Origin of the sequence: Qipengyuania sp. NPDC077410 (assembly GCF_044543405.1) — a bacterium.
Taxonomy (GTDB): domain Bacteria; phylum Pseudomonadota; class Alphaproteobacteria; order Sphingomonadales; family Sphingomonadaceae; genus Qipengyuania; species Qipengyuania pacifica.
Genome location: NZ_JBITWB010000002.1, coordinates 1 through 56,088 on the forward strand (window position 1 = coordinate 1; position 56,088 = coordinate 56,088).

A 56,088-nucleotide genomic window follows, 5' to 3' on the forward strand; every position below is an offset into this window, starting at 1 on the left:
AAGGACGACAAGCCTGGCAAGGATGACAAGCCTGGCAAGGATGACAAACCCGGTAAGGACGACAAGCCTGGCAAGGACGACAAGCCCGGCAAGGACGACAAGCCCGGTAAGGACGACAAGCCTGGCAAGGACGACAAGCCCGGCAAGGACGACAAGCCTGGCAAGGATGACAAGCCTGGCAAGGATGACAAACCCGGTAAGGACGACAAGCCTGGCAAGGACGACAAGCCCGGCAAGGACGACAAGCCCGGCAAGGACGACAAGCCTGGCAAGGACGACAAGCCCGGCAAGGACGACAAGCCTGGCAAGGATGACAAGCCTGGCAAGGATGACAAACCCGGTAAGGACGACAAGCCTGGCAAGGACGACAAGCCCGGCAAGGATGACAAGCCTGGCAAGGATGACAAGCCTGGCGGTCCGGGCAAGGACGGCGGCCCCGGCAAGGGTGACTAGTCGTGCTAATCGTTAACGCCTTCGATGCCTTTCGACATCTCGCAATGTGCGGTCGATGGGTATGAGCGCCACTATCGGCCGACTGCTGATCTGCGTACTATCGCTGGCAGCTGCGATGTTACTGTGGGGCTCGGGGTTTTTGCAGGGCGCTGAAGATGCTTTGCGCAATTCCCTGTTCAGCATCCATTCCCGCGAAGCCAGCGGCCAGCTTCACGTCGTCGAGATGGATGCGGCAAGCCTGGCAGAGATAGACCGGTGGCCCTGGGACCGGCGCCACTATGGTTCACTTGTCAGCCGGCTGTCGGATGCGGGCGTGCGGAGCATTACCTTCGACGTCGATTTTTCCACTCCATCTGAAACAGAGCAGGATCTCGCTTTCGCCGCGGCGCTGGCCGAGGCCAAGCCAACGATCGTCCTGCCGACATTTGCGCAAAGAGCATCTCGGCACGACACAAGGATGCTAGACGCCCTGCCGATCCCGGCCTTGAGGGATTATGCAATCCTGGGTTCGGTTTCCATCGCAGCAGACGGCGACGGATTCGTGCGGCGAATGCCATTAGGCACTCTTACGCAGGGCATTCCCCGGCCATCATTGTCCGCGCAGATTGCGGGCCGCCCCGGGACGGTCGATCAGCCTTTTCCATTAGATCTGTCGATCGACCCTCTGACTATACCCCGCCACAGCTTCTCTGATATCGAGCATGGTCGGTTTGCCGAAGCCGATCTTCGTGGAAAAGATGTGTTGGTCGGTGCCACGGCAATAGAAATGGGCGACAGGTACGCTGTTCCTCAACATGGCGTAATTCCCGGCGTCATTGTTCAAGCGATCGCAGCTGAAACTCTCTTTGCGGCTTTGCCTGCCAGCGCAGGCCCGTTTGTTCTTATGGCAATAGCCTGCTCAGGCTTCGCCTGGTTGCTACGGGCGACAACAATGCGCCAGGCCGCAACACGCAGCGCCGTAGCGCTGGGCACAGTTGTGAGTGCCTACGGCGCGTCTTGGTTCGCATTTTACACGATGCTCGAAGCCGCACCCGCCGCAGTCGCGGTATTGTTTGCAGGCGCTGCGCAGTTGCTGGCAATTCTTAAAAAGGATTTGGACCATAGGCGCGTCCATGACTCCGACACAGGGCTTCCGAACCGACTGTCGATGGAACGAGAGATTGATCCGGCGTCGGCCGCATGCATTACGGCAATCATTGGTAATTTCGCGGCGCTCTCGAGCGTTCTGGGCGATCACAATGCGAAAGAACTCCTCAAACGCGTTGCCGAGCGGCTCCTCGTGGGGAACTTCGGCAGCACAGTTTATAGAATAGAGGACCGCACGCTCGCCTGGCATTCTTCTCTTGAAGCCGGAGAGATGGAGGCAATGCTTAAGGCATTGCATGCACTGATGCGACGTCCCATCGAGGTCGGAGGGCGAAGCGTTGATGTCCACATCGCATTTGGCGTTGCCGCACCTCAAGCCCTAGCAGAGGCGGCTTTGTCCGCTGCAACGGCTCTGAGAAATGCGGAACCTTGGCACATTCATCTAGCTGATGAGCAAACCGAGGTGGAACGGCAGATCTCCCTTATGGGAGAGCTTGATGTGGCAATCGATTTGGGTGAGCTTGAGGTCGTTTATCAGCCGAAGCTTGATTTAAAGACTGATCGCATCACCAGCGTCGAAGCGCTCGTACGTTGGAATCATCCGCAGCGCGGTCCGTTACGACCCGACCTGTTTATTCCGATGGCCGAAGATGCGAACCGGATATGCGACCTGACCTTGTATGTTCTGCAAAGGACCATCGACGATTTAGCCGCCTGGTGCCAACATGGCCTTGTCGTCAGCGCTGCGGTCAATATTTCCGCAAAGCTGGTCTATTCAACCGAATTCATCGACAAGGCGAAGCGGATCCTAGCGGAGACAGGAATTCCGCGGAATCGTTTGATCTTCGAAGTGACTGAATCAGCAACAATCGATGATCCCAGCGCCGCTGTCGCCGCGCTTCAGCACTTTCGCGATCTGGGCATCGCAATCTCGATGGACGATTACGGCACAGGCCAGTCGACATTGACTTATATCAAGCAGCTTCCGTTGTCCGAACTGAAGATTGACCGAAGCTTCGTCCAGCATGCCCATGAGGATGCAAACGATGCGCTTCTCGTGCAATCGACCATCGACCTTGCGCATCGGCTGGGTCTGCGAGTTGTTGCAGAAGGAGTGGAGGATCGACGTTGTCTCACCTTCCTCCGCGAAGCTGGCTGCGATCTTGCTCAGGGCTATTTCATTGGAAGACCGACCAGCCCAGAAGAAATGAGGGAAATGCTTACATCGCACACGTCACTTGCGGCCTGAACGCGACTAACAATTTTCTGCTTATCGACTGATAGCACTCGGCGCGCTAGGCAACCTTTCATTGTTAAGCGAACGTCCGTTTTTGGGTTGCTACAACAATCTCTCGAATGACCGTTATGGGGGCGCTTAGCGGACATAAATGATGGCTAGTTTCCCGGGTGGAAAAATGCATTTCCGAATCCCTAAAAAGGCATCGAACCAATGCATTAGACGGCTTTTGCGGGCCTTTTGCGGGCTCTTTGCATAAACCGAATTACCTAAATATCTGAAAATACGTGAAAAAAGAGGCCAAATGTGATGCCTCTTCTGGGCACCAGTAGCATAAAGCATTGAAATGTATAGGAAAAAAGGGGAGATTTGGAGGGCTCACATTGGTTCTCCAAGTTTTTGTCTCGGCTCGTCTTTTGCGTACTCTTTCAGCAGTTTGCGGCGTTGATCGACTGAATCTCGACTCGTCCCTGATAATCCCAGCCTCAGATTTTTGCGGGCCTTTTCGCGGGCTTCTGACAAAACCATATTCCGAGGCCCGCAAATGCTTTATTCGGGGGCCTTTCTGAAAGGCCGGCCGCGTCGCTTCCGACCTGAGTGATTTTCGTCTTGCGTCACGCGACACTTGACAGATTTGTGCGTGGCGACTAGGGAGATTTCATGGAAATCGAGTCCATCAGGCACAAGGGCCTGCGCCGCTTCTTCGAAATCGGCAATGCCAAGGGTTTGGTGGGGGAGGTGGGTAGGCTGCGCAAGATGCTTGCCTTTATTGATGCAGCGGAAGGCATGGGCGAACTGTTCGTTCCGCCAAACTTCGGCCTCCACGAACTCACTGGAGACCGAAAAGGTACCTGGTCGATGACCGTGACACGCAACTGGCGTCTGACCTTCAAAGTGAATGAAGAAGGCGCATTGATTGATATGGATCTGGAGGATTATCATGGCGCTTAAGATGCACCCATCGCTTTCTGTCCATGTCGGCGAGTGGCTGAAGAGCGAGATTGTCGAGCCTGCCGGTGTCAGCGTAACCGATCTCGCTGCACACTTCGGTGTTTCGCGGCAAGCACTGAGCACGCTGCTCAACGGCAATGCCAGTCTCTCTGCCGATATGGCGATCCGCTTCGAGAAGGCCTTCGGGATGAAGGCCGATACCTTGCTGCGTATGCAGACAGCCTATGAGCTCGCACAAGCGCGGGCGCATGAGGACGAGATAAAAGTAGGGAAGTTTGCCGAAGCAGCATGACAGCTTCCTACATCAGTCTGCAAATTGCCCAGCAGAAAATCATTCAATCTTAGCTGCAGGTACATACTCGCCCATACATTGCATGGCAGAAATGGGGCCGATTGCGGACCGTCCGCTCCGAAATTTAATTCACACCAAGGCGGCCGCCGCTTTCGGGTGGGCATGCATATGCCACATTGAGTCCAGCACAGACGCGTATCTACGTCGTATGGTCGGGTGGCATAAGACCACACTTGTCTTTGGGCTGCGTCCAAACCACGCTTGAACGGACGTCGCGTTTTAGTTAGCTGCAAGATCCAGCGAAAAATCTGGAAACTGCATTGCACACCGAACTTTTCCTGAAAGGCCGTCTGCGGCACGAACTTGCCGCACAAGAAAAGGCCTGGCTCGAAGAGGCTGTCAGTCGCACTGTCCGGCTCGAACCGCGGCAAACTCTGGTCGAACGTGGAGAGCGGATCGAGCATTCCTATTATATCATCGAAGGGACCGTGCTTCGCCACCGCGACGACCGGAAGGGTGAGCGGCAACTGGTCGGGTTGAATATTCCCGGCGACTTCGTCGATTTGCACGGCTTCCCGATGAAGCGGCTGGATCATAATACGACGGCACTAGGGCGCGGTCACCTTGCCGAGGTGCCGCATTCGGCCATTGCCAAGCTGCTCGAGCGCTCAACTCATCTCGCTCGCGCGCTGTGGTTCTCCACCTTGCTGGATGCGGCCATGCACCGCGAATGGATCTTCCGGCTTGGACGGCTCAATGCAGAAGGGCGGATCGCGCACCTCGTTTGCGAGATCATCGAACGGCTCAAGTTCGTCGACCTGTATGACGGTCGCAATTTTCCGGTACCATTGCTGCAGCGCGACTATGCGGAGGCATGCGGTATCACACCGGTCCATGCCAATCGCAGCTTTCGTATCCTGAAGGAACGCGGCGTGCTGGAACCGCATGGCGAAGGACGGATCGAGATCCTGGACGAGGCCGAACTGAAACGGCTCGGCGAGTTTTGCGGCGACTATCTCTATGGCGAAGGCATGCTGGCACTGGACTCTTTCGAGGACCGGGACGAGCAGGCTTCGCGGTAAAGCGCCAGCGTCTCGCGCGCCATTCGCTGCGCGGAGAACCGTTCTTCGAACCGGCGCCGAATAGCCGAGCGGTCCAGCTGTAGCACCTCGTCAATCCTATCGATTGCTTCGGCAACGCTATCGACGACGATACCTGTCACCCCGTCCTCGATCACTTCGGGTACGCTGCCCTGCCGCCACGCTATGACCGGCGTCCCGCATGCCATCGCCTCGATCATCACCAAGCCGAAAGGTTCGGGCCAGTCGATGGGAAATACCAGCGCGGCTGCCTTGCCCAGAAAGCCCTGCTTCTGTGCATCGTCGACACTCCCGACATGCCTGATCCGATTGTCCAGTGCGGGCAGGACGACCTCGTCGAAATACCCGGGGTTGCCCGGATCGACGGGACCGGCGAGGCGCAAGTCCCGGCCGGTTGCGCGCGCGAGTTCTATCGCGCGATCCGGCCGCTTCTGGTCTGTCATCCGACCGAGGAATGCGAGGTAGCCCCCCGATCCATCGCCCGCCCGATATCGCTCCGTAGGCATCCCGTGATGCACCACGCCTGCCAAGCTGCCAGCTGGCACTGCCCCTGCCTGCGCATTCGAGATCGCGATGATCCGCTCATGCGGGAATGCGCGAAAATGCTCGACGTGATCCGGCTCGTCGGCGCGCCAGTGGATCGTGCGGAACGCCGGGATGCCGAGCGCGCTGGCGGCAGCGCTCGCATGGGCTGAGCCGTGCAGATGAACGACATCGTGCGCTCCGCCATGGGTCAGCACGTCGCGCAGCAACTGCGCCTCCAGCACCGCAGGCAGGCCCGGTGGAGCGGAGCCGCCTTGCTGCTCGTGCCAGGATAGCGAACGGTAGTCACTCACATGCCGCACACCCGGAAGCGTGCAATCGGCTGGCCCGAACAAGGTGACCTCGTGACCGTCATCGACCTGCGCCGCGACAAGGTTCGCGATTACCCGCTCGGTGCCGCCGTAAGTGACGGGCGGGACCGGATGAATGACGGGCGCGACGTGGGCTATACGCATGAAAGCAACATTTATCACCTTGATTGTCAGGAACTTGGAACCGGCACGAACATCGGTACTTGCAGATCCGGAGCCCGTCGATGTTTGTTTGTCATGTAGCCCTTCAGGGCTGTCTCACACTGTCCGATGTCCCTTATGGCATCAACGCGGACACCGGTGGCCACATCACCTATCTGCTCGAACTGGCCTGCGCGAGTGCGCGCGATCCGGCCATCGACCGTATCGACATCATTACCCGCGGTTTTGCCGACGCGAAGCTGGGCATGCGATTCGATGCGCAATGTGCAGAGGCACAAGGCAAGATTCGGCTCGTCCGGCTGGATGATGGCGACCCGTCGTACCTACCCAAAGAGGCCCTGCACGAGCGACACGAAGAGCTGTGCGAGGCGTTTCTCGCCTACCTGAACGATCTCGATCGCAAGCCGGCCATCATCCACGCCCATTATGCCGATGCGGGGATCTTGGCCCGCAAGGCGAAGGAAGCTCTCGGGATCCCCTACATCTTTACCGGCCACTCGCTTGGCGCGGTCAAGCGCGAAGTCAACGGCTGCGCCGACGCCAGCCTGCAAACCCGGATAGCTGTCGAAGAGCGGGCACTGGCTCTTGCCGATGCAGTGATTGCAAGCTCGCGCGACGAGGCAGAGGCGCAATACGCGCACTACGCCTCCATCGAAGCGGGTCGCATCCGCGTGATCCCGCCGGGATGCGACCTGACCCGGTTCGAAAGCGCGCAACCCACCGACAAGGTGCGCGCGGATTTGGCGCAGTTCCTGCGCGATCCGGCCAAGCCCATGCTACTCGCCATCGCTCGGCCCGTTCGCAAGAAAAACCTGCTGGGCCTGGTAGAGGCCTACGCCGGGGACTCGGAATTGCAGGACGCCGCCAATTTGGTGATCGTCGCAGGCTGCCGCTCCCTGCTCGGCGATCTGGAAACGGAATGCCGAGAGGTCATGCAGGAGCTGATCGAGGCGGTCGATCGGCACGATCTATACGGCAAGTTTGCCTATCCCAAGCATCACGACCCCGCCGACATCCCGGCCTATTATGCCATGGCGCGCGAGAGCGGTGGCGTATTCGTGAACCCCGCCTTTAACGAGCCCTTCGGCCTGACGCTGCTGGAAGCGGCCGCGTCGCGCTTGCCGGTGGTCGCCACAGACAGCGGCGGGCCGAACGATATCGTGGAACGGTGCAGCAACGGCGAACTCGTTTGCCCGCGCGATCCGCAGGCGATTGCCACCGCTTGCCGGGAAATCGTGACGGACAGGCGCAAGTGGGTACGCTACGCCACTGCGGGTGTGGAAGCGGTTGCAGCCTACGACTGGACGGCTCACCGCGACCAGTATCATCGCCTTCTGCATGAATTGACTGGCCCGCTGGAGCCAGCCCCGCAATGGGACCGGATCCTGATTTGCGATATCGACAACACACTGCTGGGCGATCGGGAAGCCTTGCGTGAATTCCTCGCCTGGCAGGCAGAGCATTCGGGCCACATCGCTCTCGGCATCGCGACCGGGCGCAGTTTCCACAGCGCGCAAGCAATCCTTGCGGCGGAGGGCGTACCGACACCCGATGTCATCATCAGCAGCGTGGGCACTCGCATTCACTGGTACGACCGGGATGAACGCTGTTTCTTGGAAGACGAAGGCTGGCGACGCCGGGTGGAAAGCGCATGGCAGGAGGATACGGTTCGCGAGACTACGGATACACTAGGGCTGCGGCAGCAGGCTTTGCTGGAACAGCACAGTGGCAAAGCCAGCTTCTTCCTCGACCGGCATGATCCCGATGACATCCATTGCGCGTTCCGGAAAGCCGGCCTGCACGTGGAGATCGTGGCCAGCCATGGTCGCTATCTGGATGTCCTGTCCGAAGGTGCCGGGAAGGGGCCGGCGGTCGTCCATGTGGCGGATACGCTATTCCTGACCCAGTCGCGTGTCGTAGTCGCGGGGGACAGCGGGAACGACCTGACCATGCTGCGCGCCTGTCCATTCCCGATCGTGGTCGGCAATGCTAGCGACGGGTTGGCGCAGGATCCTTCCCTGTCCCACGCCTATTGGGCGAAAGGGTGCTACGCTGCCGGCGTGCTGGAAGGCGTCCGGCATTACCAGGCGCAAGGCAGCTGGTGAGTACCTATCGATCCGTTTCGGTGCTCACACTGGTGCGGGGCCGCCAGCAGCATCTCGATCACCTGATTGCAGGCCTCGAGGCCCAGACCTTCCCGCCAGACGAACTCGTTGTCGCCTACATGCAGGACGAACCGCCGCGAATCGAAACCGACGGACGCTTCCTCGTCCGCTGCGTGCAGGTACCGGGAGAACCCATGCCGCTCGCCGCCGCGCGAAACCGTGCTGCGGAACTGGCGGAGGGCGATGTTCTGACCTTCCTCGACGTCGATTGCATTCCCGATCCGGAATTCGTGCGCCGCGCGGCGGAAGCACATGTGTACGACGGCGAAGGCGTGTTCCTGCCTGAAGTGCGGTACTTGCCCGGGCGCGGCGACGGCTGGCTCACCTCCGACGGGGCACCGGATTACGACCTGCTGGCCAGCACTGGCGTGCGCCATCCCAGCAAGCGCCCCCTCAATGAAACCTCCGTCGATCCGATCGCGGATTTCGGTGAATTGTGGGGGCTGGCTTTCATCATGTCCTCGGAGACCTGGGCTGCGGCTGGCGGAATGGACGAGGATTACATCGGCTACGGTGCCGAAGAGACGGACCTCGGCCAGCGGCTGAAGCGTGCAGGCGCGCGCATGTACTGGGTGGGCGGGACGATCTGCTTCCACCAGCACCATCACGTCCATAAGCCGCCCTTGCAGCATTTCGATACCATCATCCGCAACGCCCGGCTCTATCGCAGCCGGTGGGGGGAGTGGTGCATGCAGTACTGGCTGGACGATTTCGAGCGGCGCGGGCTGGTGAAGCGGTCCGAAACACGCCTCGAGGTGGTGCGTCAGCCCACAAAAAGCGAGATTGCGGATACCCGGCAGGGTGCCGACGTGTTATTCAGCTGACCGCCCACAGGCGGGTAGCCTGTTCCTCCAGCCAGTGCGCGGCCTTCCGCGCGGCATCATCGTCATGCAGCGATGCAAGAACGCCGGCATCCAGCGCGTCGGTCTCCGAAAGCACGCGCTGCCATTCGGGGATCGAGGCGGGCCAGGTCTCCCGGTAAGTCGCCGCGCCCAGGCGCTCCAGCTCTCTCGCCTTGGCCTGCTGCTCGTCGAAATACCGCCATTCGGGGATGCACAGGAACGGCTTGGCCGCGCGGGCGATTTCGTGGACCGTATTGTCGCCGGCCGAAGCAATCACGCGGTCGGCGGCGCACAAATAATCGGTCAGATTGTCGATCCAGCCCAGCTCGTGCAGGTTGCCGAAATCGGTTTCGTGCCCTTCGCGGTGTACCGGTCCGGCGACCAGCCATTGCGTTTCCGGCTCCGCGCGCGCGGCGACCGTGAGCGGGGCGTAAGGCGTACCCGATCCTCCGCCACCGGCGATTACCAGCGTCATGGTCCTGTCTTCGGGCAAGCCGAGCTTGGCGCGCGCCTCCCCTTTTTCGAGCAGTGGCGCGCGGGTCGTGCACAGACCGCCCGTGTAGAATGTGCGCTCGCGAAGACGCGGCGGGTAGCTCGCCTGCTCCATCCGCTCGTCGAACGGGGCCAGCATGGCGACACAGGCTTCGTAGCCCGCGACATGACCGACATCCTCACGGTCACCATGCATCCTGATAGTCACGGCCGGCACGCTCATGATGCGCGACAACAGGGCGATCTCCGCCGAAACGTCGATGACGAACAGTGCCGGGTCCGCTTCGCGCAGCGTTTCTGCAATCGACCCCATGTGCTGGCGCATTTCCTCCACGCCGAGCGGGACGCAGTGCATCACCTCCGGCGTCGGCTGGTCGTGCAGCGCCGGGCTGCGCGAGGGCGCACCGATCATATTCGGCAGCTCGACCATGGTCGCATCGCGCGGCCGCTCGTCGAACTGCGAGGGCGCTGCCGTCATGATCGTAACCGGCCGTTCTTCCGGGATGTGTTCGAGGATAGCCATGATCCGGTTGGCATGGCCGCGGCCCTGATGGTGCGCGAAAAAGGCCAGTGGGCGCTTGTTCATTCTTGTTCCTTCGTTTCCACCTGCCGGCCACTATCCCGCGCTGGATTGACGATACGGCCGGCAGTCCAGTTTTCGCTGAGCCGAACCTTGGGATTGGGGGCACACCAGATTTCACCGGTCGCATCGATTGCGGTGACCCAGATAAGATTGTGCTCAAACCCGTAGTCGATGACGGCAAAGGCGAGCCCGGCGCCGCGATCAATGACATGCACGGGAAGCGGGGGGTTCAGCTGGGTGAACATGTCAGGGGTTCCGTCTGCGTGAAGGAGGGTCGCTTTCACACATCGTCGTGTGGCGTGAGCTTGGCGATCAGCGACCGGACGGTGCCGAACAGCATGGTGACCATGGCGACAAGTCCGGCACTGAGGACCACCACGATCCAGTACAGAACCTTGAAGAGCATCGGAAACCAGTTTTCTGGCACGTCGTCGAATTCGCCGATCGGCATCGTCATCAGGAGCAGCATGACAACGGCACCGCCCAGGAGGACGGTCGACATCATCGCAATGCGATAAATCTGCCTGTACATCCGGACGTCGAATTCCGCATCGGCGCGCCTCACCAGGCCGAGCAAGGTCAGCATCAGGGCCAGCGTCGTGGCCGCGCTTCCGGCAATGGCACTGCCGAGATAAAGTGCCGGGCTGGATAGTGCCGAAATCATGTCCCGCGCTTCGAGCGAGGAATAAATCGTACCCGAAGCGAAGTGTCCGGCCAGCCCGACAAGCAGGATCATGCCAACCGAACTGATGGTCAACGCGGTGTGTTTCATGCCGCGTCTCCAGCCTCGTTTGCGGGCTGCTTGCGTTCGCCTTTTTGCGGACCGAGATAGCGATACACGCCCCACAGATTGATCAGCAGCAGGGCGATATTCTGCCAGCCGATCCCTTCGGCATCGTCGCTGAGGAAGCCCCAGGCCGTCAGTGCCAACGAAGACGTGACGAAGAGCAAGAAAGCCCATCCCGTCACCCGCGTGCTGACATTCGTCGCCACGACGAGCGCTGCAACCACGGCAGCAATGGCGCCGTACCACTCGAGGAAATCCAACACCACTTCAGCCGCTCACATCGTAATCGATCGGTTTGAACGTGCCGCCGTTCGAAACATAAGCCGCGCACGCGGTGAGCCCGATCACGAGGTCCATCTCGGCCGGGAATCGGGTGAAGGTGCCCGGCGGAGACTGCGGCGGATCGACCGAAAGCCCGCCGTCGCCGGCGACCGGTACGTTCATGAATACGTTGAAGGCGGTGGGTATGTCGTCGGGACCGATGCCATATGGTTCCAGCGCTTCGGCCAGATTTCCGAAACAGCCGCGATGTACCGGCTTGTCCGGGTAAAAGTGGCGGAACGTATCCTTCGAACAGGGCGTAAGGAGGAAATCGTGCGCGGGCGCGGTATCTTCCAGAATGGTGAGCATGGGTTTCGACCGGTTCGACCAAAGCCGCGCGCCGGTGGTCAGCATGATCCGTTCTTCGTAGTCGAACGTCCTCCCGTTGGAGAGGATCTCCGCCGGATCGGCCCGCGACACGGCCAACAGGTCGCTAACTTGCCCGCCCTCGGGATCGGTCACGGTCAGCACCTGCCCTTTCGACAATTCGAAAGCGGTTCCGGTGCGGGGTTCGATGCGGGTCATTTGCCGCTCCTCGGGTCGGAAAAGGGGCAGCGCCAGTCATCGCCGACGACGCGCCCGCTGTACTGCCGCGCCTCGCTCGTCGTGCCGTGCCGCGAAAGCATGGGGTTGATGGATCCGTCCAGCGCCATATCGCGCTTCAGGATCGTCTCGCGCATGCGCTCGTATCTTTGCGAAGCGCGCAAGGCCTCGAACTGGTCGTGCAGATTGAAAACAAGGGTCGGATGCGGCATTCGCCGTGCGGCACGCGACGCGTTGGGATGCATGCCGACCACGAAATAGGCCTCGCCGCCGAAGCTCAGAGAGAAATGCGGATCGCTCGGATCGCTACTGACGTCTGGGTCGTAGTCCAACCCGCGCCAATCGTCCTTGGCAGCAAGCGAATTGAGCCGCTCCCACATCGCTTTCTCGAACGCCGCCTCATCCAGATCGTCGGGTCCGGAAAACACGACGGCGAGGCTGCGCAGACCGTCTGGGTTGCTGGCGTAATCTTCGCTCCAGTCGAGCAAGGCGTCATGGATTTCGAGATCGTTCCATGCGCTGGTTAACGAACGGGCGGAGAGCACCTTGAGCCTGCCGGTCGCCAGAGCCGATTTCGCGCCGACACACGGGAAGCCGTCCTCGCCAATATGCGCGCGCAGGACATCGGCCAGCGAAGCCTCGCCGTCGGCCGCATCAGCGCCGTTGTCGATGTCGATCTTTCCGATCATGATCGTACAAACGTTCGGGCAGGGAAAGCGTTGCTGCAATTTAACATCGATCAAGCGGAAGCCCGTGCGTAGCACGGTAAGGGCCACGCTTCTCACTTGGAGACATGTATTGGCTATCGCGAAATTCAGGCGCTTTCAGGTCTATGGCCAGCGGTGCAGCGGCGCCAACGCCCTGATCAAATTACTCGAACGGAATCTGGAAGAGCGGGAGTTTACCGAAGACTTCGGCTTCAAGCACTGGCTCCTCCACGAAGAGCTCCAGATTCCCGGCGATCTCTTTGTCGTCGTAATCGCGCGGCCGGTCGACTAGTGGCTGCGCAGCCTGCACGCCAAGCCGTGGCACGCGCATCCGGAACTCAAGCAGATGGACTTCGGCGAGTTTATCAGGGCCGAATGGCGCAGTGTGTGGGACGAGGATTTCTGGGGTATCGACAAACAACACCCGAAGTTCGGACAGCCGATCGAGGAAGAGCTTTGCCCGCAAACCGGATCGCCGTTTCCCAATGCCATCGCCATGCGCACCGCCAAAATGCGCAACTGGTCAGACGTGGCATCACGTGCGACCGGGCATGCACTGGTATCGCATTCCGAGCTTGTTACCCGGCCGGAGAGATTGATCGAGCGACTAGCTGCAGCGGCCAGGTTGGAAAGACGCAGAGAATTCGTGCCGGTGACCACTTACAAGGGCCAGGACTCGAAATGTTTTGTTCCAACAAGATACTCACCCGTCCGACCCGCCGATGCTGCGTTCATCAAACGCTACCTCGATCAGGCAGTTGAAAGTCATTTCGCCTTAAGCCCTCTAACAAGCGCAACGGCAGCTTGCGGGTAACGCCCTAGCGACTTTGTATGGCCGAGATTGGGGCGCATTGGCGTCCGGCAGTTTTCACCAAGAGCAGGCTGACGGCTATGGGGCCGTAAGCAGACTGACTGGTTTCGGTGAAATCCAGCGAAAAGCAGCCACTTCTTCTCTTCAATGGCCGAAATGCCTCACCGATCCTCAATCGGCAGAACTTAGTTGCTGAAGGTCGCAAACCTCATCGACATCGGCAAGTTGTCCTTCGTGAGGAGGCGCGATAAGCTCGGCATCTCCCAAATTTAGGCTTCGCTCTCCCCGGTCCCCATTGAGGGTATCGAGGAGGGGGAAGACCGAACGCGGGAAAATCGCCCGACAGCCCGCGCTGCCATGGGGAAGCGTGTGAAGGCCACGCCCTGCTTTAGGAAAAGCCGACCAAGATGCGTGCGCCAAACCAGCGGCATGTCGGCGAGCATAATTATCACGCGATCGCAATCGGTCAGCGAGCGCACTCCTGCAGCAATCGAGGTGCCGATGCCCTGTCCCGCCACCGGGTTGTCGACCAGCCTCCAGTCCGGGCGGGCTCGGATCGGGCTGTTGGGGCCAATCACGAGAAGGCGCTCGCTGAAATCGATGGCTTCTGCGGTTTCCGCAGCCCGTTCCCACAAGGGTCGTCCGTGAAATTCGGCCATGAGCTTACCGCCGCCGAACCGCTTCGCCTGGCCCGCGGCGAGCAGAACCACGCCCGTCCTTGGTTCAGGCGGGGGCAGGCATTTGCTCGTAGCGACCGACGATTTCGGATAGCGCCGACAGCGCAAGGTTTCGCGGAGACTTGCAGGAGTGCAGCAGTCCGATCGGACTTGTCAGACGGGTGATTCGCTCTTCCGGAACACCGCGCGCGGCGAGCGCCAATGTCCGATTGGAACGCGCCCGCTCCCCGCCCTGCGCTCCAATATAGAATGCGTCACTTACCAACGCCTGTTCGAGCAAAGCCAACTCCCATTCGTGATCGTGGAAGAGAAGCAGGCAGGCCGTCCAGGGATCGTAGCGCACTTTCTTTGTCGCTTGGCCGAGAGCGAGTTTATCCCGCGATAACACTTCGACATCGATTGTCATGGCCGAGCCCAGGGCAGCGACAGCCGCGAGTTCCGGCCCCTCACCCAGGACGACAAGTTTCAGCGCTGGCAGATAGGTACGGTTCAGCAAAGGGCCTGTTCCTTCAAGCGCCAGCTGGGCCGGGCGACGCGCTTGCAGCGCTTCGAGGGCGGATCGACAGGCCCCGCGATCCGGTTTCGGTTCGAGCAGGATATCGAGTCCCCCACCACACGGCAGGCGGAAATCGATCCGGGAGGACCCGCGTCCATAGCGCACGACACGTGGCTGTGTGTATTGGGTCATGTCGCTTGCCAGCTGGATTTCCAGACAGCCATCGGCAAGATCCCCAACGGTGGTTCCGTCCGGCAATACCGCCAATTGCGCACCCAGGCGCCGCGAGAAGCTGCCGTCGATCCCGACGATCGTGCAAAGCCCGACACCCGGTTGGCACGCAGCGGCGAGCGCGAGGTGATCCTCGTCGCGCACCGTCTGAATCGCATAGTCGGCCAGCATCAGTCGGGCATCGCAGCCAGAACGCGGTCCGGCGTCATCGGATAATCGTACAGCCGCGCACCGCAGGCGTTGTAGATCGCGTTGGCGATGGCCGCCGCGCCTCCGCACATGCCAAGCTCGCCGATGCCTTTGGCCTGGATGGGGCTGGCCACGCCATCGCGTTCTTCCACCAGCACGACTTCCAAATCGGGAACGTCGCGATGAACAGGCACGTGATATTCCGCAAGGTCGCAATTGACGAGATGTCCGTCGCGCGGATCGAACTCGAGGGCCTCGGTCAGCGCCAAACCGATGCTCCAGGTGATACCGCCGATGCATTGCGAACGGGCGGTCTTTGCGTTGAGCACACGCCCGAAGCCGAAGGCGCCGAGCATGCGGTCGACACGGGTTTCGCCGGTGTAGTGGTTGACGCGCACCTCGGCGAAGAAGGCTCCGAAGCCGGCCGCAGTGTAATCGTCTTCGATATCGCCCGGCTCGTAATGGCCTTCGCGGGCAAGGTCCTTGCCGCCGAGAAGGTCCGTCAGCGCCTCGCCGCCAGCGCTCTTGCCTTCGCGCAGTTCGAGTTCCTGCTCACTCGTGTCGAGCTTTGCGGCCAGTTCCTCGCGGATCGCCTTGCAGGCGATGTACACGGCTGAACCGATCGATGCCGCGCCCCAGCTTCCGCCCGAGCCCGGGCCGCGCGGATGGCGCGTGTCGCCCAGTTCGACCAGGACCTGGTCCGGCATCAACCCTAGCATCTCCCCGGCGATCTGCGCGAGGATGGTGTACGTCCCGGTGCCGATATCGGTCATGTCGGTTTCGACCAATGCCGTGCCATCGGCTTTCAGCGTGACCCGGGCCTTTGCCTCGGCAATGCTGTGAGATCTCGAAGCGCTGGCCATGCCGGTGCCGATCCACCACTCGCCCTCTCGTCGCTGACGCGGCTTGCGGACGCCCTTTTCCCAACCAAAGGCCTCAGCCCCCTGTTTCAGGCATTCGGCAAGCTTATGCGAGGAAAACGGCAGATCCTTCTCCGGATCCCGTTCCGGTATGTTGCGCAAGCGCAGTTCGACCGGGTCGATGCCAACCTTTTCGGCAAGCACATCCATCGCGCTTTCAAGCGCCGGCATTCCCACCGCTTCTCCCGGTGCGCGCACCGATCCGGCCGTCATGAGATGGATGCGGGCAACCTTGAGCATCAGTTCCCGATTTTCGCCGCCGTAGATGAAATGCGACGATTGCAGCACAGGCTCGGCAAAGGTCTCTCCGGGAAGATTTGAAACCAGCGCCTCGTGACCGAAGCCGGTGAGCCTGCCTTCGCCGTCGGCAGCAAAACGCAGGCGCTGAGTGGTTTCGCTGCGGCGCATGACCGTCTGGAACACCTGCTGGCGCGACTGCACGACGCGGACTGGCCGCCCGATCTGTTTCGCCGCCAGCGCGGCGGCGACCACCTCTTCGCTGAGCCCTAGCTTTGACCCGAAGCCGCCCCCGACAAAGCGGGAAATGAGGCGGATATTGTCCTCCTCCATATCCAGCGCGTCCGCCAGTTCAGTGATGTTGTAATTGAGCATCTGGAGCGAAGCGTGGACGGTCAGCTTCTCCCCATCCCACTCGGCGATGGCGGCATGCGGTTCCATCGCGGCGGAGGCATGGCCCTTGGTGGTAATGGTTACGTCGACGCTGTGCGGCGCTTCGGCCATGGCATGCGCCAGATCGCCCTGGTGCACCGTCTCGTCCTCCTGCTCTTCCGGCTCGACCGCGTTCGGGTCGAGCGGGGCCGCTGCGTCTTCGCGATATTCCACCTTCAGATGTTTGGCGGCGTCGCGCGCCTGTTCGAAGGTTTCTGCCAGCACCACTGCGATCGGCTGGCCCCAGTAGCAGATCTGCCGCGGCCCCTGCATGGGCGCTTCATTGGCCGTTCCCTGCGCGGCACGGGTGGACATCTTTTCGTCATCGACCACCGCAATCACGCCGGGCATGGACAGCACGCTCGTCCGATCGATGCCGGCAACCTCGCCGCGGGTGATGGTCGAAGTGACCAGCACACCCTCGGCACAACCGTCGATGTGGTATTCGGCGGCATAGGGCGCGGTGCCGGTGACTTTGGCCAGTCCCTCCACGCGCGGTAGGGACTTGCCCAGCACGCCTTGCTTCATGCCGTCGAGGCGGTTGGAAGTGTCAGGCTCGTCCTGCTTGAAATAGATCGTCATGCTGCGTTCTCCGTCGCTTGTGTCAGAACGGCGCGGAGCGTCCGACGCGTAAGCGGTATCTTGAAATCGTTCTCGCCATAGCCGCGTGCGTCTTCGAGCAAGAGATCGGCGGCCTTGTCGAACAGCGCTTCCGACGGAGTCTGGCCGATCAGCGCTTCGCCGACGCGCGGATCGAACCACGGCTTGTGCGCGAGACCGCCAAAGGAGAGATCCGCGCGGGAAAACTTGCCTTCGGTCAGCTCGATTATAGCGGCGACGGAAACGAGCGCGAAGGCGTAAGACGAACGCTCGCGCACCTTGCGATAGATTTGCGTCCCGCCGACTGGCGCTTTGAGAACGATGCCGGTGATGACCTCGCCCGGTTCGAGGACATTCTCGATCCACGGGGTATCGCCCGGGAGCAAGTGGAAGTCGCGCACCGGCACGCTGCGCTCGCCCTTTCCTCCAGCGATGTCGACCGTGGCATCGAGCGCGCTCAGCGCCACGGCCATGTCGCCCGGATAGGTTGCGATGCATTGCTCGCTCGTGCCCAGGATCGCGTGGAGTTTCGCGATGCCGCCAATCGCCCCGCAGCCGCTGCCTGGTTCACGCTTGTTGCAGGGCTGGTCGATATTGGTGAAATAGAAGCACCGCGTTCGCTGGCACAGATTGCCGCCATTGGTGGCCTTGTTGCGCAGCTGCTGCGTCGCTCCGGCCAGGATCGCGCGTGAGAGTACCGGATAGTCGGAACGCACGCGCGGATGAACAGCGGTCTCTGTATTCGTGGCGAGCGCGCCGAGCCGCAGGCCGCCGTCGTCCGTGTCCTCGATATCCGCAAAGCCCAGCCGGTTGATGTCCGCAAGCTGACCGGGCTTCTCCACCTGCAGCTTCATCAGGTCGAGCAGGTTGGTCCCGCCTGCAATCGCAAGCGTATCTTCGCCTGCGGTCATGTTTGACGCTTCGGCGAGCGAAGGCGCGCGGGTGTATTGGAACGGCCTCATGACTTGCCTCCCGCCGCGACTTCCTCGATCGCGGCGACGATATTCGCGTAGGCGCCGCAGCGGCACAGATTGCCGCTCATGCGCTCGCGTATTTCCTCGCCGGAGATGGACATGCGTCCTTCGAGGCTTCCGCTGGCGTCACTCGGCCAGTTGGCGGCCAATTCTTCCAGCATGGCAGTGGCCGAACAGATCTGACCCGGCGTGCAATAGCCGCACTGGAAGCCGTCATGCTCGAGAAAAGCGCGCTGGAGGGCTGACGGCTCGTCGGGCGTGCCGATTCCTTCGATGGTCGTCACGCTGTCGCCATCGTGCATTGCCGCCAGCGTCAGGCAGCTGTTGATCCGGATGCCGTTCACGATCACTGTGCAAGCACCACACTGGCCGTGGTCACAACCCTTCTTCGTGCCGGTCAGGCCAATGTGTTGCCGCAGAAAATCGAGAAGACTGACCCGCGGGTCGTCCGGCATGGGGTGAGCGGTTCCATTTACGGTGATCGTGTCGGTCAAGCGCGCCTCCTTTCCCCTAAGAACCGCTGGGCGACCAAAGATATCCAAAAAACATCTGCTAAAATAGGAGGCGCCTCGCCAACGATTGGCTGAACCGAATGCGGGATTCTTGGGCAGGAAGATCGGCACCGATGGTTTCATGGCTTCAGGACAGCTCTGAGTAGGGTGCTCCGCCTAAAATCAGGGCGCATTCCCCACCGATCGACGGGGGGCCGTTAGCCGACGGGCAGCTTTTCGACACAAAGGGCAATAGCGGACCTTTCGCTGTCGGCCCCATGCTGCCTTGCGGGCTAGTATTGCCGAATGACTGGAAAGGGGCCGATTCCAAACTGTCTGCTGATAGGGTCGAAATTCGGAAAAGCAGCCGCTCGGCTACCGTCCCCAGAGCGGACTGTCCGTTCTTATCGACTTTATTGACTATGTCGACATTCGGGGCGGGGGGGACCTAAGTCCTTGTGACGCGTTACCTTTGCATGAGCATACTTCACGCGCGACTAGGCCGCAGAAAACCCATCTGCTCGTCCACGGCTTGGGGGGAGCCGTCGGTTCTAGGATACGATCTCGCCTGCCCTCGCCCAAGCGAGAGAGGTGATTATCCTGGAACTGCCTAGCCACGGGCAGGCTCCCGCACAGGTCGACAGCGGTACGTTCGAAGGGCTGGCGCGGAGCCTGGACGATTGGCTCGTCAAAGAGAACCTTACAGGGATCGACATGGTCGGCAGCTCCTTGGGCGCCGAGCTTGTGCTCGTGATGGCGCGGCGCGGTCGCGTCGGCTCAGTCGTCGCCCTGGACCCGGGCGGCTTCTGGCAAGGGTGGGAGCGGACGTACTTCCGGACCACCATAACGGCATCGATTGCACTGGTACGGACTTTGCGACCGGCACTTCCCGCCCTTCCGCGAAATGCCACCGGCCGGACTGCATTCATGCTGCAGCTTTCCGCAAGATCCTGAACGCTCGATCCCGGTTTCGTCTTGAATGAACTGCAGTCGTTTGCCGATACGCTTACGTTCGACTCGTTGGTAAAGGACCTTGCCACTGGCCCGATGCAGGAAGGCTCCGCGACCCGGTCGACCCGGTCGACCCGGGTGGTCATCGGCCGGGGTCACAAGGATCGCCTGTGTCTGCCGCAGCAGGCCAGCCGCGCGAAAGCTGCCTACCCGGAAGCGACAATGCACTGGTTCGAGCGCAGCGGACACTTCCCTATGTGGGATCGGCCAGATTAAGCGATCCGCGTCATTCTCGATGCCACGGATCGCTAGGACTCTGAATGATGCTCCGGTAAGCTGGTTAGTATTCGAAAAAGCGCACAGCAGAGCTCGCCTCCGCGCTCACGCCATCTATTTTGGGTCGGGAGAGGATCTCTGGTCCTGGCAGCAGTATCGTAGAGCACTGACATTCGCCGGATAATCTCGATCTCCGTCCTTCAGTCATCGCTTCCGATGCCACGAGGTGTGTCAAGCACGCTACCATTGAGGAAGCCTGGCACCGGCATAAGCACTTGCAAGCGATGACAAACTACTGGTGTCATTGCAGGTTGAGAGGACAGTCAATTGTGATGGTGCTGTCAGTCCCATTTCGGCAACTCGATCGATGGCATCAAGCAAAGCGTAAAAAACGCCTCGGTCGATCCCAACCCAATGGCCGTCTAACATCTGCCAGACTAGGAACTTCTGAGGTTTGAAAGGGTAGAAGGAATAACCGAATTCATCGAAAAGGGCCCAAATATGCGCGCATTAGTCTGGAACGGAACGAACGACATCCGCTGCGAAACGGTCGACGATCCTCGCATCGAGGATCCCCGGGACTGCATTCTCAAGGTCAGTTCGACCGCGATCTGCGGCTCCGACCTGCATCTGATGGATGGTGTCGTTCCCAAGATGAAACAGGGCGATATCCTGGGCCACGAATTCATGGGCGAAGTCGTCGAGGTCGGTGCGGATGTTAAAAGGTTGAAGGTCGGCGACCGGGTGGTGGTGCCCTTCACCATATCCTGCGGCGAATGCTGGTTCTGCCAGCGCGAAATGTATTCTCTGTGCGATACGACCAATCGCACCGCGGAAAACGCGCGCGCGGCCATGGGCCACGCTCCTGCCGGACTTTTCGGTTATTCCCATCTGACCGGTGGCTATTCCGGCGGTCAGGCAGAATATGTCAGGGTGCCCCACGCCGATGTCGGTCCGATCAAGCTGGAAAACGACCTGCCGGACGACAAGGTGCTGTTCCTGTCCGACATCTTTCCGACTGGCTGGATGGCGGCGGAAAACGCCATCGGCGATGAAAAGGGCAAAACCGTTGCGGTGTGGGGAGCAGGACCGGTCGGCCAGTTCGCAGTGCGCAGCGCGTGGATGATGGGAGCGGAACGGGTCATCGTGATCGACCGGGTGCCTGAAAGGCTGGCACTCGCCGCGAGCTACGGCAAAGCCGAAACCATCGATTACAGCCAGACCGACGTCAAGGAGGCGCTAGACGAGATGACGGGTGGCCGGGGACCGGATGCAGGCATCGACGCGGTCGGCGCTGAGGCCCACGGGCACGGCGTGCTGGGCGATATCAAGGACAAGGTCGAGCTGCACACCACCGGCATGTCCGACCAGCCGTTTGCGCTGCAGGAAATGGTCATGTCGGTGCGCAAGGGCGGGGCGCTGTCCGTCCCCGGCGTCTATGCCGATAAGGTGACGTTCCCGATCGGGCCCTTCATGAACAAGGGGCTCACCATGAAATCGGGACAGACACACATGCAGCGCTATCTCGCGCCGCTGCTTAAGCGGGTGGAAGCCGGTGAGATCGACCTTTCGGGCATCATCACGCATCGGGGCGACCTCAAGGACGGGCCCGATTTCTACAAGACCTTCCGCGACAAGGACGATGGCTGCATCAAATGCGTGATGAAACCGGAGGAGCTATGATTCAGGTACCGGTTATCTGAAACTGAATGAGCTAACCCTCGCGCCAAGGATCGGACGTCTGATCGATCGTGAGTTCGTCTCAATAAGGTCGGCGGGCCGCCGCGGGGTCGGTGCGGTTGTGATCGAGCCAGCGATCGGCGGAGATGAGGATGACCGGCTTCTGGTTGTAGAAGCGCAAGGCCTCTTTCGAAGCGTCGGTGATGGTCATCGAATAGCTACGCCTCATTCGTCGCTGTCGCGCTAGATACCGGCGCATACGAGCTTGTCGCCCTCGGGGTGGTCGAACCAGATACGGCCTTTAGCGTCCTTTGGTGCTTCGGCATCGTAAAAGGATGAAACGGGTACCAGGCAGCGGCGGCGAATGGGCAGTACGTCACGGCAGAGGACGTCGGTACGACCCCCCAAGACATGGCGCTGGTGCGAACACATACGGCCCATGTCGCCGGGTTACCGCTGGAAGCTGATAGCGTCGGCGGCGATCCATCGCCATGGACCGCACGGGGGGTCTTTCCGTCGATGGAGCTTGCCGCCCACCAAAGGCTGCATCGGCCACTGTCCGACTGCACGATCGCCATTCGAGGCGTCGGTCACGTTGGCGTCGCACTCGCGCAGATGCCGCACCAGGCAGGGGCGCAATTGCTGGTGTCCGATGTCAACGCCGCCGCGGCAGCGCGGTTGGCCATCGCAACCGGCGGCACCATCGTTGGTGCCGCCGACATTCTCTCGGCCAAGGCGGACATATTCGCTCCCTGTGCGCTGGGCGGCGTGATCGACCAAGTGGCGGCGGGCAAATTGCGGGCGAAGGTCGTCTGCGGAGGAGCCAACAATCAGCTGGCCACTACGGCGGACGGCGACCGTCTTGCCGAGTGCGATATTCTTTACGCGCCTGACTACGTCGTGAACGCAGGAGGAATCATCAACGTCGCCGCGGAATATCTGGGCTGGCCCCAAGCAGATTCGAACGCACGGGTGGAAGCGACTGCAGATCGTCTGGCAGACGTGTTCACCCACGCAGAAACGCACGGAGTCGCGCCACACACCGCTGCCGATCAATTGGCTCGGCAGCGGATCGCCAACGCCTCGCTGGACGCGCCTGACGAACTCGCTGTCGCTGCGTGACCGTGGACCGATTTCTTATTCGCGGGGTCGGCTCGCTCGACATGCCTTTGCGTGTGCTCGACCTCATGTCCCTATAGGGTGCAACTGTCTATCGCGCCGTCATCGACAAAGAGGGCGACGATTATTGCGTCTTGGTCGAGGCTTGTGCGCAGCGCCCACAGTTGATGGTCGAGAAAATCCGCGGCATGATCCTCGTCAGTTCGGTCGAACACGTCCTCTAGGAAGGCAAGATCATTAGGCGCGACTTCGCGAGCCGGGAGGGCAGAGCCAGGATTCCGACATGTTCTCGTGTTCAAGGATCAAGACGAACTCCGACGTTTCGCATCTTCCGTCCTGACTTCATCATGCCTGTCCGCCGTGTACCGAGGGATTATGTATTCGTCTGGTCGGCCGGCACATCACTCGGCAAGTTGGCCGCGCCCGTTTTTTCGGAGCATGCCAAACCTTCAGTGCCAAGACCGTAACAGGTCATGGACACTGAACCCATCGAATAGCCGCGCACCAGCGGATCAAGGGTTTCGTTGCGGGCAGCCGCCATTCCGGCAAGATAAATCAGCGGAACGAAATGGTCGGGCGTGGGAACCGCCGCGGCATAATCGGGATGCTCCACAAGGCGCAGCAGATCGCCCGGGTTTTCTGCCAGTTGGCGAACCGCTGCTTCATCGAAACGCTCTGCCCAGTCGAACGCAAAATCGGGCTGGTTCCAGCGCACGGCTCGGAGGTTGTGAACGACATTTCCGCTAGCGACCACCAGGACGTCGCGGTCCTGCAAGGCTGCCAGTCTTGCGCCAAGGTCAAGATGATAGCTCAGCGGCTTGAGCGCGTTGATCGAGAGCTGCACCACCGGGATGTCCGCCTCAGGGTACAGGTGCGCGAGCACCGACCACGTTCCGTGATCGAGACCCCACTGATCCTGGTCGAGACCCACCCACTCGGGCTTAACCAGCTCAACGATCTCTTTCGCGAGGTCCGGATCGCCCTGGGCCGGATATTCAAAGTCGAACAGCTCCTGTGGGAATCCGTAGAAATCGTGGATTGTGCGAGGGCGTGCCATGGCCGTCACCGCCGTAGCACCGAAATACCAATGTGCAGAAACCACGAGGATCGCCTTGGGGCGGGGCAACTCAGGCCCGAATGCCCGCCAGGCCGAGGTGTAGCCATTGCTCTCGAGCGTGTTCATCGGGCTTCCGTGGCCGATAAAGAGTGCGGGCATCCGATCCATAAGAAGACTCCTAGTGGTTCACCTTGCTGCGCGAAGGCTTGCGAAGTGATACTTCACGCGCCAGTGGCAGGCTCAACAAGTTTAAATTCGGCTTCTACCGCCGATCCTTCTTACGCTCTGTTCCTTCGAGCGATAATATCGTCATCTGACGCTAAAGCATCTCGAGTGGACGGCGGTGGCGTGGCCTGGGAAATGCCGCGTCGAGTGTCGCAAGCTGAGCGTCGGAAAGAACGATATCGGCGGCGGCGCGGTTCTCCCGCACATGTGCGACTGAACTCGCTTTCGGGATGGCGATAAGACCATCTTGCCGCAACGTCCACGAAAGTGCGACCTGCACAGGGGTTGCGCCAACCTCGGCTGCAATTTTGTCGAGAGCGGGGTGGGCAGAAAGTCGTCCCTGCTCGACCGGACTATACGCCATAACCGGTATGTTATGCTCGGCGAGCCACGGCAGCAGGTCCAATTCGGGGCCTCGCCGGACTAAATTGTAGAGGATCTGGTCGGTCACGCAGCCATTCCCGCCGGCAGCGACAAGCTCTTCCATATCGTCGGTATCGAGATTGCTGACACCCCAGTGTCGGATCTTTCCTGCCGATTTGAGCGCCTCCAATGCCTCCACAGTCTCAGCGAGCGGCACCGATCCCCGCCAATGGAGCAGGTAAAGGTCCAGCCGGTCGGTGCCGAGCCGCTTCAGGCTCGCCTCGCACGCACCGGCAAGGCGGGAGCGCGATGCGTTCTGCGGATATGCCTTGCTGACGAGGAACAACTGGTCGCGAACGCCGCCCAGCGCCTCGGATATCAGCGTTTCCGCCGCACCATCGCCGTACATTTCGGCGGTATCGATGAGCGTCATGCCCAGTTCGACACCGGCGCGCAGCGCGGCGATCTCATCGGATCGGCGCTCGGCACGTTCGCCCATCTTCCAGGTGCCTTGACCCAGTGAAGGAACCACTTCCCCTCCCGGCAATGTCACGTGTTTCATGTGCTTTCGTCCTATGAGATGAGTTCGACTGTCCGGCCCGCGGGAGGGGGATTGGCAGATGACCACCAAGTTAACGATCATATCGCGGCCGGCCATCGATCGAGCGCCATTTTGGCGATGGAGAGCAGTTCGTTGAGCGTAGCGCCGTCGCGCGCCTGAACGGACATGCCTTGCATGACCGTGTTGATGAATTTGCCTAGCACGGCCGGATCGCTGTTGGCCGCAAGCTCGCCCTGCGCGGCACCGCGTTGCAGACGCTCGATCAGGAGGGCCTCCGCCGCGATACGCTTGTCGCGCAGCAGGCATTCGATGGCGGCGGACGCCGGCGAAACGGCTGCCGCTGCCGAATACATGAAGCAGCCGGCCGGCGTTCCAGGTTCCGAGAATGATGACGCCGCTCGTTCCAGCAGGCCTTTGACGGCCTCGTAGGTGGACAGCGCCGGATCGTTGATGGGTGCATAGAGGTGGACGCTGAACGTTGCGGCGTAGCGCTCGATCACCGCTGCAAACAGCCCCGCCTTGTTGCCAAACGCAGCATAGAGGCTTGCGGCGGCGACGCCAGTCTCCGCCACCAGATCGGCCATCGATGTCGCCTCGTAGCCGCGCTGCCAGAACAGCCGCACCGCCTTGTCGAGCGCAGCCTCAGTGTCGAACACACGAGGGCGACCTGCGCGGCGACGGGCTTTCGTCTCTGTCATCTCTGGTGCACGATATGGAACGATCGATAAATAATATCTTGAAACCGGTGGTCCACCCCCTTACAGAACGATCATTCAATAATCAAGGAGTCTGCAATGAGCCGCATTGTCCGTATCCACGAATATGGCGACGCCAGCGTCCTCAGGATTGAGGATGTGGCAGTCCCCGCGCCCGCGGAGGACGAAGTGCAGATCGCGGTGAAGGCGATTGGCATAAACCGCGCCGAGGTGATGTTCCGCAACCATGCCTACCTTCAGGAAGCCGAGTTCCCGAGCCGCCTCGGCTATGAGGCTGCCGGCACTGTAGCTGCGGTCGGCGCGGACGTGACCGGGTTTGCGGAAGGCGAAGCCGTCAGCGTCATCCCTCCGCTCGATATCGCGCGCTGGGGCACTTATGGCGAGGTCGCCAACGTGCCCGCCCGCCTCGTCGTCAAGCATCCGGCGGCGCTGTCGTTCGAGGAAGCGGCGGCCGTGTGGATGCAGTATGTCACCGCCTGGGGTGCGCTGGTGGAGCAGGCGAAACTCGGCGAGGGCGATTTCGTCATCGTCACTGCTGCATCCAGCAGCGTCGGCCTTGCTGCCTTCCAGATTGCGCGGATGGTCGGCGCGACGGTAATCGCGACGACGCGTACCGGCGCCAAGCGCCAGGCCCTGATCGATGCCGGCGCACATCATGTCGTCGCGACCGGGGAAGAGGATCTGGTAGCGAGGGTGATGGAGATAACCGATAGTCAAGGTGCGCGCGTGGTGCTCGATCCGGTCGGAGGCCCGTCGTTCGAGCCGCTGACCGAGAGCATGGCGCGCGGCGGCATCCTGCTCCAATATGGCGCGCTTAGCGACGAGCCGACGCCGTTCCCGTTGTTCTCCGTGTTGGGCAAGAGCCTCACGCTCAAGGGTTATGTCTACAGCGAGATCGTCTCGGACGACGCCGCCCTCGATCGCGCCAAGGCGTTTATCGTGGCGGGTCTGGAATCGGGCGCGCTCAAGCCGCGAATCGCGCGCACTTTCCCGCTCGACGCCATCCAGGACGCGCACCGCTTCCTCGAATCGAACGAGCAGATCGGCAAGGTCGTCGTTACGGTCTGACCGGCATACCGGGGAGTGAGCGATCGCTCCCCCCCTTCTCCGAAAGAGGATCGGACCCTCGGCGCCCATGAATTTGCGCTGACGCAACGGCCTCGCACCAGCAATCAGTTTAACTTAACGAGGGTATCCGAACATGAAATCTCGCGCCGCTGTAGCCTTCGAGGCGGGCAAGCCACTCGAAATCGTCGAAATCGATGTCGCCCCACCCCGGAAAGGTGAAGTGCTCATCCGGGTGACGCACACCGGTGTGTGCCACACCGACGCGTACACGCTGGAGGGGAGTGATCCGGAGGGTGTTTTCCCGGTGGTTCTGGGCCACGAGGGCGCGGGTATCGTTGTCGAGGTCGGTGAAGGCGTCACCAGCGTCGAGCCGGGCGATCACGTGATTCCACTTTACACCGCCGAGTGCGGCAAGTGCGACTTCTGCCTGTCGGGCAAGACCAACCTGTGCGTCGCTGTCCGCGAAACGCAGGGGAAGGGCTTGATGCCCGATGGCACCACCCGCTTTTCGTACAACGGCCAGCCCCTTTATCATTACATGGGCTGTTCGACCTTCAGTGAATATACTGTCGTCGCCGAAGTCTCGCTCGCCAAGATCAATCCCGAGGCAAACCCCGAACACGTCTGCCTGCTCGGCTGCGGCGTCACGACCGGCATCGGCGCAGTCCATAATACCGCCAAGGTCCAGCCCGGAGACTCGGTCGCCGTGTTCGGACTCGGCGGCATCGGCCTCGCGGCGATTCAGGGTGCGCGCCAGGCGAAGGCGGGTCGCATCATCGCCATCGACACCAATCCGTCCAAGTTCGAGCTGGCACGCCAGTTCGGTGCGACCGAGTGCATCAACCCCAAGGACCATGACAAGCCCATCCAGCAAGTGCTGATCGAGATGACGGGCTGGGGCATGGATCATACCTTCGAGTGCATCGGCAACGTCCACGTCATGCGCGCCGCGCTTGAATCAGCGCACCGTGGCTGGGGTCAGTCGATCGTGATCGGCGTTGCCGGCGCGGGCGAGGAAATCTCCACCCGCCCATTCCAGCTCGTCACGGGCCGCGTATGGAAGGGGTCAGCTTTCGGCGGCGTCAAGGGACGGACAGAGCTCCCCGGCATGGTCGAGGACGCGATGAGAGGCGATATCGATCTGGCCCCGTTCGTAACCCACACGATGGGTTTGGAGGAGATCAACGAGGCCTTCCAATTGATGCACGAAGGCAAGTCGATCCGCTCGGTCATTCACTACTGACCTATCGTTACGAAGCGGCGCGAGGCGCCCGGATCGACAATTCGTCCGTCATCATGGCCCGACCCAGGCCATGATGACGCGCGCTCTCGCAAATGGGCAACGCGTCGCGATGCATTCATCTGCTACCCGACTGTGATGAAACACGGGCCGCACGGGCGTATAGGGCAGGAAGACTGAAATGAAGAGCAAGGATATTCACGCGACGACGCCGGCCACCGATCATGGGCATACGGGGCCGCCCTCTTGCGTGCAGGTTCGCGGCGCGCGCCAGAATAACCTCAAGAATATTGACGTCGATGTACCGCGCGACGCCTTCGTGGTGTTCACCGGCATATCGGGTTCGGGCAAGTCATCGCTCGCGTTCGGCACCCTTTATGCCGAAGCCCAGCGGCGTTATCTGGAATCGGTTGCGCCCTATGCCCGTCGCCTGATCGACCAGGCCGGCGTGCCGGAGGTCGACACGATCGACGGATTGCCGCCTGCGGTCGCGTTGCAGCAGCAGCGCGGCTCGGCCAACGCGCGATCCTCGGTCGGCAGCGTGACGACGCTCTCCAGCCTGGTGCGGATGCTCTATTCGCGCGTCGGCGAGTATCCGCGCCATCAACCCATGCTCTTTGCGGAGGATTTCTCCCCCAACACGGTCGCCGGCGCCTGCCCGACCTGTCACGGCATCGGGCGCGTCTATGACGCGACCGAAGAAACGATGGTTCCTGACGACAGCCTCACCATTCGCGACCGGGCGATCGCCGCCTGGCCGACCGCCTGGCATGGCCAGAACCTGCGCGATATCCTCGTTTCGCTCGGCTATGACGTCGATACGCCGTGGCGCGACCTGCCGAAAAAGGATCGCGACTGGATCCTCTTCACTGAAGAGGCGCCGACGGTGCCGGTCTATGCGGGCCTGACGCCCGAACAGACCCGGACGGCGCTCAAGCGCGGCATGGAGCCGAGCTACCAGGGCACCTTCACCGGCGCGCGCCGCTATGTGCTGGAAACCTTCGCCAACACGAAAAGCGCGCTGATGAAGAAGCGCGTCTCGCAATATATCATCGGACGCGATTGCCCGACCTGCGACGGCAAGCGCCTGAAGCGCGAAGCCCTGTCCGTGAAGTTCGCGGGCCTTGACATCGCCGAGTTCGGCGACCTGACGGTGTTGAAACTCCGGGACTTGCTCACGCCCGTCGCGCATGGCGAATACGGGGGCGCCGCGGCGGTCCCGAAGGGCCATGTCCTCGGCAAGGCGGCGCGCGATGCGGCGGTCGAACGGCGAGTCGCGGCAGGAGGTTCGGCGCACAAGGCTGCGCCCGACGTGCGCCGCACGCCCAACCTTTCCGATGAAAAGCGGGTCGCCGCACAGCGTCTCGCCTGCGAATTGATCGAGCGGCTAGAGCCGCTGATCGATCTTGGCCTTGGCTACATTTCGCTCGACCGCAGCACGCCGACGCTCTCCTCCGGAGAGCTGCAACGCTTGCGGCTCGCCACGCAATTGTCGTCACAGCTTTTCGGCGTGGTCTATGTGCTCGACGAGCCTTCGGCGGGGTTGCACCCGGCAGATGGCGAAGCCTTGCTCACCATCCTCGAGCGTCTCAAGGCGGCGGGCAACTCCCTGTTCGTCGTCGAACATGATCTCGACGTGATCCGCCGCGCGGAATGGCTCGTCGATGTCGGGCCGGGAGCCGGGGAAAAGGGCGGTGAAGTCCTCTACAGCGGGCCGATAGAGGGGCTTGCCGACGTCGAGACTTCGATCACCCGCCGCTACCTGTTCGCAGAGCCGCTCCGCAGTGAGCACACCCCGCGCGACCCCAAGGCATGGCTACGCCTGGAAGGGATCAGGCGGAACAATCTCCATGGTCTCGACGTCGAGTTTCCCATCGGCTGTTTCACCGCTGTCACCGGCGTTTCGGGATCGGGCAAATCCAGCCTTGTCAGTCAGGCGCTGCCCGAGCTCGTCACGGAACACCTCGGCGGCTCACCCGTGGCCGAGGAGAAGGATATCGATCCGCTGCTCGATGTTGCGCAGAACGACACTGAAGGACGCATTGTCGCAGGCATGGAGCATGTTCGCAGGCTGGTGCGGGTCGATCAGAAACCGATCGGTCGCACGCCGCGTTCGAACCTAGCCACCTACAGCGGCATGTTCGACCATGTGCGACGGATCTTCGCTGATACGCCGCTCGCCCGCCGGCGGCATTACAGCCCGGGCAGGTTCTCGTTCAACGTCCCGCAAGGCCGCTGCCCTGTGTGCGAGGGCGAGGGATACGTCATGGTGGAGCTGCTGTTCCTGCCGAGCGTTTTTGCCCCGTGCTCGACCTGTCATGGCTCTCGCTACAACCCGCAAACGCTCGAAGTCGAATGGAACGGGCGCAATATCGCCCAGGTGCTCGAACTGACGGTCGACGATGCGTGCGATTTCTTCGCTGGCGAGGCATCGGTGATGCGCTCCCTCGACGTGTTGCGGGAGATCGGTCTTGGCTATCTGAGGCTCGGTCAGCCGGCGACCGAGCTGTCTGGCGGGGAGGCGCAGCGCATCAAGCTGGCGACTGAACTGCAACGCGCCCAGCGCGGCAACACGATCTACATCCTCGACGAGCCAACTTCGGGGCTTCACCCCTCCGATGCGGACCGGCTGATGCAACACCTGCAGGGCCTGGTAGACGCCGGCAATACGGTCGTAGTCGTCGAACATGACATGCGCGCCATCACACAGGCGGACTGGATCATCGACCTAGGACCGGGGGCCGGGGAAGATGGGGGCCGTATCGTTGCCAGCGGCGTCCCTGGCGTCGTTGCGGAAGCGGAAGGCAGTCTCACCGCCCGCTATCTCAAGGCGGCGCTGTAGGTCGTAAATCTGGCCGAACGCACGTTCGATCAGGTGCATCTCGACCACACGTTGGAATGGGTCGAATCTGGAAGCGGGAGCCGGCGATGTGTCACCGCGGTTGACGTGGATTAGGGTTTGAGTGCCCGTCAGGTGCGCCGTGTTCGTGTGATACGCGGCGTGGCGGACGGCCAATCGCCGGCCATCCGCCACGCTCGCTTTGTGCGGACCTTCCCCAGGGAGAGGGCCCTCACATCGTTTCGTCGAAACGCCCCGCCTTAATTCCCTGCTGCGGGCGCTGCGCCGACACCTTCTGCGATTTTCTCAACGAGTTTGGCACAAAAGGCGGGCAAATCATTGGGATCGCGGCTGGTAACAAGGCCGTTGTCGACCACGACTTCCTCATTGGTCCATGCACCGCCGGCGTTCTCGATATCGACCTTCAGCGTCGGGTAGGACGTCAAGGTGCGACCCTCAAGCACGCCCGCCTCGATCAATGTCCAGGGTGCGTGGCATATGGCCGCAACAGGTTTTTTCTGATCAAAGAAAGCCCGGATGAAACCGATTGCCTCGACGCTGCCGCGCAGCTTGTCGGCACCGACAGTCCCTCCGGGCACAACAAGTCCGTCGAAATCGTCGGCTTTCACCTCGGAAAACGTCTTGTTGATAGTATAGCTGCCGCCCTCGTCAAGATCGCCATTGACTGTGCGAGCCTTGCCCGGTTCAAAACTGACCACGGTCACTTTGCCCCCAGCGTCCTCGACAGCTTGCTTGGGCTTCGAGAATTCTGGTTCTTCCGTCCCGCGGGGTGCGATCAGAATCGCGACCGATTTGCCTTCTAAAGTCATAATTTATCTCCTATTCTGTTCAAGATTAAGGTCAGGTGCCCGGCTTGAGCACGACCTTCGTCCAACCAGCATCGTGCTCGTCGAAATGCTTGAAGGCGCCCGAGCCCGCCGCCGTCGACTGAGCCGGTGCCGCCGCGTTCCCAGGCTCAGCCGTGCGCGAACGCCTGCGCCGCCGCCTCGGCCACGCCTTGGTCCTGCTTGCCGGTGCCGCCCGACACGCCCACCGCGCCGATCACCGTCTCGCCCTTCTTGATCGGCACGCCCCCGGCGAAGATCATCACCTTGCCGTCGTTGGAGGCATGGATGCCGTAGAAGTCGGCGCCCGGCTGGGCGAGCTTCGCCAGCGCCTTGGTCTCGACGTCGAACGCGCGCGCCGTCCACGCCTTGCTTATCGCGATGTCGACGCTGCCGCGCCACGCATCATCCATCCGCGCGAACGCCAGGAGGCAGCCGCCCGCGTCCACCACCGCGATGTTCGACGGGCTGCCGATCCGCTCGGCCTCCGCGATTCCCGCATCGATGATCGTCCGCGTGTCGTTCAGCTCGAGTGTCTGGATGGTGCGCATGGCGTGTCTCCTTGGCCAGTTCGGGGAAAGCTGTTCAGTGCACGCCGCCGCGCGCGGGTCCCCCCCGCGGGCGAGAGCGACGTGCTAGGGTGCCGACCGCTCCGCTATTTCGCGGCCAGCAGGGTGAACTTGTGAATCTGCGGCGGTTCGGAAAACAGTTCGTCTGCCTTTTCCATCAGTGCGGCGGCAACCTTGCCGTCGAGATGGGCCTGGCGATCCTCCTCTGTCTCGAACGTATCGAAGATCGCGTACGCACCGGGACCTTCCTCGATCGCGTACCAGGTCTGAGTGCCCGGCTCAGCTTGAACGAGCGGCAATGCCGAGGTCAGGAAATCGGCGACATCGCGCTCTTTTCCGGGCTTGGCCTTCAGCGGTACATACAGGGCAAGTTTGGGCATAAAAGACTCCTCAAGTGAAACGGACAGATATTGTTCGGCAAACTAACGGACGAGCGGGCCGGCACGTTCCCTAAGAGGCGGAGCACACCCGGCCCCGCCTCCTCGTCGAAATCAGAACTCCTGTGCGGTCGGCCGGATGACGATCGCGTTGATGTCGACGTCATCCGGTTGTTCGACAGCGAACGCGATAGCACGCGCCACCGATGCCGTCGGGATGGCCTGCTTGTAGAAGTCGAGCACTGTTTCGGCAGCCGTGCCTGATGTCGTGAACTTCAAATCGCTTTCGACAGCTCCAGGCTCGATTGACGTGACCCGGACTTTTTCCCCCACTTCGTGGCGCAAGCCTTCGCTGATCGCGCTGACGGCAAACTTGGTGCCGGAGTAGACCGTGCCGCCCGGTGCGAAGACCTTGATACCCGCAACCGAGCTCAGGTTGATGATGTGACCGCTGCCCTGCTCGAGAAAACCGGGAAGGGCCGCCGCGATGCCGTAGAGCGTACCCTTCAGATTGACGTCGATCATCTGGTCCCACTCGTCGGTGTTGACCTCGGCCATCGGACGGATCGGCATAAGCCCGGCATTGTTGATCAGCACGTCGAGGCGGCCGAAGTCGGCAATGATTGCGGCGACGACGGACCGGACCGCCGATTTGTCGGTCACGTCCAGCGCGTAGCTACGTGCCGTGCCACCGTTTGCGGCGATGTCAGCGACGACCTCGTCGAGCCTGTCCTTGCGACGCGCGGCGATCGCCACCTTCGCGCCGCGTTCCGCGAGAAGACGCGCAGATTCCGCGCCGATGCCGCTGCTGCCGCCGGTAATGAGAACGACCTTGCCTTCGATACCCTTTGTCATAATTGTATTCCTTCAAGTCAGTTGTTGATTTTTTGCCGGATCGCGGCCCCGCGCGAGCCTGCCCGGCCTGATGGGATCACTGTGAGCGCAAGAGGACGGGCCCGGCGCCCACCCGGATGCGGAGCAGCTCGTAAGGCTTGCGGCGTAAATCCTGTCCGCCGTGAAAGCCGGGCTGGCGGTGGAGCTGGTTGGCAGTGAAGTAGAGATAGCCGTCGGTGCCGATCGACAGTGTGTCGGGCTAGCTGATGCGGGGGTCGCTGACTACCGTCGTCCAGCGGCCCTGGTCGAGCACGCGGATCGCGTTGTTCTCGTAATCGCCGGCGAACACGCGGCCCCGGTCGTCTTCGGCAATCCCGTCCGAGGCGCCTTTGCGCCCCAGGCTGCGTACCGCGCGGGCCAGTTCCTCCTCGGACACCGCGGGGTCACGCAGCATGGCCGTGGGGACCGCGTGCAGCGTGCGGCCCGACAGTGGACCGTAATACAGCAGGCTGCCGTCGGCGCTAAGCCCGATTGCGTCGCTCGCGATTGTTACCGGCGTCGCGGATCCATCGGCGGGACGGTTCATGAGCACCGCGCCGTCGACAACCGGGGTGAAGCCGGGCTCGGGGTTGGTCGTCGCATGGTTCGACAGGCGCCGGATCGCACGCCCGCTGGCGATATCGACGACGATAATGCCGCCGACCCCCTCGTTGCTGCTGTCGGTGATGTAGGCGACGCCCTCGGCGCCCTGACGCAGATCGAAGCGCACATCGTTGAGGTAGGTCGTGGGCAGCACCACGCTGGGCGGCAGGACGATCGTCTTCACCACCCGGTCGGTCGCAAGGTCGATTGCCACCAGCTTTGCACCGCCGGCCTGCGGTTGAGAGAATTTGGGCGCCGCCGTGTCGAGCACCCACAGGCGATTGGCGCCGTCTGCCACCACGCTCTGCACCGAGATGAAATGCCCCGCCGGGTCGGCCGGATCGGGCCGGTTGGTCGCGGCATCGGGATAAGGCACCGTCTTGCCGTCGACCAACTCGGCAACCGTGAACGGCGCGTTGTCGCCCCATTGCGGGAAGTTGACGAAGATGCGCCCGTTGGGGGCGACGGTCACGCCAGTCGGCATCGCGCCATCGAAGGTCGCGACCTGTTCAATCTGGGGCGCGGATGCACCCTCGCGGGTCGTCGCGCAGGCGGCAAGCGAGAGGGCAGCGCCAGCGGCCAGAAGCAGTTTGACGGAGATTTTCATGGGATCATTTCCTTGAGGATGCGGCCCGCTTCGTGGGGCTCGGACCGGAGATATTGCGGGGGCGCCTTTACCGATGCGCCAAGCGCGGTGGCGGCGTGCCAGGGCCAGCGCGGATCCCACAGCGCAGCGCGGGCTATCGCTATGGCGTCGGCATGCCCGTCTTCGAGGATGCGCTCCGCCTGGTGCGGATCGGTGATCATTCCGACCGCCACGACAGGCATAACGACCGCGTCCTTGACCGTCCGCGCCAGCGGCACCTGATAGCCGGGGCCGACAGGGATCTGCTGGCGCGGGTCGAGGCCGCCGCCGGAGACGTGGATTGCCGAACAACCGCGCCGCTCCAGCTCCTGCGCAAACCGCGCGGTTTCCTCCGCCGTCCAGCCGCCTTCGACCCAGTCGGTCCCCGAAACGCGGACGGTCACCGGGCGGTCGGAGGGAAACGCTTCGCGCACGGCACCGAACACTTCGAGCGGGAACCGCATCCGGTTGTCGAGGCTGCCCCCGTATGCATCGCCGCGCCGGTTGGAAATCGGCGAAAGAAACTCGTGGAGCAGATAGCCATGCGCGGCGTGGATCTGGACGGCTTCGATGCCGAGCCTGCCGGCGCGCCGGGCGGCATCCGCGAACGCCTCCCGGATGCGAGCAAGCCCTGCCTCGTCCAGTTCGACAGGGGGATGGTCGTCCGGAGCAAAGGGAACGGCGCTGGGTGCCACGGTCTGCCAGCCATTCTCCGTATCGGGGGGAAGCTGCGCTCCGCCGTGCCACGGCTTGGCGCTGCTCGCCTTGCGGCCGGCATGGGCCAGCTGGATGATCAGCGGCATGTCCGACCAACGGCGCACACTTTCGAGCACGCTTCGCATCGCCGCTTCGGTACGGTCATCGTACAGGCCGATGTCACCGTGGGTGATGCGCCCTTCCGGGCTGACCGCGGTCGCCTCTATCGTCAGCGCGCCCGCGCCCGAGAGCGCCAACTGGCCGAGATGCATCTGGTGCCAGTCGGTCATCGCGCCGTCGACTGCCGAATACTGGCACATCGGCGCGATGACGATGCGGTTGGCGAGCCGCAGCCCGCCAACTTCAATCGGTTCGAACAACTTCACCATCACCATTCGCCCGTGTTGGGCATGGAGGCCCAGGGTTCGGCCGGAGCCTTGTGTTCGCCCTTCTGCAGCAGTTCGATCGAGATCCCGTCCGGCGAGCGCACGAACGCCATGTGTCCGTCGCGCGGGGGCCGATTGACCGTCACGCCGCCCGCCTGCAGCCGCGCGCACGTTTCGTAGATGTCGTCGACCCCGTAGGCGAGGTGGCCGAAATTGCGGCCCCCGGTATAAGTCTCGGCAGGGCTGCCGTCCTCGGGCGGCCAGTTGTACGTCAGCTCGACCTCGGCTTCGCCCTGCTCGCCGTCGCCGCGGAAATCCTCGTCGGCGGCAAGGTAGATCAGCGTGTAACGCCCGGCCTGGTTCTCCATGCGCCGGGTCTCCTTGAGACCCAGCAGCGTGAAGAAACGGATCGCCGCCTCGGGGTCGGCGACGCGCAGCATGGTGTGGAGATACCGCATGATCAGGCGACCTTGTCCTGAAGGGCTTCCATCACCAGCTCCGCGGTGCGGGTAGCGCTGGCGGGGTTCTGGCCGGTCACCAGATTGCCGTCGCGCAGGGCGAACGGGGCAAAATCGGGGCCGCCCTCGTGCTTGCCCCCAAGTTCCTTGAGCCGCGTTTCGAGCAGGAACGGCACCGCGTGATCGAGGCCGACCGCGCGTTCCTCGCTGTCGGTGAAGCCCGCGACACGGCGACCGGCGACGAAGGGCGTGCCATCGGTCTTCTTCGCCGAGACCAGCCCCGCCGGTCCATGGCAGACGGCGGCGACGATCTTGCCTTCGCGGTCGAAGCGCTCGACCAGGCGGGCCAGTTCGTCGCTGCCGGGGTAATCGAACATGGTGCCGTGGCCGCCCGGCAGAAACAGCGCGTCGTAGCCGGCGGGATCGATGCTTGTGAATACAGGGGTGCTGGCAACCTCGGCCTTCAGGGCCTCGTCCTTCAGATAGCGCTCGACCGAAGCGTCGTTCTCGCCGTCGGCGTTGACGCTGCGTTGGTCGACGGGGATGGCGCCGCCCTTGATCGAGGCCAGCGTCACCTCGGCGCCCGCATCGCGGAAGGCATAATACGGGGTGGTAAGTTCCTCGAGCCAGACACCCGTCGGTTCGGTGCCGGGAGTCATGCGGTCGGCGGAGGTGGCCACCATGAGAATGCGGGTCATCGTCAATTGTCCTTTTCCATTGATGTCGGGGGCACGAGCAAACGCAACCGGCGCAGCCGCACCCGCCACAAAGAAAGCGGTGAGAGCCATCAGCATTTGGCGGCGATTTTGCCTTCGATCGTTCCTTTCGATAGCTTAGATACGCAGGGAACGGCATCATGAAACCCAGCGGGAATGGTGGACGGCCATAAATTCGCTTATGGAACCGCAATGTCCCTCCTGCAGTTGCGCACCTTCGTCGAAGTCTACCGCCGTCGTTCACTGAGCGAGGCGGCTCGGGCAATCGGCATCACCCAACCGGCGGCGTCGCAGCACATCGCATCGCTCGAGGCGCAATTGGGCCGTCCCTTGTTCGATCGCCATTCGCGCGGCGTCCGACCAACAGCGATTGCCGACGATCTGGCGGCTTCGATCGGAAGCAGCCTCGATACGGCGGAATCGGCACTGGCCAGCGCGCGGGCCCGATCGTCGCGCATCTCGGGCACGGTCCACATCGCCGCGCCGTCGGACCTGCTGGGAGAGATGATCACGCCCCGGCTGGCTCCGCTGCTGGAAGCAGGGCTGGACCTGCGGCTGCATATCGGCGGGCGCGAGGCGCTTTATGCCATGCTCCTCGAAGACAAGGTGCATCTGGCTGTCACCGCCTCGCAACCCGAAGATCCGCGGTTGGCCTTCCATGCGCTGGGCGAGGAACACCTGCGCGCCGTCGCCTCTCCCGCCGTGGCGGGGCGGATTGCCGCGGTGCCGCTGGCCGAAGGGCTCACTCAAACCGCCCACCTTGCCTACGATCTCGACCGGCCGCTGCTGCGGACCTGGCTCGAGGCCAACCGGATCGAGTTGACGAATCAGCCCGCCCTGACCGCGCCCGATTTGAGAGTGCTACGGTCAGGATTGTGCGCGGGTCTGGGCTGGACGGTGCTGCCCGGCTATCTCACCCGCAGCGAACGCGCGGCCCGCACGCTGATCGAAATACCCGCGCCGATCACGGTGCCGCTCAACGCTTACTACCTCGTCTGGGCACGCTCATCGCTGCGACACCCGCGCGTGGCCATGGCTCGGGACGCCCTGATTGCTGCACTCCGAACATAATTGTGGCCACGCCTGTTGGGCCGTGAGCGCAATGTCGGGCCTGAACCAGTTGAGCGTTGGCAAAACGAAAGGCGGCTTTCGGGATCGTCGGCGACAACGCCGAACGACCGAATTTGGGGGCGCAAAGGAGACATTGAACTTCCTTGCCATTCGAAGCCGCTGTGACAATTCCGAGTCCTGAAAAAGCTACGTCGATGACCGCGCAACTTTTTGCAGCGCAATTAGAAAACTGGCTCCGTCGGAGGCCGGGGGCCGGGGGCCGGGGGCCGCAAGAATTTTGAGGTCGTCGGTTCAATGACTGATTTGGGGCCGATCGGCGACTGACCGGTTCAGCCGATAGCGTTCGGACAAGATCAGTGCTGCGGATCCAAGAACGGATAGTCGGTGTATCCTTCCTCGCCTCCGCCGTAGAAGGTGTCCTGATCGGCCTCGTTAAGGTCGGCGCCGATCCGATAGCGTTCGGGCAGATCGGGATTGGCGATGAAGGGCCGTCCGAAGGTGATCGCATCGGCGCGGCTTTCGCCGATGGCCTCCACGGCGCGCTCGGCATCGTAATCGCCATTGCCGATATAGACGCCGTCATAGAGCGCGCGCAGGCGCTTTAGCAGCTGCCGGTCGTCTTCGCTGCTGTCGGAGCCGAAAAATTGCTCGACGACGTGGAGATAGGCGAGCTTACGATCGTTCAGCATGCGATAGGCCGGGCCGAAGATGGCTTCGGGATCGTTGTCGGAGATGGCGTTGGCCTGCCCCAATGGCGACAGGCGGATGCCAACGCGATCCTTAGGCCAAACATTGCAGACGCGGTCGAGAACTTCGCCGAGCAGGCGCAACCGGTTCTCGACCGATCCGCCATACTCGTCCTCGCGCTTGTTGACCCCATCCTGTAGGAATTGGTCGAGCAGGTAACCGTTGGCCGAGTGCACTTCCACCCCGTCGAACCCCGCCTCCTTCGCGCAGCGCGCACCGGTCGCGAAATCGTCCAATGTCCGAGCGATCCCGTCGGCATCGAGCGCGACCGGCTCGGACACGTCCTCGAAACCGTTGGCGGTGAAGGTCTGGGTATCGGCACGTACCGCGCTCGAAGAGACGGGTCGCCTGCCGTCGGGCAGGAGCGAGACATGGCTGATCCGGCCGACATGCCAGAGCTGGCAGAAGATCCGCCCGCCCGCCGCGTGAACCGCCTCGACGATGGGCTTCCAGCCTTCCACGTGAGCGTCGGTGTAGATGCCTGGCGTATCGATATAGCCCTTGCCCATGGCGGATACCTGCGTGGCTTCGCTTACGATCAGCCCGGCCGAAGCACGTTGCCGGTAATAGGTAGCAGCGATGTCCTTGGGCGTGCCGTCGGCATGGGCGCGATTGCGCGTGAGCGGCGCCATCAGCACCCGGTTCGGCAGTTCGAGCGCACCCATGGCGAGCGGGCGAAAAAGGGGAGACGTGTCGGTCATGTGATTTCCTATGAAGTTCAGGCTCCTGTCGGAGAGCCGGTGTCTTGGTCTTGCGGCAAGGGGATGGGTGTCGCCGCGCAGATCGTGCGCAACGCGGATTTGAGGCCTTCCTCGATGGTCGGGTGATAGAACGGCATCTCGAGCAGTTCGCTCGCCGTCGTGCCGGTCTGGATGGCCCCGGCAAGAATATGGGCGAGGTGTTCGCCAGCGGGCGCAATCAGGTCGGCGCCAATCAGCCGCCCGTCGGGCGCGGCAGCGTAGAGCGTGAGGGTGCCTTCGTTGCGCCCCTCCACTCGCGCGCGGCACACGATGCGCGTGTCCGCCCAATGGGAGCTCAGGTCGCGCGCCCAGGCGGCGAAATCATCCGCAGCTCCACGGCGCTTTTGCAAGGCTTTGGACAGAGCAGGATGAAACTTGAGCTGCGATTGCGGGAGATAACGCTTGAGAATGCCCGGTGCGGCCAGCACGTTCAGGGTGTCATCGACATGCACGATCCCGCTGGATTTATGGCGCGCCAGCACGGAACCTGCATGGACGCTGCTGTCGTCGGTAACCAAGTCGATGCCGTTGGGGCCTGAGAATTCCAGATCGTCGGAAAACTCATTCTGCGTTTGCGCGTCCTCGATCATGCCGCCGTCCCACGGCAGGTCTGGCTGGTGTTCGCGATGCCGGCGCGTGCCAATCAATCGCGCTTGCGGGGCGAGCTCGTGCATCGCCTTGCAATGAAGGGTATGAAACGGGTGAACATTGATGATCGCATCGATGGCGCGCCCTCGATCGGTCACCCTCAGCAGCTTCTTGCGGTCGTCATCTTCCACGTCATAGCTGTCGAGGAGGAGAAAACGCCCGTTCGCGCGGCGTATCAGGGACATCTGCGTGCCGACGTCCAGCAATCCCCCGATCTTGAATGAGCCGCGGAAGTTCCAGAACGTGTCGGCAAGTTGCAGCATCCGTCGGTATGTCTTTCGAGAGATCGGCGTTGCATTTCAGAAAGGTGCTGCCACCGCGTATCTTTCCCAATCAAAGCTCTAGCCGTTTATTGGTTCCTTGCCTGCAATTAGATTGTGGACAAGATATGAAGTGCAAAGTCGTGCACGATGCGCTAATGGATGGAGATGGACGATGATCGCGCCGAGACACCATTTGCGGTCGAGAAGGGCGATCCGCTCTCGCTCGACCGCCAGCTGTGTTTTCAGTTCTATGCCGCAAGCAATCTCATCACGCGGCTCTACTGACCCGTCCTCGCGGAACTCGGCCTCACTTACCCGCAATATCTGGTCATGCAGGTGCTTTGAGAAACCGAGGGTGTCTCGGTAGGAGCGCTTGGGAAGCGGCTCCACCTCGATAGCGGCACGGTGACGCCGCTCCTGAAACGGATGGAGGCGCTCGGATTGCTCTCGCGGACCCGCGATGCCCAGGACGAGCGGCGCGTGCTGGTCTCACTTAGCCATCGAGGTCGCGCATTAAGAGCGAAAGCTCTTACTGTTCCCGAGACCATGACCCGCGGGCAGAATATCGACGAGCTGGAATCGCTGCGATCCGTCATCGCCGATATGGTTGTAGCGTTGGCGGAGATGCAACTAGGCCACGTGGACAAAGCTTGACGATGGGCCTGTCCTTCGATTCAAGGCTGCCTTTTGCAGGCGGCATTGGGCGAGCGGATCGGGGTATGGAAATAGGAGGGGCGCTGATTGGCGCTGCTCGAGCGCGACGCGGACCATCCGCCAATCAGCCAAGCCAGTCGAGTCTAAGCTAACTAACAGCGCGGCCCATTAGCGCGTCTCCACCTGGTCGGCGAATGTAAAGCCGGCAACGCCGGCGAGCTCTGGCGACTGTGTCCTTGAAGAATAGCTGCCACTGCGCAGCTATATGAACAGGCTTTCGCTACCGTGACATGAGCGCCCGTAAGCGGTTGGATCGCTCACTTTCCAACGACCCAATCTGGATGAACGTCTGCATTCAGGATCAGCGACGGGCTCCGGGAATGACCGAAATTAGGGCGCCTCCCTGGCCTTCTGCAACTGGCCGGTTGCTGAATGTCGGGTTCTGAGGCGGAAAGCAGCCGTTCGATCAGCGCCTCAGAAAGGGCGGTTCTCGACCAATACAAGGCGTTTATCCAAAGAAACTGAACGACAGCTTGTATCAGAACCTGACATGACCATAAGGCGGTCCAAATCAACCGGAGCAGAGCAATTTTTGATCATTAAACGGATCGGCTATAAATTCCGATATCGGTCACATGCCGCTCATGCCTTTTCCGATGAAGTGTTTTCCCACTCTTCAATTTGCAATTGATGCGTCATCGTTCTGGCAATTTCGTCTTCTCCAATGAGCAGGGCGCGACGTTTGTCAGGTGGAATGCGGTAGTGCCACCTTTGCTGATCGGAAAGAAGTAGCGTCTGCTGTTCCAGATCGACAGTGATACGGCAATGCGGCTCGCACGCAGCCAGCTTCAGCAAATATTCGACCTTGTCCTTCGGCAGGCTGATCGGCAACAGGCCGTTCTTGAAGCAATTGGCCTGGAATATATCGGCAAAGTCAGGTGCGATGAGGCACCTTATTCCGAAGTTGGCCAGCGCCCAGACGGCATGCTCGCGGCTCGATCCGCAGCCGAAATTCTCCAGCGCGACCAATATGCCTGCCTGTCTCCACGGGGACTGGTTCAGGATGAAGTCCGGCCGTTCGTCCCCGGCCACGCTGTAGCGCAGGTCATGGAACAGATGGATGCCAAGCCCCTGTCGCCGGATGGTTTTCAGGAAACGTCCAGGAAATATTTTGTCCGTATCGACATTGGCCAACGGCATCGGTGCGGCGACGGTGTTCAGGGTCGTGAAGGGCTGCATCAGACGATGGTCCTTATGTCGGTGATCGCGCCATGGATGGCGGCGGCGGCCGCCATCGCGGGGGACATGAGGTGCGTGCGTCCGCCCGGCCCCTGTCGCCCCTCAAAATTCCGGTTGGAGGTGGAGGCGCAGCGTTCTCCCGGTTTCAGCCGGTCGGCATTCATGCCCAGACACATGGAGCATCCGGCCTCCCGCCACTCGAAACCTGCAGCCATGAACAGGCGATCGAGCCCCTCCGCCTCCGCCTGCTGCTTTACGGTCTGCGAGCCGGGGACGACGAGCGCCCGGACATGATCCGCCACTTTTCTCCCGTTCAGCATGGCGGCCGCATCGCGCAGATCCTCGACCCTGCCATTTGTACAACTGCCGATGAACACCGTATCGACTGGCAGGCCGACCAGCGGTGTGTCCGGCGCGATGTCCATATAGGCCAGCATATCCCTGATCTGCGCAGCGCGAGCCGGGTCTGTCTCCCTTGCCGGATCGGGCACGCGTCCGTCGACGGGCAGCACCGCTTCCGGGCTGGTGCCCCATGTCACCATCGGCGCGACGGCGCCTGCATCGACCTCGACCACCCGATCATAGGACGCGCCGGGATCGGATCGCAAAGCCTGCCATCGGGCGGCGGCGGCTGCGAAATCGGCTGGCCCGGGTGCGTGGGGACGCCCCGCCAGCCAGGCAAAGGTTGTGTCGTCAGGCGCGATCAGGCCAGCGCGCGCGCCCGCCTCGATAGACATGTTGCATATCGTCATGCGTCCTTCCATCGACAACGCCCCGATCGCTTCCCCGGCATATTCGATGACATGGCCGGTCGCGCCGCTCGCGCCGATCCGACCAATCACCGCCAGGATCATATCCTTGGCCGTCACGCCCGGCGATGGCTGCCCCGTCATCCGCACCAGCATCACGCGCGGGCGCGACTGCACGATAGTCTGGGTCGCCAGCACATGCTCCACCTCCGACGTGCCGATGCCGAAAGCCAGCGTCCCGAATGCGCCATGGGTGGAGGTGTGGCTGTCGCCGCACACGATCGTCATGCCCGGCTGGGTCAGGCCCATTTCCGGTCCCATCACATGGACGATGCCATGGGCGGTGGCGGACAGCGGTATATAGGGAATGCCGAACTGGGCCGTGTTATTTTCCAGACAGTTGACCTGAATGCGGCTTTCCTCGTCGGCGATCGGCCGCCCACGTCCCTCGGTCGGGATATTATGGTCGGCGACCGCGATGGTGCGATCCGGTCGCCGAACGCCCCGCCCCGCCAGCCGCAGGCCATCGAAGGCCTGCGGACTGGTCACTTCGTTCAGCAGGTGCCGGTCGATGTAGAGCAGCACCGCGCCATCGCCCAGATCGGCCACGACATGGCTGTCCCAGATTTTCTGGACGATATTGCGGGGCTGGTCATTCACTGACCGCCACCCAGCGAGAAGATCGCCTTGATCCACAGCTTGTCGCCCTGCGACCGGTTGCGCGCGACGACCTCATGCTGCCACGTCAGCATGATCGGCACTTTGCCTGCCTGCACCTTGACCGTCGGGCCGATGGCGAAGGCGGTGCCGCGATTGCCGTCGCCCACCACCATGCCGCCCTGCCTGTCATCGGTGGTCTGCCGATTGTAATAGCCCGCGACGCCGAGGCTCGATTTGGGGAAGTTCCAGCCCGCCGCGAAATCGACATGGAACTCGTTGCCTGACTGATAGTCCGTCGCCTTGTTGCGGGTGCTCATGTCGTACATCAGCTTGGCGGATAGTTCCGGCCCCTTGGGGTCATGATAGGTGATGGCCACAGCAGGCTCGAAAGTCACATAGTTGCGCCCGATATTGGCGAGCGCGTCCTTGTTGTAACGCCCGGTCGGCAGGATGATGTCGACGCCCGCCGCAATGTGCAGCTTGTCGAAATGCCAGCCCAGGATGAAGGGATCGACCACGATGTCGCCCAGACCCGCGCGATGATCGCGCCGCTCGCGCATGTCCACGCTTACGTCTACCAGCGGCACCAGCACCTGAAAGGCATAGGTTCCGCCCAATATCTTCTTGTCGGTGACATGGACGAAGCGGACCGTATTGGCGAAGGCCTCCACCTGAAAATCGACGGGCACCTGTTCCCCATCGCCGTCGTTCAGGCGATCGGCGCTGTTATAGGTGCTGTAGTTTAGCAGGTAGGTCCCCTCGGGCGGCAGCATGCCGGTCATCCACCCTTCCGCGCCGTGCGGATAGGCGGAACCACCCCCTTCCGTCGCGCGCGCCGGAGCCGCCGTCAGCAGCAGCGCGGTCATCGCGCCTGACAATATTCCAGCCTTCATCATCCTGTCGTTCATGTCACTCTCCCTCTCTTTTGATTTTCCCCGGCACTGCCGAACCCGATCGGGACAGGCGATCGACTGTCCCGAAAGCAGGCATGTCTCGTGAAATTCGGGCTTCAGCCGTTGCGGATCAGGCGGTCCAGCGGATGCTTGTCGCGGTGCTCGACATATTCGGCGACCAAGCCGTCGGGATGGCAGGCCAGCAGGAAACGCCCGGTCGGAATGGGGGTCGTCGGCTCTATGATGGAGGCTCCGATCGTCCGCAGGGTGTCAGCCATCGCGTCGAGGTCGTCGACCAGATACGCCGCCTGAATATCAGCGATTGCATCAAGCCTGTCCGGCGTCGCCCCGACGATCAGCATCGCGCTCACCTGCGCAATGCGGTGCGCCCCCGGCACCGGGTCGAGACGCAGGCGGGCCGTCTCGCCCAGCAAGGTCTCGTAAAAGCGAACGGCCTCGTCGAAAGCCGCAATCGGGACATGGCGGCGGACCAGAATGTTGAGGATGGTCATGATCCGCCGCCCGCCGCTCAGACCGCCAGCGCCGGGGCGCAGACGATGGGGGCCGCCTCCGCATGCGGGGTGAACCATTGCTCCAGATATTCGGAGATGGCTTCCCCTTCCTCCGGCAGGCAGGCCGCGCCAAGATAGAGGTCCGGGCGGACCAGCAGGATGCGGCCCTCGTCACCGATCTGATAGCGTTCGCGCACTTCCCCCGTCTCGTCGGGGACGAGATGGTCGAAGTCGAAACCGGCATCGCTCCGGTCGGAGATCAGGAAGCCGGCGATCAGACCGGGGAAGCGCCGGTCAAGCTCGTCGCGCAGCGCGCGGCCCAGCGCGACATGGCGCGCCTCATCCTTGCCGGGGATCACCAGCAGGGTGAACTGCGGGTGGCGCAGCACGTCATAGATGCGCTTCTTCGGTTCCCGTACCAGAAGGGCGTCGGGCGCGCGTTCGCCGGGGGTGGGGCCGGCGACGGCGGTGGTGCCCTCCGGGTTCTGGGTGACGGCGATATAATTGTGGGAGAGGCCCGAAACGAGGTTGATCGTCCTGGCTTCCCAGCCCGGTTCGCGGGTATAGTGCAGCCGATCCTGCGGTTCGATGCCGAAGCCCATGACGATCTCATGCGTGGCCATGGCGCCTTCGCTGATCTGCTCGCCGATCGGCTTGCGTTCGCGCTCATAACTGTCGAGGATGCTTTCCTGCGCTGCGCCGTTCCAGATCGCCGCCAGCTTCCAGCCCAGATTGAAAGCGTCCTGCATGCAGCCGTTCATGCCCTGACCACCGGAGGGCGAATGCACATGACTGGCATCGCCGCAGATGAGCATGCGTCCGGTGCGATAACGCTCTGCGATATTGTTGCGGATCTGCCATGCCGTAACCCATTCCGGCTCGCCCACGGTAAAGCCGATGCCCAGCTTGTCCGCGACATCCTGAAAGGCCTGCCGCTGGTCCTTGGCAAAGACATATTCGCCACTCGGTTCGCTCATGTAAATGCGCCAGTATTTGCCGGGCAGCTTGGTGCAGTTCATGAACAGGTCTTTGTCGAAGAAATAGTTCATCCATGTGTCGTCGAAGGTGACGTTGGTCAGCGGCACGTCCATCATGGACATGACGGCCACTTCCTCGCCGACGAAGGCGATGCCCGCCGCGTCGCGCACGAAGCTGCGCACGCCGTCGCAACCCACAACCCAGGGATAGGCGATCTGTTCGCTTGAGCCGTCCGGCAACTGGATGGTCGCCTCGACCACATTGCCCCGGTCGACCAGGCCGGTCAGTTCGGTCTGATATTCCGGACGCAGGCTGTACTGCGCAAAGAGATGCTCGCGCAGCACCTGCTCGAAATCATTCTGGTTGATCTTATAGTAGAAGGGGAAGCGCGTGGGCAGGACGCGATAGTCGGTGCGCGGCTGCTCCTCCTCTGGCAGATGGGGGAAATGATAGATGTTGCCGGGGCACTCCAGGCACACTTCCTCCAGCCGGTGGGCCAGACCGATATGTTCGAACATCTCCATCGAGCGGGCGTGGATGGTCATCGCGCGGGTGGTGTGCGAGGGCCCCTGCCGCTTTTCGATGACGCGCACCGGCACGCGGCGGCGCAGCAACTCGTGCGCCATGATAAGGCCGGAAGGGCCGCCGCCCACGATCAGAACCTCGTTTTGAACCTTGCTCATATCTGCCTCTCCTGTGAATTCTGCGCCTCGTGCGGGCGCATCAGTCGCCCTTGATCCAGCCAGCTCCGCGATGGGTGTTGTTGGTCGCGACGTCATCCTCGGCCAGCCACAGGTCGAGCGTTTCGCGGGCGGAAAGGGCCGCCGTCCCCATCATCTCATCGGTTTCCGGCACATGGGTGGTCAGTTCCACCTGCATGCCATTGGGATCGTGGAAGTAGATGGAGTAGCAATAGCCATGGTCCGTCTCGAAGGCGGGCACGCCATGATCGGCCAGCTTCTGCTTGAAATGCAGCACGCTGTCCTTGCCCTCCACCGTCAGGGCAATGTGGTGGGCGAAGGGGTTGACGTCGGTGAACTTGTTGACGGATGCGTCCGAGCTGGCTTTAGGTGATTTGAACTGGAAGAAGGCGAGGCAACTGCCATCGTTCATCTCGAAGAAGGTATGGACATAATTGTCCGGTTGGCCGGTGACAGGATTGATCCGCTCGACCCAGGTGCCGATCAGCGGCATTTCGAGGATATCCTCGTAGAAATGCCGGGTCGCCTCCATGTCCCGCGCCATGAAGGCATGATGGTGCAGCATGCCCACGCGGTTGCGCGCGCGCCGGGCCATGATCTGTTCGGGGGTTATACGGTCGGTTCGAACGTCCTTCTTCGCAATCATCGATACTCTCCTTATTTGACGCCTTTGGCGCCTTGTCTCGATCAGGCGGTCAGACTTGTGCCTTCCGCCCGCAACCAATCCCGCATGGCGGCGGAAACGATTTCGGGGTGCTCCATCATTGGCATGTGACCGCTGCCGGGGATCACGCAGAGCCGAGAGCCGGGGATGGCTCCAGCCATGTCCTCCAGGATGGCGGCTGGACGCATGACGTCCGCGCCACCTGCGATCAGCAGGGTGGGGCAGGCGATGCCGGGCAGCAGCGACCGATGATCCGGGCGACGATGGCCCGCCGTAATCTGGGCTTCCAACTGGTCGGGACTGTGCCGCGCGACCATGGCGATGATCGCTTCGATTAGCGCCATGTCCTGCCGACGATCAGGGGCGATCAGGCTGGGTAACCAGCGGCAAGCCATGGCGGCCATCCCGTCGTTGCGTGCGATCTCCAGCAGGGACCGGCGCCCGGCGGTTTCGCGTTCGCCTGCCTCGCCCTTTGGCCGGGGTAGGTGCTCGGTGCCGATAAGGCAGAGGCGTTCGATCCTCTCGGGCGCGAGGCGCACCATCTCCAGCGCGACCCGACCACCCATGGAGTGACCGGCCACTGCGAAGCGGGGCGGCGCCTGTTCCAGCGCGGCCTCTGCCATCGCCGTCATGCTGCGATGGAGGCCATGGTCGGCGACCATGCAGGTCGCGATATCCGACAGTGCTGCGACTTGCCCCGCCCAACTGGCCCGGTCGCAGGCCATGCCCGGCAGCAGCACCAAATGGGGGAGGGGCGGGGGTGCCATGGGGCGCTCGCTATTCCGCTTCCGCATAGAGCGGGGCGGTGGCAGCCCGTTCCGGCCACTGGCCCGGCGTACCCTTGAGCGATGCCCGGATCGGTTCGTCATGCTCCCCGATCAGCGGCGCCGCGCGCACGCTTGTCGCACGGTTGCCATCGACCGTGAAGGCGGGGCGGATCGCCTGCTCTGCGCCTTCGCTTCCGTCCGTCACGGGGACGACGATCTGCAAATGCTCGGCTTGCGGATCGGCGGCGGCTTCGGGGATGTTATTGACCGGGGCAAAGGGCAGATCATGCTCGGCCAGACGGGCAAGCCATTCCGCGCGAGGGCGCGTGGCGAAAATCTCGTTGAGGGCATCGAGCAGCGCCGGATAATGGTCGATCCGTCCTTGGCGCTGCACAAAGCGCGGATCGGCGGCCAGCGCCTGCCCGTCGATCGCGGTGACGAGATTGTCCCAGAATTTCTCGATCGAAGAAAGGTGAATGCCGATCAGGCGATCATCGGCCGTCCGCAGGATGAAAGCCTGCGCCAGGCGCGGGCGATCCAGCGCGGTCGGCACTTCGCCCAGCGCGAAATAGCCGGTGAACGGCTCGACCGCAAAGTGCATCATGGCCTCCAGCATCGAAACCTCGACATGGCGGCCCTGTCCGGTGCGGCCCCGTTCTACTAGCGCGCCTAAGATGCCCATGGCGGCATAGAGTCCGGTAATGGAATCCGCCATTGCCGGGCCGAGCAGCCGGGGATTGGCCGGATCGGTGGCAACGCCCAGAAAGCCGGAGAGCGCCTGTGTCACGCTGTCATAGCTGGGCCGAGCGACATAGGGGCCGGTCTGGCCGAAACCGCTGATCGAGCAATAGATCAGGCGGGGGTTGATGGCGCACAGCGTTTCCCAGTCCGCACTCATGCGTGCGGCGGCGCCGGGCCGGAAATTCTGGATGTAGACGTCGGCCTGCGCGATCAGGTCGCGGAAGACGCTGCGGTCCTCATCGTCCTTCAGGTTCAGGGTTAGGCTGCGCTTGTTGCGGTTATATGCCTGGAAATGGGCGCTGTAGAAGCCGTTGCGGAAAGAGCGATAGGGGTCGCCCTTGCCCGGGGTCTCCAGCTTGATGACGTCGGCGCCCATGTCCGCCAACATCATGCCGGCGCAGGGACCGGTGATGAACGTACCCTGTTCGACGACGCGAATGCCTTTGAGAATATCTGCCATCGGTCCAACTCAACCCTCGTTCGCAACGAAGCCCTCGGGCGAGGTTCCGTCATAGGTGATAGCCGACGACGCCTCATGCGCCATGATGAAGCCGATCGGCCGCAGCTGCTCTTCCAGCAGATGGCCGACAAGGCTGGCCGTGCGGGCGAGGATGGGGATGCCCTTGAGGGCCTTGACCGGGAAACCGGCATCCAGCAGCACGGCAGGGATGGCGGCGGAAACGTTGAGCGCCAGCGCCTTGCCGATAAGTTCAGGCAGCAGTGCTTCGACGGCGCGGGCAACCTTAATGTGCTCCCCCGACAGGCCGGCTTCCGCGGCGACTTCGAACAGGCGGGCAGCGCGGGCATCACCGCCTTTGTGCAGCGGATGCCCGTAGCCGGGGATAGCCCTTTTCGCAGCGCGATAGCGTGTGACGGTCTCGCGGATCGTGCCGTCCATATCGCCGCTGGCTTTCGCCGCCTCCGCAATCTCGTGGAAGAAATCGCCCGCGGCCTGCGAACTGCCCAGGATCACGGAACCGCATCCCAGAATGCCCGCAGCGACGGCGCCCTGCAACGCTTCCGGCGCGGCTGCCAGCGTCATGCGCGCCGCGACGACACTGGGCACGAGGCCGTGTTCGGCGATAGCAACCAGCGTAGCATCCAGCACGCGACGCTGGCTCTCGTCAGGAGCCAAGCCGGTAATTAGCAGCCAGACATGATCTGTGAAGCTGATGTGTCCAATCAGACCTTTCGACAGGTCATGACCGCGCACCACGATCATATCGGGGTTTGACGCGGATATCCCGCTCTTAGCCTCGGCAGCCGATCCGATCCTCATTCCATCATCTCCACATTTCGCTTAGCGAACTTTATTTCGTTAAGCGCATAATGCTGAAATTGGACATGGTCTGTCAAGCGCAAAAATGGCATGACATGTGCGGTCGACGCCGTGAGGCCGTCAGGCCGATGGAAGTAGGAGCCGGAAGGCCGGATCTATGAACGGAAGGTTGGTCAGCCCTGCGGATCAGCCGGGCCAAATTCTTGTAAGTCGAATTCCAGCGAATGGCGCAGTGCTGGATATCGTAACAACGCCTCAGCCAGACGTGTCGCACAGGCCCGCAACGCGGGCAGGCGTTCTTCGACCAGCTGTTCGGGCGTCACCCGCCCGGAATAGCCCGAGGTATTGACGGCTGCGACGGGCCGCCTGCCGTTCAGCAGGATCGGCACCGCCAGCGACGTGACGCCATAGGCCAGCTGATCCACAACGATGGCATGACCCGATTTGCGAATATCCTGGATCACTGCGCGGAGCCTGTCAGGATCGGTCTCCGTCACGTCGGTCAGCTTGCGCAGCGGAACGTCCGCCAGGTACCGGTCGAGCTGCGCGGATGACAGGCCCGAAAGCAACACCCGGCCCATGGAGGTAGCATATGCCGGATAGGTGACGCCGGTTCCGGCCATGGGGCGCAATCCGCCCTGCTCAGACCAGTGCGCGACATAAAGGATGTCCGGGCCGGTCAACACTGCGACCGATGCGGCATCGCCAAATTTCTCGATGATGCTGCGCAGTTCCGGCAGCAGCGAATCCTCCACATGGGCGACGCGCATATACGCGGACCCGAGCGACAGGATCTTGGGCGCGAGAAGATAGCGTTTGTTAACGCAACGCACATAGCCGAGCTGTTCCAGCGTATGCAGGCTGCGGCGCGCGGTGGCCGGAGTGAGCGCGGTCCGGCGTGCGACATCGGCAAGGGTCATTTCCGCATGATCGACGTCAAATGCTTCGATGACCTTCAGCCCCCTGGCGAGACCATCTACGAATTCCTTGTCCTGGCGTTGCTGTGTCATTCGACAGCACTAGTCGATACTGGTTCCGGTACGCCAGCAGATATGAGTCTTGTTAGAAACAGCGCATCACGCCCACTAATCGCCATCTTTATTGTGATCGCTAATGCAAGCGCTTTTGAGACGTTGCAGTCGCGTACCCGCCAACTGCAAATGGCAGGTCTTGGCAGGAAAGCTGACCTTTTGTAGTTTTCCGGGAACGGCAGGAATGTCCCAAACGCGGCCGTTCGGCCAACCTGGTGAGCTTGTCCGCTTTCCGGCGATCGCTTAGCGAGCTGCACTGACCGGGATTGGGGCGCTTAGCGGACATCAATCTTGTCTGGTTTCCCGGGCGAAAAATGCATTCTCCAGTCCCGAAAAAGCTACGTGACCATCCAAGTAAGAAGCTAGTTTCTGGATGATAAATTACACACTCAGAGAATGAAGGCCCTCGTTCGCGCCCCTATTTGAGAACGGTCAAAACCAGAACCGGACGCCCACTACGTAATTTGTGACGCTCGGGTCTTCACCCGCAAGGCGCGCGTAGTCCGCGCTCTGACCGACTTGCCATTCCTGCTCCACCCCGATGTATGGTGCGAACTCACGAGCGAATTCGTAGCGCAGCCGCACTCCCAGCTCGACCGAGTAGAGACCGGCTCCGATACCCAGTTCGGGAATATCTTGAGCTGACAGGTTCACCTCGGCGCGCGGTTGGACAATGAGACGCTGGGTAATGCGCTGGTCCAATTCGGCTTCCACTCGCGCAGTCAGATCGCCTTTGGTCGAAAGAAAAGCGGCCGCGTCGACCTCGAACATATAGGGCGCAAGACCCTGCACGCCGATGACGGCGTGGGTGCGTTCGGAACCGGTCAGATCCTGCCGGACACCAGCCTGCAAGTCCCACCATGGGCCGATCGCATGGCTCCACAGTCCCTGGATTTCAGCGGACTCGGGGCTTTCGCCGAATGTGCCTTCGCCCTCGCTTTTGAACCAGAACCTGTCGAGGTCACCGCCGTAGTAGCCTTGCACGTCCCACAGGTAGCCATCGCCGCCTTGCCGCGCGCGATATTCGGCGCGGTCGCCTTGGAACCAGAACACCTTCATTCCGCCATTTTCGGTGCGCAGCGCATCCCGCGAGGCACGCATTGCGTCCGCACCCCAGATCGCATCTGCGGCTCGTGGCGGTCCCGATCCCGCCGAAGCCGGAGGCGGTCCTTGCGGAATAGGGGTCATGTCGATGGTTCCATGGTTCATCGTGCCATGTTCCATCGTGCCATGGTCCATGGCTCCGTGGTCCATCGCCTGATGGTCCGTCGCCGCTTGGTCAGACGATTGCATCCCTTCATGGCCCATCGCTGCGTAGTCCATGCTTTCCATCTTCGAATGGTCCATCGCCGAATGGTCCATGGTGGAATGGTCCAACGCCGGCATCTGGCTACGATCCATTGTCGAATGATCCATCGTGGAATCGTCCATTCCCTCCATCTGGCCATCGTCCGTTTGGGAATGATCCATGCCCGAATGGGCCTCGTGCCGATCGGCGGAGACTGGAACGCCCGGTTGCCTGGTGGGCGCACACGCTCCATCAGGCACCGGATGGCCCATGGCGCGGTGGTGTGCAGCCTCCATTTCGCATTCGGTCTGGGCAGGTGATTGCGCGCCAGGCATCGCATGACCTGAATGGTCCTGTGCGATGGCGGGGGTTGTGGCGCTCGCGAGGAGCATGGCGACGAGCAGGCGCATCAGTCTTCTCCCACCCGCTTTACATCGGGCTGGCTGCCCCGCGGCGCGACGGTCACAATCTGGAACATGCCCGAATGCATGTGATAGAGCAGGTGGCAGTGGAAGGCCCAGTCGCCCTCCTCGTCGGCGGTAAGGTCGAAGGTAGCGCTGCCTCCTGGCTGCACGATCACCGTATGCTTCTGTGGTTGCCGGTCCGCAGGCGCGCCGTTGACCAGTTCGAAGAAATGGCCGTGCAGATGGATCGGGTGCGCCATCATCGTATCGTTGACGAGTTTCACACGGACACGTTCGTTATAGGCGAAGCGAATGGGGTCGTCGCTAACGGCAGTAAACTTCTTGCCGTCGAACGACCACATGTAGCGCTCCATGTTGCCGGTCAGGTGGATTTCCATCTGCCGTGACGGGCGGCGCAAATCGTCATTCGGTTCAAGTGCCACGAGGTCCTTGTAGTTTAGGACCTTGTGGGGAACGTTGTCCAAGCCAAGGCCGGGATCGCCCATGCGATCGACCGGGTTCATCGACACCATATCGATACCGGGGCCGACCTTTACGCTGTTCGGCAGCAGGGACGTGTCGCGCATGTTCATGCCGCTCATATCCATTCCGGCCATCGGATCGGCAGTCGCGCTTTGCGTTGGCGTGTCATGGCCCATGGCCGAATGGTCCATCCCGGCCATGTCGCCGCCGCCATGGTCCATTCCGCCCGAGCCGTGGTTCATGCCCATGTCCGCCATCGTCAGCAGTGGCGGATCGCGCAGCGCGGGGACTGCGGCGCGTGCGCCGGGGCGCGAGGCGAGGGTCGCCACCGCCATGCCTGACCGGTCCATGCTTTCGGCTACGATCGTGCGGGCTTCGCCGGTCGGCTCGACGACGATATCGTAGGTCTCCGCCGTGCCGATCTGGAACTCCTCGACCTCGACCGGGCGCACGTTCTGGCCGTCGGCACCGACCACCCAGAACTTCACGCCAGGAATGCGGACGTTGAAGAAGGTCATGGCGCTGCCGTTGATGACGCGCAGCCGCACTCGCTCGCCGGGATTGAAAAGGAATTCGAGGCCTTCTTCCGGGCCGCGACCATTGGCGAGATAGGTGTAAGTCGAACCGGTAACGTCCAGAATGTCGGTCGCCATCATGCGCATGCGCGCCCACATCCGGCGGTCTTCGCCCGACAGCGGATAGTCGTCGGTCCAGGTGTTCTGCTGGTAATTGAAGTAGCCTTCGCCCTTCTTCAGCTTGTCCATGATCGCGTGCGGGTGGAGGGGGGTGAATTCGCTCAGGAGCAGCACGTAATCGCGGTCCGCCTGCACGGCATCCGCGCCGGAAGGTTCGACCACGATCGGGCCGTAATGTCCGGCCTGTTCCTGCAGTCCCGAATGGCTGTGCCACCAGTAGGTGCCGTGCTGGCGAAGCGCAGGAATGTCGTAGACGAAGGTCTCGCCCGGCTTAATCCCGGGGAAGCTGACGCCGGGAACACCGTCATACTGGAACGGCAGCAGCAGGCCATGCCAGTGGATCGAGCTGTCCTCGTCAAGCGCATTGGTGACGGCAATGCGGACCGGGTCGCCTTCACGCAGGCGCACCAGCGGACCCGGCACGCTACCGTTCACGGCGACCGCGTGTCCGCGGCGGCCCTGAACTACGCGCGGGCCTTCGCCGATGGTCAGGGCGATGTCACGACCCGAGACTTCGTCGAAACCGGTGAGGATCGAGCCGCCACCGTGGAGATCCGAGCCGCGAGCCCACGCCGGCAGGGCCAGCGCGCCCGCGCCGAACGCTCCGGCTCCTAAAAGTCGACGACGTGAAACCAGCAATTCGGTCATGGGTCTTGCAACTCCTTCAGTCCCTGTCATATATACCCCCCAGGAGTATTGCAAGATACCCCGGAGGGTATCGTTGCAGATGGAGTGCTTAACGTGGCAGCAACTGATGGTTCCCGCATCGTCAATCGCCTTCGCAGGATCGAAGGACAGGTGCGGGGCGTGGCGCAGATGATCGAGGACGATCGTTACTGCATCGACGTCCTGAACCAGGTCCAGGCGATCAAGGCTGCTCTTGGCCGCGCCGAGAGCGAAATACTCAAGCGCCATGCCGCGTGCTGCGTGGCAGAGGCGATCGCCAGCGGTGACGCCGACGAGCAGAAGCAGAAGTTCGGCGAACTGGTCGACCTGTTCGAGAAGGCAAAGCGGTGAAGTCCGTTCTCCGCCTTTTCGCCAGCCTGGCACTCCTCCTCTCGGCAACGGCTGCTTCCGCGCACGGTGACGAGAAGCATGAGGATGAGGCGACGCGTCCTGCTGTAACCGCTGCGGTCCCTGCTCAGCCCGGTGCCGATATGGAAGCGATGGGCAGCGCCGCAGTTTCCAACGAAACCACGCAAAGCCATGATGACGAGCAAGTTGACAGTAATGGTATCGTTGGCGCCCTCAAGAGCCTGCATCCGGCAACGGTCCACTTCCCGATAGCGCTCTTGCTGATGGCCGCGCTCACCGAACTGTTCGTGATGGTGCGCCGCACTCCCGAACACGAAGCGGCCGTGAAAATCATGATTTATGGCGGGGCTGCGGGAGCCGTAGTCTCAGCGCTGTTCGGGTGGATACATACCGGACCGTGGTTCGGCGGCGATACCGTCATGCAGCTTCACCGATGGAACGGGATGTTGATCGCAGCCCTTGGCATGGTGGCAGCATGGATCGCGTTTCGAAATCCTCAATCGCGCGGTGCTCTTCGCCTCACGCTTTTCCCGATTGCAGCACTGCTGATCGCTCAGGGTTACATGGGCGGCGAACTCGCTCACGGCCTCAATCACCTCAAACTCTGAAGGAGCTTGCCATGCGTTTCAATTCTTTCGCATTCGCCGGAAAGTCGTTGCTTGCGTCAGCGCTCTTGCTTCCGCTGGCAGCTTGCGGCGATGCCGCCGCTCCAGAGGATGAGGAAACTCAGGCAACCGAGGCGGCTATCGCCACCCCGGCTCCGGATGCTTCCGAGGCGGTCACCGAACCAGTCTCCGAGCGGACATCTGATGCGTCAGTCGCCGCGTCGAGTCCGCAGCCTGCAACCACCAGCGCGCCCGCGCCTTCCGCTCGCAAGGGTGCGCCGGCACCTGTCGCAACCCCGACGCCGACGGGCGCCGAAACGCCCGCCCCTGATCCGCATGCCGGCTACGACATGTCGACCATGTC

At 62.1% G+C, this 56,088-nt stretch carries 58 protein-coding genes and 1 pseudogene (1 of these 59 only partly in view); 21 read left to right on the forward strand and 38 right to left on the reverse strand.

Features of this window, described 5'->3' with window-relative positions; translation table 11 throughout:
* The 5 genes from ACIGGE_RS07905 to ACIGGE_RS07925 all read left to right on the forward strand — a co-directional run.
* A partial coding sequence (locus tag ACIGGE_RS07905; RefSeq protein ID WP_397489948.1) for a hypothetical protein occupies positions 1-453 on the forward strand: 453 nt, incomplete at its 5' end.
* Between the two features lie 55 nt (positions 454-508).
* On the forward strand, positions 509-2,788 hold the full coding sequence (locus tag ACIGGE_RS07910; protein ID WP_397489949.1) for a putative bifunctional diguanylate cyclase/phosphodiesterase: 2,280 nt from the start codon (positions 509-511) through the stop codon (positions 2,786-2,788).
* Between the two features lie 648 nt (positions 2,789-3,436).
* Positions 3,437-3,727, forward strand: coding sequence for a type II toxin-antitoxin system RelE/ParE family toxin (locus tag ACIGGE_RS07915; RefSeq protein ID WP_397489950.1), 291 nt, complete (start codon positions 3,437-3,439; stop codon positions 3,725-3,727).
* Entirely contained in the window at positions 3,717-4,019 is a 303-nt protein-coding gene (locus tag ACIGGE_RS07920) for a HigA family addiction module antitoxin (RefSeq protein WP_397489951.1), read from the forward strand. Before ACIGGE_RS07915 ends, ACIGGE_RS07920 begins: the two co-directional genes overlap by 11 nt.
* A 320-nt stretch (positions 4,020-4,339) precedes the next feature.
* Entirely contained in the window at positions 4,340-5,101 is a 762-nt protein-coding gene (locus ACIGGE_RS07925) for a Crp/Fnr family transcriptional regulator (protein WP_397489953.1), read from the forward strand.
* On the opposite strand, the gene ACIGGE_RS07930 is transcribed toward ACIGGE_RS07925, so the two are convergent.
* Positions 5,038-6,117, reverse strand: a complete 1,080-nt coding sequence (locus ACIGGE_RS07930) for a glycosyltransferase family 4 protein (protein WP_397489954.1) — start codon at positions 6,115-6,117, stop codon at positions 5,038-5,040. The genes ACIGGE_RS07925 and ACIGGE_RS07930 overlap by 64 nt on opposite strands.
* Before the next feature lie 80 nt (positions 6,118-6,197).
* On the opposite strand from ACIGGE_RS07930, the gene ACIGGE_RS07935 reads away from it, so the two are divergent.
* The gene (locus ACIGGE_RS07935) at positions 6,198-8,240 is read left to right on the forward strand and encodes an HAD-IIB family hydrolase (RefSeq protein WP_397489955.1); all 2,043 of its coding nucleotides are present in this window, start codon (positions 6,198-6,200) and stop codon (positions 8,238-8,240) included.
* Entirely contained in the window at positions 8,237-9,124 is an 888-nt protein-coding gene (locus tag ACIGGE_RS07940; RefSeq protein WP_397489956.1) for a glycosyltransferase family 2 protein, read from the forward strand. Before ACIGGE_RS07935 ends, ACIGGE_RS07940 begins: the two co-directional genes overlap by 4 nt.
* On the opposite strand, the gene ACIGGE_RS07945 is transcribed toward ACIGGE_RS07940, so the two are convergent.
* The 6 genes from ACIGGE_RS07945 to gntA are packed head-to-tail and all read right to left on the reverse strand — an operon-like array spanning position 9,117 to position 12,611.
* Positions 9,117-10,220, reverse strand: coding sequence for a glycosyltransferase (locus tag ACIGGE_RS07945; protein ID WP_397489957.1), 1,104 nt, complete (start codon positions 10,218-10,220; stop codon positions 9,117-9,119). The genes ACIGGE_RS07940 and ACIGGE_RS07945 overlap by 8 nt on opposite strands.
* The gene (locus ACIGGE_RS07950) at positions 10,217-10,462 is read right to left on the reverse strand and encodes a hypothetical protein (RefSeq protein WP_397489958.1); all 246 of its coding nucleotides are present in this window, start codon (positions 10,460-10,462) and stop codon (positions 10,217-10,219) included. The genes ACIGGE_RS07945 and ACIGGE_RS07950 overlap by 4 nt, the downstream gene beginning before the upstream one ends.
* 35 nt (positions 10,463-10,497) lie before the next feature.
* Positions 10,498-10,989: a hypothetical protein gene (locus ACIGGE_RS07955; protein WP_397489959.1), complete on the reverse strand. Its 492-nt coding sequence runs from the start codon at positions 10,987-10,989 to the stop codon at positions 10,498-10,500.
* Positions 10,986-11,264 (reverse strand): hypothetical protein, encoded by a 279-nt coding sequence (locus ACIGGE_RS07960; protein ID WP_397489960.1) that lies wholly within the window; start codon positions 11,262-11,264, stop codon positions 10,986-10,988. The genes ACIGGE_RS07955 and ACIGGE_RS07960 overlap by 4 nt, the downstream gene beginning before the upstream one ends.
* A 7-nt stretch (positions 11,265-11,271) precedes the next feature.
* A complete protein-coding gene (locus tag ACIGGE_RS07965; RefSeq protein WP_397489961.1) occupies positions 11,272-11,850 on the reverse strand; it encodes a DUF1989 domain-containing protein in 579 nt (192 codons plus the stop codon).
* Entirely contained in the window at positions 11,847-12,611 is a 765-nt protein-coding gene (gntA, locus tag ACIGGE_RS07970; protein ID WP_397489962.1) for a guanitoxin biosynthesis heme-dependent pre-guanitoxin N-hydroxylase GntA, read from the reverse strand. The genes ACIGGE_RS07965 and gntA overlap by 4 nt, the downstream gene beginning before the upstream one ends.
* A 55-nt stretch (positions 12,612-12,666) precedes the next feature.
* Here gntA and ACIGGE_RS07975 point away from each other — a divergent pair, with 55 nt between their 5' ends.
* Positions 12,667-12,867, forward strand: a complete 201-nt coding sequence (locus tag ACIGGE_RS07975; protein WP_397489963.1) for a hypothetical protein — start codon at positions 12,667-12,669, stop codon at positions 12,865-12,867.
* 54 nt (positions 12,868-12,921) lie between these two features.
* A complete protein-coding gene (locus ACIGGE_RS07980) occupies positions 12,922-13,389 on the forward strand; it encodes a hypothetical protein (protein WP_397489964.1) in 468 nt (155 codons plus the stop codon).
* Positions 13,390-13,655: 266 nt separating this feature from the next.
* Here ACIGGE_RS07980 and ACIGGE_RS07985 read toward each other — a convergent pair whose 3' ends face one another.
* The 5 genes from ACIGGE_RS07985 to ACIGGE_RS08005 are packed head-to-tail and all read right to left on the reverse strand — an operon-like array spanning position 13,656 to position 18,636.
* Entirely contained in the window at positions 13,656-14,096 is a 441-nt protein-coding gene (locus ACIGGE_RS07985) for an NTP transferase domain-containing protein (protein WP_397489965.1), read from the reverse strand.
* A gap of 13 nt (positions 14,097-14,109) precedes the next feature.
* Positions 14,110-14,961, reverse strand: a complete 852-nt coding sequence (locus ACIGGE_RS07990; RefSeq protein WP_397489966.1) for an XdhC family protein — start codon at positions 14,959-14,961, stop codon at positions 14,110-14,112.
* Positions 14,961-17,150 (reverse strand): xanthine dehydrogenase family protein molybdopterin-binding subunit, encoded by a 2,190-nt coding sequence (locus ACIGGE_RS07995; protein ID WP_397489967.1) that lies wholly within the window; start codon positions 17,148-17,150, stop codon positions 14,961-14,963. The genes ACIGGE_RS07990 and ACIGGE_RS07995 overlap by 1 nt, the downstream gene beginning before the upstream one ends.
* Positions 17,147-18,130, reverse strand: a complete 984-nt coding sequence (locus ACIGGE_RS08000) for an FAD binding domain-containing protein (protein WP_397489968.1) — start codon at positions 18,128-18,130, stop codon at positions 17,147-17,149. The genes ACIGGE_RS07995 and ACIGGE_RS08000 overlap by 4 nt, the downstream gene beginning before the upstream one ends.
* Positions 18,127-18,636, reverse strand: a complete 510-nt coding sequence (locus ACIGGE_RS08005; RefSeq protein WP_397489969.1) for a 2Fe-2S iron-sulfur cluster-binding protein — start codon at positions 18,634-18,636, stop codon at positions 18,127-18,129. Before ACIGGE_RS08005 ends, ACIGGE_RS08000 begins: the two co-directional genes overlap by 4 nt.
* 588 nt (positions 18,637-19,224) lie before the next feature.
* Between ACIGGE_RS08005 and ACIGGE_RS08010 the strand changes: the two genes are divergently transcribed.
* From ACIGGE_RS08010 to ACIGGE_RS08020, 3 genes are all read left to right on the forward strand, one after another.
* Positions 19,225-19,587 carry a hypothetical protein gene (locus ACIGGE_RS08010; protein WP_397489970.1) on the forward strand — a complete coding sequence of 121 codons (363 nt, stop codon included), beginning with the start codon at positions 19,225-19,227 and terminating at the stop codon, positions 19,585-19,587.
* Positions 19,588-19,608: 21 nt separating this feature from the next.
* Positions 19,609-19,860: an alpha/beta fold hydrolase gene (locus ACIGGE_RS08015; protein WP_397489971.1), complete on the forward strand. Its 252-nt coding sequence runs from the start codon at positions 19,609-19,611 to the stop codon at positions 19,858-19,860.
* A 501-nt stretch (positions 19,861-20,361) separates the two neighbouring features.
* A complete protein-coding gene (locus tag ACIGGE_RS08020) occupies positions 20,362-21,543 on the forward strand; it encodes a zinc-dependent alcohol dehydrogenase (RefSeq protein WP_397489972.1) in 1,182 nt (393 codons plus the stop codon).
* A 79-nt stretch (positions 21,544-21,622) separates the two neighbouring features.
* On the opposite strand, the gene ACIGGE_RS08025 is transcribed toward ACIGGE_RS08020, so the two are convergent.
* On the reverse strand, positions 21,623-21,751 hold the full coding sequence (locus tag ACIGGE_RS08025; RefSeq protein ID WP_397489973.1) for a hypothetical protein: 129 nt from the start codon (positions 21,749-21,751) through the stop codon (positions 21,623-21,625).
* Between the two features lie 209 nt (positions 21,752-21,960).
* On the opposite strand from ACIGGE_RS08025, the gene ACIGGE_RS08030 reads away from it, so the two are divergent.
* Positions 21,961-22,662, forward strand: coding sequence for a Glu/Leu/Phe/Val dehydrogenase family protein (locus tag ACIGGE_RS08030; protein ID WP_397489974.1), 702 nt, complete (start codon positions 21,961-21,963; stop codon positions 22,660-22,662).
* A gap of 370 nt (positions 22,663-23,032) precedes the next feature.
* Here ACIGGE_RS08030 and ygiD read toward each other — a convergent pair whose 3' ends face one another.
* The 3 genes from ygiD to ACIGGE_RS08045 all read right to left on the reverse strand — a co-directional run bounded on the left by ygiD (position 23,033) and on the right by ACIGGE_RS08045 (position 25,522).
* Positions 23,033-23,884: a 4,5-DOPA dioxygenase extradiol gene (gene ygiD, locus ACIGGE_RS08035; RefSeq protein ID WP_100260587.1), complete on the reverse strand. Its 852-nt coding sequence runs from the start codon at positions 23,882-23,884 to the stop codon at positions 23,033-23,035.
* 151 nt (positions 23,885-24,035) lie between these two features.
* On the reverse strand, positions 24,036-24,866 hold the full coding sequence (locus ACIGGE_RS08040) for an aldo/keto reductase (RefSeq protein ID WP_397489975.1): 831 nt from the start codon (positions 24,864-24,866) through the stop codon (positions 24,036-24,038).
* Positions 24,867-24,943: 77 nt separating this feature from the next.
* Positions 24,944-25,522 (reverse strand): TetR/AcrR family transcriptional regulator, encoded by a 579-nt coding sequence (locus ACIGGE_RS08045; protein WP_397489976.1) that lies wholly within the window; start codon positions 25,520-25,522, stop codon positions 24,944-24,946.
* 138 nt (positions 25,523-25,660) lie between these two features.
* Here ACIGGE_RS08045 and ACIGGE_RS08050 point away from each other — a divergent pair, with 138 nt between their 5' ends.
* From ACIGGE_RS08050 to ACIGGE_RS08060, 3 genes are all read left to right on the forward strand, one after another.
* A complete protein-coding gene (locus tag ACIGGE_RS08050) occupies positions 25,661-26,650 on the forward strand; it encodes a zinc-dependent alcohol dehydrogenase family protein (RefSeq protein ID WP_397489977.1) in 990 nt (329 codons plus the stop codon).
* Positions 26,651-26,783: 133 nt separating this feature from the next.
* Positions 26,784-27,893 carry an S-(hydroxymethyl)glutathione dehydrogenase/class III alcohol dehydrogenase gene (locus ACIGGE_RS08055; RefSeq protein WP_397489978.1) on the forward strand — a complete coding sequence of 370 codons (1,110 nt, stop codon included), beginning with the start codon at positions 26,784-26,786 and terminating at the stop codon, positions 27,891-27,893.
* A 178-nt stretch (positions 27,894-28,071) separates the two neighbouring features.
* Complete coding sequence (locus ACIGGE_RS08060) at positions 28,072-30,732, forward strand: excinuclease ABC subunit A (protein WP_397489979.1); 2,661 nt, start codon at positions 28,072-28,074, stop codon at positions 30,730-30,732.
* Between the two features lie 257 nt (positions 30,733-30,989).
* Here the strand turns inward: ACIGGE_RS08060 and ACIGGE_RS08065 are convergent, their stop codons facing one another.
* From ACIGGE_RS08065 to ACIGGE_RS08100, 8 genes are all read right to left on the reverse strand, one after another.
* On the reverse strand, positions 30,990-31,559 hold the full coding sequence (locus tag ACIGGE_RS08065) for a type 1 glutamine amidotransferase domain-containing protein (RefSeq protein ID WP_397489980.1): 570 nt from the start codon (positions 31,557-31,559) through the stop codon (positions 30,990-30,992).
* A 146-nt stretch (positions 31,560-31,705) separates the two neighbouring features.
* Positions 31,706-32,125 carry a heme-binding protein gene (locus ACIGGE_RS08070; protein ID WP_397489981.1) on the reverse strand — a complete coding sequence of 140 codons (420 nt, stop codon included), beginning with the start codon at positions 32,123-32,125 and terminating at the stop codon, positions 31,706-31,708.
* Between the two features lie 104 nt (positions 32,126-32,229).
* Entirely contained in the window at positions 32,230-32,523 is a 294-nt protein-coding gene (locus ACIGGE_RS08075; protein WP_265559212.1) for a putative quinol monooxygenase, read from the reverse strand.
* Between the two features lie 111 nt (positions 32,524-32,634).
* On the reverse strand, positions 32,635-33,375 hold the full coding sequence (locus tag ACIGGE_RS08080) for an SDR family oxidoreductase (protein ID WP_397489982.1): 741 nt from the start codon (positions 33,373-33,375) through the stop codon (positions 32,635-32,637).
* A gap of 238 nt (positions 33,376-33,613) precedes the next feature.
* A complete protein-coding gene (locus ACIGGE_RS08085; RefSeq protein WP_397489983.1) occupies positions 33,614-34,603 on the reverse strand; it encodes an L-dopachrome tautomerase-related protein in 990 nt (329 codons plus the stop codon).
* Entirely contained in the window at positions 34,600-35,706 is a 1,107-nt protein-coding gene (locus ACIGGE_RS08090) for an NADH:flavin oxidoreductase/NADH oxidase (protein ID WP_397489984.1), read from the reverse strand. The genes ACIGGE_RS08085 and ACIGGE_RS08090 overlap by 4 nt, the downstream gene beginning before the upstream one ends.
* Positions 35,706-36,161: a VOC family protein gene (locus tag ACIGGE_RS08095; RefSeq protein WP_397489985.1), complete on the reverse strand. Its 456-nt coding sequence runs from the start codon at positions 36,159-36,161 to the stop codon at positions 35,706-35,708. Before ACIGGE_RS08095 ends, ACIGGE_RS08090 begins: the two co-directional genes overlap by 1 nt.
* A gap of 2 nt (positions 36,162-36,163) precedes the next feature.
* On the reverse strand, positions 36,164-36,859 hold the full coding sequence (locus tag ACIGGE_RS08100; RefSeq protein ID WP_100261487.1) for a type 1 glutamine amidotransferase domain-containing protein: 696 nt from the start codon (positions 36,857-36,859) through the stop codon (positions 36,164-36,166).
* Between the two features lie 210 nt (positions 36,860-37,069).
* On the opposite strand from ACIGGE_RS08100, the gene ACIGGE_RS08105 reads away from it, so the two are divergent.
* A complete protein-coding gene (locus ACIGGE_RS08105; RefSeq protein ID WP_397489986.1) occupies positions 37,070-37,948 on the forward strand; it encodes a LysR family transcriptional regulator in 879 nt (292 codons plus the stop codon).
* Between the two features lie 353 nt (positions 37,949-38,301).
* On the opposite strand, the gene ACIGGE_RS08110 is transcribed toward ACIGGE_RS08105, so the two are convergent.
* Positions 38,302-39,396 (reverse strand): alkene reductase, encoded by a 1,095-nt coding sequence (locus tag ACIGGE_RS08110; protein ID WP_397489988.1) that lies wholly within the window; start codon positions 39,394-39,396, stop codon positions 38,302-38,304.
* Positions 39,397-39,413: 17 nt separating this feature from the next.
* Entirely contained in the window at positions 39,414-40,346 is a 933-nt protein-coding gene (locus ACIGGE_RS08115) for a hypothetical protein (protein ID WP_397489989.1), read from the reverse strand.
* Between the two features lie 165 nt (positions 40,347-40,511).
* Between ACIGGE_RS08115 and ACIGGE_RS08120 the strand changes: the two are divergent.
* A pseudogene (locus ACIGGE_RS08120) lies at positions 40,512-41,000 on the forward strand (MarR family winged helix-turn-helix transcriptional regulator).
* Positions 41,001-41,642: 642 nt separating this feature from the next.
* On the opposite strand, the gene leuD reads toward ACIGGE_RS08120, so the two are convergent.
* The 12 genes from leuD to ACIGGE_RS08180 form a co-directional block, all read right to left on the reverse strand.
* Positions 41,643-42,239, reverse strand: a complete 597-nt coding sequence (leuD, locus tag ACIGGE_RS08125) for a 3-isopropylmalate dehydratase small subunit (protein ID WP_397489990.1) — start codon at positions 42,237-42,239, stop codon at positions 41,643-41,645.
* Complete coding sequence (gene leuC, locus ACIGGE_RS08130) at positions 42,239-43,648, reverse strand: 3-isopropylmalate dehydratase large subunit (protein WP_397489991.1); 1,410 nt, start codon at positions 43,646-43,648, stop codon at positions 42,239-42,241. Before leuC ends, leuD begins: the two co-directional genes overlap by 1 nt.
* Positions 43,645-44,556 (reverse strand): transporter, encoded by a 912-nt coding sequence (locus ACIGGE_RS08135; RefSeq protein WP_397489992.1) that lies wholly within the window; start codon positions 44,554-44,556, stop codon positions 43,645-43,647. Before ACIGGE_RS08135 ends, leuC begins: the two co-directional genes overlap by 4 nt.
* A 101-nt stretch (positions 44,557-44,657) precedes the next feature.
* Positions 44,658-45,053: a VOC family protein gene (locus ACIGGE_RS08140; RefSeq protein WP_397489993.1), complete on the reverse strand. Its 396-nt coding sequence runs from the start codon at positions 45,051-45,053 to the stop codon at positions 44,658-44,660.
* Between the two features lie 17 nt (positions 45,054-45,070).
* A complete protein-coding gene (locus ACIGGE_RS08145; RefSeq protein WP_397489994.1) occupies positions 45,071-46,714 on the reverse strand; it encodes an FAD-dependent monooxygenase in 1,644 nt (547 codons plus the stop codon).
* Between the two features lie 40 nt (positions 46,715-46,754).
* Entirely contained in the window at positions 46,755-47,378 is a 624-nt protein-coding gene (locus tag ACIGGE_RS08150) for a VOC family protein (protein WP_397489995.1), read from the reverse strand.
* Positions 47,379-47,419: 41 nt separating this feature from the next.
* The gene (locus tag ACIGGE_RS08155) at positions 47,420-48,163 is read right to left on the reverse strand and encodes an alpha/beta fold hydrolase (RefSeq protein ID WP_397489996.1); all 744 of its coding nucleotides are present in this window, start codon (positions 48,161-48,163) and stop codon (positions 47,420-47,422) included.
* 10 nt (positions 48,164-48,173) lie between these two features.
* Positions 48,174-49,364 carry a CaiB/BaiF CoA transferase family protein gene (locus tag ACIGGE_RS08160; RefSeq protein ID WP_397489997.1) on the reverse strand — a complete coding sequence of 397 codons (1,191 nt, stop codon included), beginning with the start codon at positions 49,362-49,364 and terminating at the stop codon, positions 48,174-48,176.
* Positions 49,365-49,373: 9 nt separating this feature from the next.
* On the reverse strand, positions 49,374-50,183 hold the full coding sequence (locus tag ACIGGE_RS08165; RefSeq protein WP_397489998.1) for a citryl-CoA lyase: 810 nt from the start codon (positions 50,181-50,183) through the stop codon (positions 49,374-49,376).
* Between the two features lie 173 nt (positions 50,184-50,356).
* Positions 50,357-51,193, reverse strand: coding sequence for an IclR family transcriptional regulator C-terminal domain-containing protein (locus tag ACIGGE_RS08170; RefSeq protein WP_397489999.1), 837 nt, complete (start codon positions 51,191-51,193; stop codon positions 50,357-50,359).
* Positions 51,194-51,646: 453 nt separating this feature from the next.
* On the reverse strand, positions 51,647-52,912 hold the full coding sequence (locus ACIGGE_RS08175; protein WP_397490000.1) for a copper resistance protein B: 1,266 nt from the start codon (positions 52,910-52,912) through the stop codon (positions 51,647-51,649).
* A complete protein-coding gene (locus ACIGGE_RS08180; protein WP_397490001.1) occupies positions 52,912-54,732 on the reverse strand; it encodes a copper resistance system multicopper oxidase in 1,821 nt (606 codons plus the stop codon). The genes ACIGGE_RS08175 and ACIGGE_RS08180 overlap by 1 nt, the downstream gene beginning before the upstream one ends.
* A gap of 93 nt (positions 54,733-54,825) precedes the next feature.
* On the opposite strand from ACIGGE_RS08180, the gene ACIGGE_RS08185 reads away from it, so the two are divergent.
* The 3 genes in view from ACIGGE_RS08185 to ACIGGE_RS08195 are tightly spaced (at most 11 nt apart) and all read left to right on the forward strand, a layout consistent with a single transcriptional unit that may run on beyond the window.
* Positions 54,826-55,101, forward strand: a complete 276-nt coding sequence (locus ACIGGE_RS08185) for a metal-sensitive transcriptional regulator (protein ID WP_109808972.1) — start codon at positions 54,826-54,828, stop codon at positions 55,099-55,101.
* Positions 55,098-55,727, forward strand: coding sequence for a DUF2231 domain-containing protein (locus tag ACIGGE_RS08190; protein ID WP_397490002.1), 630 nt, complete (start codon positions 55,098-55,100; stop codon positions 55,725-55,727). Before ACIGGE_RS08185 ends, ACIGGE_RS08190 begins: the two co-directional genes overlap by 4 nt.
* Positions 55,728-55,738: 11 nt before the next feature.
* Positions 55,739-56,088, forward strand: partial view of a hypothetical protein gene (locus ACIGGE_RS08195; protein WP_397490003.1) — the 5' portion only. Its footprint extends 34 nt past the window's final position; the window shows 350 of its 384 coding nt (coding positions 1-350); its start codon is at positions 55,739-55,741; the stop codon falls past the right edge of the window.

Coding starts and splice junctions, on each gene's coding strand:
- ACIGGE_RS07910 (WP_397489949.1), top strand. CDS start 509: ATGGGTATGAGCGCCACTATCGGCCGACTGCTGATCTGCGTACTATCG.
- ACIGGE_RS08060 (WP_397489979.1), top strand. CDS start 28,072: ATGAAGAGCAAGGATATTCACGCGACGACGCCGGCCACCGATCATGGG.
- ACIGGE_RS08085 (WP_397489983.1), bottom strand. CDS start 34,603: ATGAAAATCTCCGTCAAACTGCTTCTGGCCGCTGGCGCTGCCCTCTCG.
- ACIGGE_RS08100 (WP_100261487.1), bottom strand. CDS start 36,859: ATGACCCGCATTCTCATGGTGGCCACCTCCGCCGACCGCATGACTCCC.
- ACIGGE_RS08050 (WP_397489977.1), top strand. CDS start 25,661: ATGAGCCGCATTGTCCGTATCCACGAATATGGCGACGCCAGCGTCCTC.
- ACIGGE_RS08080 (WP_397489982.1), bottom strand. CDS start 33,375: ATGACAAAGGGTATCGAAGGCAAGGTCGTTCTCATTACCGGCGGCAGC.
- ACIGGE_RS07995 (WP_397489967.1), bottom strand. CDS start 17,150: ATGACGATCTATTTCAAGCAGGACGAGCCTGACACTTCCAACCGCCTC.
- ACIGGE_RS08105 (WP_397489986.1), top strand. CDS start 37,070: ATGTCCCTCCTGCAGTTGCGCACCTTCGTCGAAGTCTACCGCCGTCGT.
- ACIGGE_RS07965 (WP_397489961.1), bottom strand. CDS start 11,850: ATGACCCGCATCGAACCCCGCACCGGAACCGCTTTCGAATTGTCGAAA.
- ACIGGE_RS07915 (WP_397489950.1), top strand. CDS start 3,437: ATGGAAATCGAGTCCATCAGGCACAAGGGCCTGCGCCGCTTCTTCGAA.
- ACIGGE_RS08070 (WP_397489981.1), bottom strand. CDS start 32,125: ATGCGCACCATCCAGACACTCGAGCTGAACGACACGCGGACGATCATC.
- ACIGGE_RS07930 (WP_397489954.1), bottom strand. CDS start 6,117: ATGCGTATAGCCCACGTCGCGCCCGTCATTCATCCGGTCCCGCCCGTC.
- ACIGGE_RS08020 (WP_397489972.1), top strand. CDS start 20,362: ATGCGCGCATTAGTCTGGAACGGAACGAACGACATCCGCTGCGAAACG.
- leuD (WP_397489990.1), bottom strand. CDS start 42,239: ATGCAGCCCTTCACGACCCTGAACACCGTCGCCGCACCGATGCCGTTG.
- ACIGGE_RS08140 (WP_397489993.1), bottom strand. CDS start 45,053: ATGACCATCCTCAACATTCTGGTCCGCCGCCATGTCCCGATTGCGGCT.
- ACIGGE_RS08135 (WP_397489992.1), bottom strand. CDS start 44,556: ATGAACGACAGGATGATGAAGGCTGGAATATTGTCAGGCGCGATGACC.
- ACIGGE_RS08090 (WP_397489984.1), bottom strand. CDS start 35,706: ATGGTGAAGTTGTTCGAACCGATTGAAGTTGGCGGGCTGCGGCTCGCC.
- ACIGGE_RS08165 (WP_397489998.1), bottom strand. CDS start 50,183: ATGAGGATCGGATCGGCTGCCGAGGCTAAGAGCGGGATATCCGCGTCA.
- ACIGGE_RS07980 (WP_397489964.1), top strand. CDS start 12,922: ATGGACTTCGGCGAGTTTATCAGGGCCGAATGGCGCAGTGTGTGGGAC.
- ACIGGE_RS08175 (WP_397490000.1), bottom strand. CDS start 52,912: ATGCGCCTGCTCGTCGCCATGCTCCTCGCGAGCGCCACAACCCCCGCC.
- ACIGGE_RS07950 (WP_397489958.1), bottom strand. CDS start 10,462: ATGTTCACCCAGCTGAACCCCCCGCTTCCCGTGCATGTCATTGATCGC.
- ACIGGE_RS08055 (WP_397489978.1), top strand. CDS start 26,784: ATGAAATCTCGCGCCGCTGTAGCCTTCGAGGCGGGCAAGCCACTCGAA.
- ACIGGE_RS08145 (WP_397489994.1), bottom strand. CDS start 46,714: ATGAGCAAGGTTCAAAACGAGGTTCTGATCGTGGGCGGCGGCCCTTCC.
- ACIGGE_RS07935 (WP_397489955.1), top strand. CDS start 6,198: ATGTTTGTTTGTCATGTAGCCCTTCAGGGCTGTCTCACACTGTCCGAT.
- ACIGGE_RS08180 (WP_397490001.1), bottom strand. CDS start 54,732: ATGACCGAATTGCTGGTTTCACGTCGTCGACTTTTAGGAGCCGGAGCG.
- ACIGGE_RS08000 (WP_397489968.1), bottom strand. CDS start 18,130: ATGAGGCCGTTCCAATACACCCGCGCGCCTTCGCTCGCCGAAGCGTCA.
- ACIGGE_RS07945 (WP_397489957.1), bottom strand. CDS start 10,220: ATGAACAAGCGCCCACTGGCCTTTTTCGCGCACCATCAGGGCCGCGGC.
- ACIGGE_RS08170 (WP_397489999.1), bottom strand. CDS start 51,193: ATGACACAGCAACGCCAGGACAAGGAATTCGTAGATGGTCTCGCCAGG.
- ACIGGE_RS08065 (WP_397489980.1), bottom strand. CDS start 31,559: ATGACTTTAGAAGGCAAATCGGTCGCGATTCTGATCGCACCCCGCGGG.
- ACIGGE_RS08040 (WP_397489975.1), bottom strand. CDS start 24,866: ATGAAACACGTGACATTGCCGGGAGGGGAAGTGGTTCCTTCACTGGGT.
- ACIGGE_RS08110 (WP_397489988.1), bottom strand. CDS start 39,396: ATGACCGACACGTCTCCCCTTTTTCGCCCGCTCGCCATGGGTGCGCTC.
- ACIGGE_RS08160 (WP_397489997.1), bottom strand. CDS start 49,364: ATGGCAGATATTCTCAAAGGCATTCGCGTCGTCGAACAGGGTACGTTC.
- ygiD (WP_100260587.1), bottom strand. CDS start 23,884: ATGGATCGGATGCCCGCACTCTTTATCGGCCACGGAAGCCCGATGAAC.
- ACIGGE_RS08095 (WP_397489985.1), bottom strand. CDS start 36,161: ATGCGGTATCTCCACACCATGCTGCGCGTCGCCGACCCCGAGGCGGCG.
- ACIGGE_RS08025 (WP_397489973.1), bottom strand. CDS start 21,751: ATGACCATCACCGACGCTTCGAAAGAGGCCTTGCGCTTCTACAACCAG.
- ACIGGE_RS07920 (WP_397489951.1), top strand. CDS start 3,717: ATGGCGCTTAAGATGCACCCATCGCTTTCTGTCCATGTCGGCGAGTGG.
- ACIGGE_RS08075 (WP_265559212.1), bottom strand. CDS start 32,523: ATGCCCAAACTTGCCCTGTATGTACCGCTGAAGGCCAAGCCCGGAAAA.
- ACIGGE_RS07955 (WP_397489959.1), bottom strand. CDS start 10,989: ATGAAACACACCGCGTTGACCATCAGTTCGGTTGGCATGATCCTGCTT.
- ACIGGE_RS08115 (WP_397489989.1), bottom strand. CDS start 40,346: ATGCTGCAACTTGCCGACACGTTCTGGAACTTCCGCGGCTCATTCAAG.
- ACIGGE_RS07990 (WP_397489966.1), bottom strand. CDS start 14,961: ATGCTGGCCGACTATGCGATTCAGACGGTGCGCGACGAGGATCACCTC.
- ACIGGE_RS08150 (WP_397489995.1), bottom strand. CDS start 47,378: ATGATTGCGAAGAAGGACGTTCGAACCGACCGTATAACCCCCGAACAG.
- ACIGGE_RS08155 (WP_397489996.1), bottom strand. CDS start 48,163: ATGGCACCCCCGCCCCTCCCCCATTTGGTGCTGCTGCCGGGCATGGCC.